Origin of the sequence: Kitasatospora sp. NPDC058063 (assembly GCF_042885395.1) — a bacterium.
GTDB classification, from domain to species: domain Bacteria; phylum Actinomycetota; class Actinomycetes; order Streptomycetales; family Streptomycetaceae; genus Kitasatospora; species Kitasatospora lactacystinica.
This window is the reverse complement of the sequence record NZ_JBHVSD010000029.1, coordinates 1-53,709: the sequence shown is the minus strand read 5'-3', so window position 1 is coordinate 53,709 and position 53,709 is coordinate 1. Positions and strand designations below refer to the sequence as shown.

44 protein-coding genes, 2 tRNA genes, 1 rRNA gene and 1 pseudogene are annotated in these 53,709 nt (G+C 73.2%); 13 read left to right on the top strand and 35 right to left on the bottom strand.

The window, feature by feature from the left end; genetic code table 11:
• Window positions 1-145: 145 nt before the first annotated feature.
• The 4 genes from ACFVUY_RS36220 to ACFVUY_RS36205 form a co-directional block, all read right to left on the bottom strand.
• On the bottom strand, window positions 146-808 hold the full coding sequence (locus tag ACFVUY_RS36220) for an ATP-dependent Clp protease proteolytic subunit (RefSeq protein WP_380546627.1): 663 nt from the start codon (window positions 806-808) through the stop codon (window positions 146-148).
• A 54-nt stretch (window positions 809-862) separates the two neighbouring features.
• Window positions 863-1,483 (bottom strand): ATP-dependent Clp protease proteolytic subunit, encoded by a 621-nt coding sequence (locus tag ACFVUY_RS36215; protein ID WP_380353544.1) that lies wholly within the window; start codon window positions 1,481-1,483, stop codon window positions 863-865.
• A gap of 268 nt (window positions 1,484-1,751) precedes the next feature.
• On the bottom strand, window positions 1,752-3,143 hold the full coding sequence (tig, locus tag ACFVUY_RS36210) for a trigger factor (RefSeq protein WP_359914834.1): 1,392 nt from the start codon (window positions 3,141-3,143) through the stop codon (window positions 1,752-1,754).
• Window positions 3,144-3,449: 306 nt separating this feature from the next.
• Window positions 3,450-3,523 (bottom strand) — tRNA-Pro (locus ACFVUY_RS36205).
• 194 nt (window positions 3,524-3,717) lie between these two features.
• Here ACFVUY_RS36205 and ACFVUY_RS36200 point away from each other — a divergent pair.
• Window positions 3,718-3,788 (top strand) — tRNA-Gly (locus tag ACFVUY_RS36200).
• Window positions 3,789-3,862: 74 nt separating this feature from the next.
• Here the strand turns inward: ACFVUY_RS36200 and ACFVUY_RS36195 are convergent.
• Window positions 3,863-4,420: a hypothetical protein gene (locus tag ACFVUY_RS36195; protein ID WP_387695337.1), complete on the bottom strand. Its 558-nt coding sequence runs from the start codon at window positions 4,418-4,420 to the stop codon at window positions 3,863-3,865.
• 190 nt (window positions 4,421-4,610) lie between these two features.
• Between ACFVUY_RS36195 and ACFVUY_RS36190 the strand changes: the two genes are divergently transcribed.
• Complete coding sequence (locus ACFVUY_RS36190; RefSeq protein ID WP_387695338.1) at window positions 4,611-5,402, top strand: DUF6348 family protein; 792 nt, start codon at window positions 4,611-4,613, stop codon at window positions 5,400-5,402.
• 33 nt (window positions 5,403-5,435) lie between these two features.
• On the opposite strand, the gene ACFVUY_RS36185 is transcribed toward ACFVUY_RS36190, so the two are convergent.
• From ACFVUY_RS36185 to ACFVUY_RS36170, 4 genes are all read right to left on the bottom strand, one after another.
• Window positions 5,436-5,633 (bottom strand): hypothetical protein, encoded by a 198-nt coding sequence (locus ACFVUY_RS36185; RefSeq protein WP_359914825.1) that lies wholly within the window; start codon window positions 5,631-5,633, stop codon window positions 5,436-5,438.
• Between the two features lie 478 nt (window positions 5,634-6,111).
• Entirely contained in the window at window positions 6,112-7,338 is a 1,227-nt protein-coding gene (locus tag ACFVUY_RS36180) for a PP2C family protein-serine/threonine phosphatase (protein ID WP_359914822.1), read from the bottom strand.
• Between the two features lie 342 nt (window positions 7,339-7,680).
• Complete coding sequence (locus ACFVUY_RS36175) at window positions 7,681-8,166, bottom strand: ribose-5-phosphate isomerase (protein ID WP_387695340.1); 486 nt, start codon at window positions 8,164-8,166, stop codon at window positions 7,681-7,683.
• A 117-nt stretch (window positions 8,167-8,283) separates the two neighbouring features.
• Entirely contained in the window at window positions 8,284-8,883 is a 600-nt protein-coding gene (locus ACFVUY_RS36170) for a biotin transporter BioY (protein ID WP_380353532.1), read from the bottom strand.
• 266 nt (window positions 8,884-9,149) lie between these two features.
• Here ACFVUY_RS36170 and ACFVUY_RS36165 point away from each other — a divergent pair, with 266 nt between their 5' ends.
• Window positions 9,150-10,577 carry an amino acid permease gene (locus ACFVUY_RS36165; protein WP_387736440.1) on the top strand — a complete coding sequence of 476 codons (1,428 nt, stop codon included), beginning with the start codon at window positions 9,150-9,152 and terminating at the stop codon, window positions 10,575-10,577.
• Between the two features lie 81 nt (window positions 10,578-10,658).
• Here the strand turns inward: ACFVUY_RS36165 and ACFVUY_RS36160 are convergent, their stop codons facing one another.
• Complete coding sequence (locus ACFVUY_RS36160; protein ID WP_387695343.1) at window positions 10,659-11,291, bottom strand: DsbA family protein; 633 nt, start codon at window positions 11,289-11,291, stop codon at window positions 10,659-10,661.
• 223 nt (window positions 11,292-11,514) lie between these two features.
• On the opposite strand from ACFVUY_RS36160, the gene pepN reads away from it, so the two are divergent.
• Window positions 11,515-14,109 carry an aminopeptidase N gene (gene pepN / locus ACFVUY_RS36155; RefSeq protein WP_387736439.1) on the top strand — a complete coding sequence of 865 codons (2,595 nt, stop codon included), beginning with the start codon at window positions 11,515-11,517 and terminating at the stop codon, window positions 14,107-14,109.
• Window positions 14,110-14,273: 164 nt separating this feature from the next.
• Here pepN and ACFVUY_RS36150 read toward each other — a convergent pair whose 3' ends face one another.
• The 4 genes from ACFVUY_RS36150 to ACFVUY_RS36135 form a co-directional block, all read right to left on the bottom strand.
• A complete protein-coding gene (locus ACFVUY_RS36150; RefSeq protein WP_387736438.1) occupies window positions 14,274-15,581 on the bottom strand; it encodes a glycoside hydrolase family 18 protein in 1,308 nt (435 codons plus the stop codon).
• A gap of 211 nt (window positions 15,582-15,792) precedes the next feature.
• Window positions 15,793-18,438: an aconitate hydratase AcnA gene (acnA, locus tag ACFVUY_RS36145; protein WP_387736437.1), complete on the bottom strand. Its 2,646-nt coding sequence runs from the start codon at window positions 18,436-18,438 to the stop codon at window positions 15,793-15,795.
• A 183-nt stretch (window positions 18,439-18,621) separates the two neighbouring features.
• On the bottom strand, window positions 18,622-18,777 hold the full coding sequence (locus tag ACFVUY_RS36140) for a hypothetical protein (protein ID WP_359909976.1): 156 nt from the start codon (window positions 18,775-18,777) through the stop codon (window positions 18,622-18,624).
• Window positions 18,774-19,856, bottom strand: coding sequence for a hypothetical protein (locus tag ACFVUY_RS36135; RefSeq protein WP_387736436.1), 1,083 nt, complete (start codon window positions 19,854-19,856; stop codon window positions 18,774-18,776). Before ACFVUY_RS36135 ends, ACFVUY_RS36140 begins: the two co-directional genes overlap by 4 nt.
• Before the next feature lie 30 nt (window positions 19,857-19,886).
• On the opposite strand from ACFVUY_RS36135, the gene ACFVUY_RS36130 reads away from it, so the two are divergent.
• From ACFVUY_RS36130 to ACFVUY_RS36120, 3 genes are all read left to right on the top strand, one after another.
• Window positions 19,887-20,234 (top strand): hypothetical protein, encoded by a 348-nt coding sequence (locus ACFVUY_RS36130; protein ID WP_380546605.1) that lies wholly within the window; start codon window positions 19,887-19,889, stop codon window positions 20,232-20,234.
• Between the two features lie 198 nt (window positions 20,235-20,432).
• Window positions 20,433-20,834, top strand: a complete 402-nt coding sequence (locus tag ACFVUY_RS36125; protein ID WP_387695348.1) for a type II toxin-antitoxin system VapC family toxin — start codon at window positions 20,433-20,435, stop codon at window positions 20,832-20,834.
• Window positions 20,835-20,916: 82 nt separating this feature from the next.
• A complete protein-coding gene (locus ACFVUY_RS36120) occupies window positions 20,917-21,450 on the top strand; it encodes a superoxide dismutase family protein (RefSeq protein ID WP_387695349.1) in 534 nt (177 codons plus the stop codon).
• An 83-nt stretch (window positions 21,451-21,533) separates the two neighbouring features.
• Here ACFVUY_RS36120 and argF read toward each other — a convergent pair whose 3' ends face one another.
• The 3 genes from argF to ACFVUY_RS36105 form a co-directional block, all read right to left on the bottom strand.
• Entirely contained in the window at window positions 21,534-22,535 is a 1,002-nt protein-coding gene (gene argF, locus ACFVUY_RS36115; protein WP_387695350.1) for an ornithine carbamoyltransferase, read from the bottom strand.
• 132 nt (window positions 22,536-22,667) lie between these two features.
• Window positions 22,668-25,349, bottom strand: coding sequence for a polynucleotide kinase-phosphatase (locus ACFVUY_RS36110; RefSeq protein ID WP_387736435.1), 2,682 nt, complete (start codon window positions 25,347-25,349; stop codon window positions 22,668-22,670).
• Entirely contained in the window at window positions 25,346-26,905 is a 1,560-nt protein-coding gene (locus ACFVUY_RS36105; protein WP_387736434.1) for a 3' terminal RNA ribose 2'-O-methyltransferase Hen1, read from the bottom strand. Before ACFVUY_RS36105 ends, ACFVUY_RS36110 begins: the two co-directional genes overlap by 4 nt.
• 141 nt (window positions 26,906-27,046) lie before the next feature.
• Here ACFVUY_RS36105 and dapD point away from each other — a divergent pair, with 141 nt between their 5' ends.
• Complete coding sequence (gene dapD, locus ACFVUY_RS36100; RefSeq protein WP_387695353.1) at window positions 27,047-28,051, top strand: 2,3,4,5-tetrahydropyridine-2,6-dicarboxylate N-succinyltransferase; 1,005 nt, start codon at window positions 27,047-27,049, stop codon at window positions 28,049-28,051.
• Between the two features lie 272 nt (window positions 28,052-28,323).
• Here the strand turns inward: dapD and helR are convergent, their stop codons facing one another.
• Window positions 28,324-30,480 carry an RNA polymerase recycling motor ATPase HelR gene (gene helR / locus ACFVUY_RS36095; RefSeq protein WP_387736433.1) on the bottom strand — a complete coding sequence of 719 codons (2,157 nt, stop codon included), beginning with the start codon at window positions 30,478-30,480 and terminating at the stop codon, window positions 28,324-28,326.
• 467 nt (window positions 30,481-30,947) lie between these two features.
• Between helR and ACFVUY_RS36090 the strand changes: the two genes are divergently transcribed.
• Entirely contained in the window at window positions 30,948-31,184 is a 237-nt protein-coding gene (locus ACFVUY_RS36090; RefSeq protein WP_387736432.1) for a hypothetical protein, read from the top strand.
• Here ACFVUY_RS36090 and ACFVUY_RS36085 read toward each other — a convergent pair.
• The 6 genes and pseudogenes from ACFVUY_RS36085 to ACFVUY_RS36060 all read right to left on the bottom strand — a co-directional run bounded on the left by ACFVUY_RS36085 (window position 31,130) and on the right by ACFVUY_RS36060 (window position 36,829).
• Window positions 31,130-31,855, bottom strand: coding sequence for a DUF6099 family protein (locus tag ACFVUY_RS36085; protein ID WP_387736431.1), 726 nt, complete (start codon window positions 31,853-31,855; stop codon window positions 31,130-31,132). The genes ACFVUY_RS36090 and ACFVUY_RS36085 overlap by 55 nt on opposite strands.
• Window positions 31,856-32,133: 278 nt before the next feature.
• Window positions 32,134-32,463, bottom strand: a pseudogene (locus tag ACFVUY_RS36080) (nucleotide pyrophosphohydrolase); the annotation flags it as partial.
• A gap of 8 nt (window positions 32,464-32,471) precedes the next feature.
• A complete protein-coding gene (locus ACFVUY_RS36075; RefSeq protein WP_387736430.1) occupies window positions 32,472-33,938 on the bottom strand; it encodes an AAA family ATPase in 1,467 nt (488 codons plus the stop codon).
• Between the two features lie 145 nt (window positions 33,939-34,083).
• Complete coding sequence (locus ACFVUY_RS36070; RefSeq protein ID WP_387736429.1) at window positions 34,084-34,923, bottom strand: putative RNA methyltransferase; 840 nt, start codon at window positions 34,921-34,923, stop codon at window positions 34,084-34,086.
• 134 nt (window positions 34,924-35,057) lie between these two features.
• A complete protein-coding gene (locus ACFVUY_RS36065) occupies window positions 35,058-35,927 on the bottom strand; it encodes a RimK family alpha-L-glutamate ligase (RefSeq protein WP_387736428.1) in 870 nt (289 codons plus the stop codon).
• Window positions 35,924-36,829 carry a RimK family alpha-L-glutamate ligase gene (locus ACFVUY_RS36060; RefSeq protein WP_387736427.1) on the bottom strand — a complete coding sequence of 302 codons (906 nt, stop codon included), beginning with the start codon at window positions 36,827-36,829 and terminating at the stop codon, window positions 35,924-35,926. Before ACFVUY_RS36060 ends, ACFVUY_RS36065 begins: the two co-directional genes overlap by 4 nt.
• Window positions 36,830-37,088: 259 nt before the next feature.
• Here ACFVUY_RS36060 and ACFVUY_RS36055 point away from each other — a divergent pair, with 259 nt between their 5' ends.
• A complete protein-coding gene (locus tag ACFVUY_RS36055; RefSeq protein WP_387736426.1) occupies window positions 37,089-37,955 on the top strand; it encodes a GNAT family N-acetyltransferase in 867 nt (288 codons plus the stop codon).
• A gap of 36 nt (window positions 37,956-37,991) precedes the next feature.
• On the opposite strand, the gene ACFVUY_RS36050 is transcribed toward ACFVUY_RS36055, so the two are convergent.
• The 4 genes from ACFVUY_RS36050 to ACFVUY_RS36035 form a co-directional block, all read right to left on the bottom strand.
• Complete coding sequence (locus ACFVUY_RS36050; protein ID WP_359909922.1) at window positions 37,992-38,420, bottom strand: fic family toxin-antitoxin system, toxin component; 429 nt, start codon at window positions 38,418-38,420, stop codon at window positions 37,992-37,994.
• Window positions 38,417-38,653, bottom strand: a complete 237-nt coding sequence (locus ACFVUY_RS36045; RefSeq protein WP_049659744.1) for a toxin-antitoxin system HicB family antitoxin — start codon at window positions 38,651-38,653, stop codon at window positions 38,417-38,419. Before ACFVUY_RS36045 ends, ACFVUY_RS36050 begins: the two co-directional genes overlap by 4 nt.
• 161 nt (window positions 38,654-38,814) lie before the next feature.
• Complete coding sequence (locus ACFVUY_RS36040) at window positions 38,815-41,469, bottom strand: collagenase (RefSeq protein WP_387736425.1); 2,655 nt, start codon at window positions 41,467-41,469, stop codon at window positions 38,815-38,817.
• Window positions 41,470-41,620: 151 nt separating this feature from the next.
• Window positions 41,621-42,571 (bottom strand): LysR family transcriptional regulator, encoded by a 951-nt coding sequence (locus ACFVUY_RS36035; protein WP_387695365.1) that lies wholly within the window; start codon window positions 42,569-42,571, stop codon window positions 41,621-41,623.
• Between the two features lie 375 nt (window positions 42,572-42,946).
• Between ACFVUY_RS36035 and ACFVUY_RS36030 the strand changes: the two genes are divergently transcribed.
• On the top strand, window positions 42,947-43,141 hold the full coding sequence (locus tag ACFVUY_RS36030; RefSeq protein ID WP_387736424.1) for a hypothetical protein: 195 nt from the start codon (window positions 42,947-42,949) through the stop codon (window positions 43,139-43,141).
• 108 nt (window positions 43,142-43,249) lie between these two features.
• Here ACFVUY_RS36030 and ACFVUY_RS36025 read toward each other — a convergent pair whose 3' ends face one another.
• Both ACFVUY_RS36025 and ACFVUY_RS36020 read right to left on the bottom strand, forming a co-directional pair.
• Entirely contained in the window at window positions 43,250-44,599 is a 1,350-nt protein-coding gene (locus ACFVUY_RS36025) for a class I SAM-dependent RNA methyltransferase (RefSeq protein ID WP_387695368.1), read from the bottom strand.
• Between the two features lie 401 nt (window positions 44,600-45,000).
• Complete coding sequence (locus tag ACFVUY_RS36020) at window positions 45,001-47,076, bottom strand: APC family permease (protein ID WP_387695369.1); 2,076 nt, start codon at window positions 47,074-47,076, stop codon at window positions 45,001-45,003.
• A gap of 248 nt (window positions 47,077-47,324) precedes the next feature.
• Between ACFVUY_RS36020 and ACFVUY_RS36015 the strand changes: the two genes are divergently transcribed.
• Together ACFVUY_RS36015 and ACFVUY_RS36010 are read left to right on the top strand one after the other, a co-directional pair.
• Complete coding sequence (locus tag ACFVUY_RS36015; protein WP_359909907.1) at window positions 47,325-47,993, top strand: TrkA family potassium uptake protein; 669 nt, start codon at window positions 47,325-47,327, stop codon at window positions 47,991-47,993.
• Window positions 47,993-48,664 carry a TrkA family potassium uptake protein gene (locus ACFVUY_RS36010; protein ID WP_359909904.1) on the top strand — a complete coding sequence of 224 codons (672 nt, stop codon included), beginning with the start codon at window positions 47,993-47,995 and terminating at the stop codon, window positions 48,662-48,664. The genes ACFVUY_RS36015 and ACFVUY_RS36010 overlap by 1 nt, the downstream gene beginning before the upstream one ends.
• A gap of 92 nt (window positions 48,665-48,756) precedes the next feature.
• Here the strand turns inward: ACFVUY_RS36010 and ACFVUY_RS36005 are convergent, their stop codons facing one another.
• The 5 genes from ACFVUY_RS36005 to rrf all read right to left on the bottom strand — a co-directional run.
• A complete protein-coding gene (locus ACFVUY_RS36005; RefSeq protein ID WP_387736423.1) occupies window positions 48,757-49,479 on the bottom strand; it encodes a DUF3159 domain-containing protein in 723 nt (240 codons plus the stop codon).
• 2 nt (window positions 49,480-49,481) lie between these two features.
• A complete protein-coding gene (locus tag ACFVUY_RS36000) occupies window positions 49,482-49,889 on the bottom strand; it encodes an OB-fold nucleic acid binding domain-containing protein (RefSeq protein ID WP_359909898.1) in 408 nt (135 codons plus the stop codon).
• A gap of 65 nt (window positions 49,890-49,954) precedes the next feature.
• Entirely contained in the window at window positions 49,955-50,635 is a 681-nt protein-coding gene (locus ACFVUY_RS35995; RefSeq protein WP_049657530.1) for a response regulator, read from the bottom strand.
• Between the two features lie 116 nt (window positions 50,636-50,751).
• Window positions 50,752-53,343 (bottom strand): ATP-binding protein, encoded by a 2,592-nt coding sequence (locus ACFVUY_RS35990; protein WP_387695366.1) that lies wholly within the window; start codon window positions 53,341-53,343, stop codon window positions 50,752-50,754.
• Window positions 53,344-53,626: 283 nt separating this feature from the next.
• Window positions 53,627-53,709: ribosomal RNA gene (rrf, locus tag ACFVUY_RS35985) — 5S ribosomal RNA — on the bottom strand; the annotation flags it as partial.

Below are 53,709 nucleotides of genomic sequence, written 5' to 3'. Positions count from 1 at the left end.
GGCGCCCCCCCCCGGGGGCGTATTGACCCCCCACCCCGCCCGGGCGGGGGCGCCCCCCGGGGGGGGGGGGGGGGGGCCCCCCCGGGGCCCCCCCCCCGCCCCGACGGCCCCTCCGACCCGGGGGCGGGCCGGGAGGGCGCCGACCTCAGGAGGTCAGCGAGGTCTTGCGGGTGGAGATGATCTGGTCGATCAGGCCGTACTCGGCGGCCTCCTCGGCGGTCAGGATCTTGTCGCGCTCGATGTCGTCGCGCACCTGCTCCGCCGTCCGGTTGGAGTGCTTGGAGAGCATCTCCTCCAGCTGCTCGCGCATCCGGAAGATCTCCTTGGCCTGGATCTCCAGGTCGGACACCTGGCCGCGGCCGGTCTCGGTGTACGGCTGGTGGATCAGGATGCGGGCGTTCGGCAGCGCCATCCGCTTGCCGGGGGTGCCGGCGGCGAGCAGCACGGCCGCGGCGGAGGCCGCCTGGCCCATGCAGACCGTGGTGATGTCCGGCTTCACGTACTGCATGGTGTCGTAGATGGCCGTCAGGGCCGTGAACGAGCCGCCGGGCGAGTTGATGTACATCTGGATCTCGCGGTCCGGGTCCATCGACTCCAGGCACAGCAGCTGCGCCATGATGTCGTTCGCCGAGACGTCGTCGACCTGCGAGCCGAGGAAGATGATGCGCTCCTCGAACAGCTTGGCGTACGGGTCGTACTCGCGGATGCCCTGCGTGGTGCGCTCGACGAAGCGCGGGACGATGTAGCGGCCCTCGGCGCGCATGTCCTCGACGCGGGCCTGGGCGGCCGACAGGCTGGGGATGTTCATGGGGTCCTTGTCCTCCGGGGCGTTGGGGCTGTGGTCTCGCGGGCGGGCCGAGGCTCAGGCAGCGCCCGTGCCGCCGCCGCCGGGGACGTCCGCGGCGCTGTGCATGATCGCGTCGATGAGGCCGTACTCCAGGGCCTCCTCCGGGGTGAACCAGCGGTCGCGGTCGGAGTCGGCGGTGATCTGCTCGAAGGACTGGCCGCTGTGGTGGGCGATCAGCTCGGACATCCGCTTCTTGGTGCGGAGCAGCTGCTCGGCCTGGATGCGGATGTCGGTGGCGGAACCGCCGAGGCCCGCGGAGGGCTGGTGCATCAGGATGGTCGAGTTCGGCAGCGAGAAGCGCTTGCCCGGGGCACCCGCGGTGAGCAGGAACTGGCCCATCGAGGCGGCCATGCCCATCGCGATGGTGACGACGTCGTTCTTGATGTACTGCATGGTGTCGTAGATCGCCATGCCGGCCGAGATCGAGCCGCCCGGGGAGTTGATGTAGAGGAAGATGTCCTTGTCCGGGTCCGCGGCCAGCAGCAGCAGCTGCGCGGTGATCTTGTTGGCGATGTCGTCGTCGACCGCCTGGCCGAGGAAGATGATCCGCTCGTTGAGCAGCCGGTTGTAGACCTGGTCGCCAAGGCCGCCGAGCACGTCACCAGCGGCGGCGTGCGGCGCCATCGGGCCAGGCATCTGCATCTGCGGGAACGTCACTTAGCCACCTGCTCAGTCGGTTTGGACGGTCGCTCCACGGCCGTCACGATGTCGCACAGCTTCCGGGTATCACGTCGTGATTGGTGCTGTCCAAGGACCCTAACGCGCAGGCCGGGCCGCAGAATCCCTCACGCAGAACTGTTCGCTGTGAGCGCAGGGTCGCGGTGGCCGCGGGCGGGGACGACAGCGGGCCCGGACACCGTACGGCGTCCGGGCCCGCTGCGGCCTTGAGGGGCTACCGGGGCGCTCAGGCCTCGGTCTTCTCCTCGGCGGAGGTCTCCTCGGCGGCGGCCTCGACGGTCTCGGCCGTCTCGTCCTCGTCGTCGAAGTTGATCTCGTTGCCCTCGGTGTCGACGACCTTGGCGGCCTCGACCACGGTGGCCAGCGCCTTGCCGCGGGCGACCTCGCCGACCAGCAGCGGAACCTGGCCGCCCTGGACGACCTGCTGGGCGAACTGGTCCGGGGTGAGGCCGGAGCCGGCGGCGCGGCGGATGAGGTGCTCGGTCAGCTCCTCCTGGTTAACACCCAGCTCCTCGTCGGCGACGATCTGGTCCAGGACGAACTGGGTCTTGATGCCCTTCTTCGCCTGCTCCTCGATCTCCGCGTCCCACTCCTCGGCGGTCTTGCCCTGGGTCTCCAGGTAGGCGTCGAGGGAGAGGCCCATCGGCTGGAGCTGGTGGTGCTCCACGTTGTGCTTGCGGGTCTCGACCTCGTCCTTGAGGAGCTTCTCGGGGTACTCGATCTCAACCAGGGCGAGCAGCGCGTCCAGGACCTTCTCCTGGGCCTGGGTGGCCTGGTCGTACTCCTTCATGCGCTCCAGGCGCTTGCGGGAGTCGGCGCGCAGGTCCTCCAGGGTGTCGAACTCGCTGGCCAGCTGGGCGAACTCGTCGTCCAGCTCGGGCAGCTCCTTCTCCTGGACGGCGGTGACGGTGACGGTGACCTCGGAGGTCTTGCCCGCCTGGGTGCCACCCTTGAGCTCGGTCTCGAAGGTCTTCTCCTCGCCGGCCGACAGGCCGACGACGGCCTCGTCGATGCCGTCGATGAGGCGGCCAGAGCCGATCTCGTAGCTGACGCCGTTGGCGGTGCCGTCGTCCGGCACCTCACCGTCGACCTTCGCGACCAGGTCCACGACCACGATGTCGCCCTCGGCGGCGGCGCGCTCGACGTCCTTGACCGAGGAGAAGCGCTCGCGCAGCTGCTCCAGCGACTTCTCGATGTCCTCGTCGGAGACGACGATCGGGTCGACGGTCACCTCGATGGAGGAGAACTCCGGCAGGGTGACCTCCGGACGGACGTCGACCTCGGCGGTGAACTTCAGGTCGCCGCCATCGGCGATCTTCTCGACACCCTCGATGTTGGTGATGTCGGGCTGTCCGAGGACCTCGATCTTGCCCTCGTCGACGGCCTGCGTGTAGAAGCGCGGCAGGGCGTCGTTGACGGCCTCTTCCAGCACGGCACCACGGCCGAAGCGCTGGTCGATGACCCGGTTCGGGATCTTGCCCTTGCGGAAGCCCGGGACCGAGACCTGCTGGTTGATCTTCTTGTACGCCGCGTCGAGGCTGGGCTTGAGCTCCTCGAAGGGCACCTCGACGGTGAGTCGAACCCGGGTCGGGTTCAGAGTCTCGACGGCGCTCTTCACGGTTAGGTCTCCTAGGGGCTTGCGGTCAGGTTGTCTCCGCCCGTCCCCATCGCCCGGCCGGAGCCGGAAGGGGGGTCGGACGAGACGGGCGATGGGCGGTTGGAGCTGCATCTCCCGTGGGGTGGACGGTGAGCTTGACTCCTCGCCCTCGTGCGGTTGACCTGGGTGGACGCCACAGGGACTACCGCCAGCGCCCCATCCTACCGGTACCACGAAAGGCGGACGCCAGGCGCCACCGTACCGCCGCCGGGGAGCTCCCACACAGAACAGGGCCCCGCCCCCGTCGGGCGAGACCCTGCCGCACTGTCGGGGTGACCGGATTCGAACCGACGGCCTTCCGCTCCCAAAGCGGACGCGCTACCAAACTGCGCCACACCCCGTGGTGCCGAGAGGAAGCGTACACGCCGGGCCTGCACGGCTCGCCGAGTTGTTCCGCGCGGGCGCGACCGCGACATATACCGCGCGGGCGCGAGGGGGTGCGCACAGGGCGCTGGGCGAGGGGGCGTGCGCTCGGGCGGCCGGACCAGGTACGCTGTCCCCCGGACTTCCGGCCGGTGACGGCTGGGAGCGTCGTGCGGGCGTAGCTCAATGGTAGAGCCCTAGTCTTCCAAACTAGTCACGCGAGTTCGATTCTCGTCGCCCGCTCTCCGATCCGGCCCCGGTGTGCCCAGCGCACCGGGGCCGTCGGCGTTCCCCGGGCCGCCGCGGCCCCTTCCGCCTCAGAGTCCGAGCCGTGCGGCCCGGGCGGCGGCCCGGTCCAGCAGCTGGTGGACGTCGCCCTCCCGGGTGGTCGGGCGGTCGTTGTACTCGTCCGGGGAGCGCGCCGGGCGGCCGGTGGCGTGCAGCACCTCCATCAGCTGGACCCGGGCGGTGCGCACGGTGTCCGGGGTCCCGTAGCCGTGCGCCAGGACGGCGGCCTGCGCGCCGAGCAGGCAGACCCGGCCGGCCGCGTCCCACATCGCGCCCTGGAGCCAGCCGTGCGCGCCGATGTAGCGGGAGGCGAGCCGGAGGTGGTCGGCCGCGCCGACCGGCACGGGGCGCGCGGGCCGGCCCAGCGCCCGGTCGAGCAGGGTGGCTCGGGGCTCGGGGTGGCCGGCCTGCCAGGGCCGCAGGACGCTGCCGTGGGGACAGACGTACGGCACCGGGGTGCGCGCGGGGGCGGGCAGCGAGGCGAGGTAGGCCTCGATCTCCGCGACCAGCCCGGGGCCGGCCGGGCCGAACGGCGGCGGCCCGGGGGCGAGGAGGACGGGCGGGGGCGGGGCGGCGGTGCGGGGCATGCGGGTCCTCCGGGCGGACGGCCTTCAGGTTCCGCTGCCCAAAGTGGGGCATCCGGGACATTTCCGCGACCGGAGGACCGCGGGGTCCGCATGGTTTCCCGGCGGGCTGTCGGGCCGATAGCCTCGGCGGCGTTCGAGCGCAGTTCGAGCGCGAGCTCAGCCGCCGCGCTCCCGAGGTGGAGGAGTCCCGGTGCATCCGCAGGAGCGACTGGCCGTCATTCAGCGCTGTGTGGTCCGGGAGATGGCGCGCCTGGGCCAGGTGTTCCGCCCGGACGGCGAGGTGGTCCGCGGCCCCGGCACCACCGCGGTGGCGGTGCGCGAGCACCCCGGGGACGACGGCGCCGGGCACGTGGACCTCGGCTTCGTGCTCCACCTGGGCCGGGCGGACGCCCCGGTGGTGTGGGACTGCGCGCCGGGCCTCGGCAAGACCGAGGAGGAGAAGCTCGCCAACGCGGTGAAGATGTGGGCGACCACCACCGCCCCGGTGCTGGTCGAGGTCGCGGGGGGCCGCGGGATCCGCGCCGACCGCCCGGCCCTGCCCGGACTCCCGGGCTGGCGCGCGGTGCAGGGGCCGGCCGCGGTGTTCGGCTTCGGCAACGAGCACCTGGCGGGCTGGCTCTCCGAGCACCGGGTGCTGCCGGCGCTGGCGCCCGCGCTGCGCGCCGGGTTGACCGGGCCCGGGCCGGTGGGCGTCAAGCTCTTCCTGGGCGGGAAGGCGGGGGACGACGTCGCCGAGGTCCGGGTGGGCGGCGAGGTGTCGGAGGCCGCGTCGGCGGCGCTGCGCGCGCTGGACTGGCCGCGGGGCGAACGGCTGTGCTGGGCACGGCTGTTCGTGCTGCTGACGGCCGAGCCGACGGCATCGGGACAGCACACGCCGGCGGGTGCGGTGGCACCCGCGCCGATGCGTGCCCCGGCCCCGGCGGCGGCGCGCCCCCGGGGACTGTTCGCTCGCTGGCGGGAGGCCAGACGGGCCGACCGGTGACCCCTGGGCGAGGGTGCGGACGGCCCGGCCGGGTCAGCCGCCGGTAATGCCGGAGATGCTGTGCGCGAGGTTGGCCAGCAGAGAGTTGATGGAGCCGGCGACCGTGGTCTCGTGGAGCATGAAGCCGAACAGGGCGGCGACGATCGCGTGCGGGATCTTCATCTGCTTGTTGCGGATGAAGATGATGCACAGGATCGCGAACAGGACCAGTGCGGAGACGGAGAGTGCCACCCGGACTCACTTCCTCGTTTTCATAGCGGGGTGCCGCCGCCCGGCGGCACCTGCGAAAGCCGGACCCCGGCCTGTCCGACGGTCCCGAGGCGGAATCGCGGACCGTCCGGCGCAGCGCCGGCGAGGGAGCCCACAGTCGACCGCTGTCTGTCGTGCCGCACGTGACGCCCCCAATCCCCCGAATCCTGAACAGTCCCGCCCGGACTCAGTGTGGTCGACCGTGCCGATTGCGTAAAGGTCTGAAAGTCAGCCCAACGCCGATATCCTGCGATGCGAGACGAGTTTCCGCCGACCGGGACGATAGCGGAGCCGTCCTGACGAATCGTCGGCGGGGCCGTGCTGAGCGGCCGGAAAACGGCCGGGGGCGGGGAACGGAAGCCGCTGGTCCGCTCCGCTGACGGGGCCTGCGAATTGGCCGAAGATCAGCTGCCGGGCTTGACAGCGGCGGCTGCCCTCGGCATGTGCCCCGGCGGCACCGTCAGTCGCGCCAGAGCAGCAGCACGGCGCGGTCGTCGTTGATGTCCCGGGCGACCGTCTCGATCAGCGCGGCCGCGGTGCCCGTGCCCGTCCCGGGTCCGCCGCCGGGCACCAGCCGGTCCGCCTCCCCCATCAGCCGGTCCATGCCCTCCCCGAGGTCCCGACCCGGGGCCTCGACCATGCCGTCGGTGCACAGCATCAGCACGTCGCCCCGGTTCAGCCGGCCGCGCACGCCCTCGAACTTGGCGCCGTCGTAGATCCCGAGCAGCGGGCCCTCGGCCTGCTTGACCTCCCAGCGCCCCTCCCCGGCCAGCCGCTGCATGCCCGGCAGGTGCCCGGCCGAGAGCAGCTCGTACTCCCCGGTGTCCAGGTCCAGCACCAGGTGGACGGCGGTGGCGAAGCCCTCCTCCCAGGACTGGCGCAGCAGGTAGCCGTTGGCGGCGGGCAGGAAGTCGTGCGCGGGCAGCGAGCCGACCAGGCCGCCGAAGGCGCCGGAGAGCAGCAGCGCGCGGGAGCCGGCGTCCATGCCCTTGCCGGAGACGTCCGCGAGGACCACCTCCAGCAGCCGCTGGCCGGGGCCGGTGCGGGCGGCGACCACGAAGTCCCCGGAGAAGGACTGGCCGCCGGCCGGGCGCAGCGCCATGTCCGCGTGCCAGCCCTCCGGCAGCTCGGGCACCCGGCTCTGCACCCGCAGCCGCTCGCGCAGGTCGAACAGCATGGTGGAGCCGCCCCACCAGGGCACGCCGACCCGGGCCCGGAACTGGGCGAGCAGCAGGCCGCCCACCCCGGCGGCGCCGACCACCAGGGCCGCGCCCGGGGTCACGCCGTAGATGTACGCCTCGGGGTTGTCGCTGGCGACCCGCTGGCCGGTGTGGATCACGGACTCGGAGGAGAGGCCGAGCGCGGCCAGCGCGTAGAGCACCACCAGGCTGCCGGGGCGCAGCAGCAGGGCGCCGGCCAGGATCGGCAGGACCAGGGAGGTGGGCGGGGCCCAGTCGGGCATCCAGATGTTGAGCAGGATCAGCAGCGGGACGAGCAGGGCGAGCGCGCAGAGCACCGGCCAGTCGGCGGCGCCGCCGCGGAAGTAGTCCACACCGGCTGTGCGCAGCCTTCGGCGGACCCGGCGGACCCTCTTGCGCAACCGGGCCGTCACGGACTCGGACGCCGTGGCGGCGCCGGGCCTCGTCGCAGTCGTCTGGGGCGGTGTGCCCGGCGCTCTGCCAGCCATGGGGTCCGACCCTATCCACGGGCACGGCCCGGCGTCGACGGGTCGGGGGCGGGCGCGGGCGCCGGAGCGCGGGGCGCCCGGCGGGTTTCGGCCGATCGGCGGGGTTGCGGGCGTGCCGTCAGGAGGCGTACGCCGGTTGGGCGTACGGAACCGTGCGGGCGGCGTGCGCGCCCCGCGTACGGGGGTGTCCGAGCGCCGGGGCCTGTGGCCGATCCCACAGGCGGAGCGGGCCGCCGCGGGCCCGTCGGGCGAGGTCCGGGGCCGTCCGGGGGCGTCCGGACACGGCGGCGGCCGGTCGCACGGGAGCGTGCGGCCGGCCGTCGGGGAGGGTGGGTGGTGGGATCAGCCCTGCGGGTGGTGGGCCGGGATCGGCGGGAGTTCGCCGGTGGTCTCGTACTCGCTCAGCATCTCGATCCGGCGGGTGTGCCGGGGCTCGCCGCTGTACGGGGTCTTGAGGAAGACCTCGACGAACTCGGTGGCCTCGTCCTGGGTGTGCATGCGGCCGCCGATGGAGATCACGTTGGCGTTGTTGTGCTGACGGCCGAGCTCGGCGGTCTGCACGCTCCAGGCCAGCGCGGCCCGGACGCCCTTGACCTTGTTGGCGGCGATCGCCTCGCCGTTGCCCGAGCCGCCGATCACGATGCCCAGGGCGTCCTCGTCGGCGGCGGTGCGCTCGGCGGCACGCAGGCAGAACGGCGGGTAGTCGTCCTCGGCGTCGTAGATGTGCGGCCCGCAGTCGACCGGCTCATGGCCGGCCCCCTTGAGCCACTCCACGAGGTGGTTCTTCAGTTCGTATCCGGCATGGTCTGAGCCCAGGTACACGCGCATGCCATGAGTGTGGCATGCGCGTGCGCCCGGGCCCGACAACGGGGGCGCCGACCGGGTGGGGCGGCGGGGTGGGACGGCGGCGCGGGGCGACCGGGCGACGCGGGCCGGCCGGGCGGATCAGCGCCGGCCGAGCAGCTTCCAGGCCAGCGGCAGGGCGCCGGCGGCGAAGGCGGCCTTGACGGCGTCGCCGACCAGGTACGGGTAGAGGCCGAGCTCGGCGGCGCGGGCGAGCGGCACGTGCAGCGACAGGGCGAGGTACGGGACGCCGACCGCGTAGATGGCGAGGCTGCCGAGGACCATGGTGACGGCGGTGTTGACCGGGGTGCGGTCGGCGCCGCGGCGGGCCAGCGCGCCGGTCACGGCGGCGGCGAGGACGAAGCCGATCACGTAGCCGAAGGAGGCCGTCGCCCAGCCCGAGGTGCCCTCGGCGAACCAAGGCAGGCCCGCCATGCCGGCCAGCAGGTAGAGCACCATCGAGGCGACGCCGCGGCGGGCGCCGAGCGCGGTGCCGACCAGCAGGGCGGCGAAGGTCTGGCCGGTGACGGGCACCGGCGAGCCGGGGACGTTCACCGACAGCTGGGCGGCCAGGCCGGTCAGCGCGGCGCCGCCGGCCACCAGGGCCAGGTCGCGGGCCTGGGCGCCGAGGCGGGTGGAGGCGGCGGGCAGCAGGTCGGCGAGGACGGTGCGGCGCGGTATCGGGGTGGTGGCAGTGGCCATCGGGGCTCCTCCGTGAGAGTCCAGGTGAGTGAACACCTGTGAACCTACGCGGTGATCCACTGGGCGAACGGCACGGTTTCGGACAAACCCCCGCCCTCGGGCATTGTCGGAACCGGACCGGAACAACTCCTGGTCACAGCATGATCACAGTAGGTTTCGGCAGGGTCCGCATGGTGGGCCCGAATCGAACATTCTTGGCATGGACAGGGGTGCCGCCGGATATTGGACAGCTCATGTCGCATACCGCACAGTCTGGAACCACCCCTATGGCCCCCACTTCCGCCCCGACGGCGACCGGGACCCCCACCGGCACCCAGCCGGCCGCAGGCCCGGCGTCGGGTGGTCAGCAGCTCTCGCACGGCCTGAAGCAGCGCCACCTGTCCATGATCGCCCTCGGCGGCGTGATCGGCGCCGGCCTCTTCGTCGGCTCCGGCGCCGGCATCGCGGCCGCCGGCCCGGCGATCATCCTGGCGTTCGTGCTCTCCGGCCTCCTGGTCATGCTGATCATGAGAATGCTCGGCGAGATGTCCGCCGCCCGCCCCGCCTCCGGCTCGTTCTCGGTGCACGCCGAGAAGGAGATCGGCCCCTGGGCCGGGATCACGGCCGGCTGGATGTACTGGGTGATGCTCTGCTGCGGCGTCGCCGCCGAGGCCACCGCCGCCGGGAAGATCGTCAACGGCTGGATCCCCGGCGTCTCCGCCTGGGTCTGGGTCGGCCTGTTCATGGCCTTCTTCTGCGCCAGCAACCTCACCGCGGTGAAGAACTTCGGCGAGTTCGAGTTCTGGTTCGCCGCGATCAAGGTCGCCGCGATCATCGCCTTCCTGGTCCTCGGCGGGCTCGGCATCGCCGGGGTGATCGGCCCCGGCGCCCCCGGCGCGGCGAACCTCACCGGCCAGGGCGGCTTCCTGCCCAACGGCGTCGACGGACTGATCATCGGCCTGCTCGCCTCGGTCTTCGCGTACGGCGGCCTGGAAACCGTCACCATCGCCGCCGCCGAGTCCGACGACCCCAAGAAGAACGTCGCCAACGCCGTGCGCACCGCGGTGTGGCGGATCGCGATCTTCTACATCGGCTCGATGGCCCTGGTGGTCACCCTGGTGTCCTGGAAGGACCCGAAGGTCGTCGCCGACGGCCCGTACGTCACCGTGCTGAGCCACCTCGGGGTGCCCGCCGCCGGAACGATCATGCAGGTGGTGGTGCTGGTCGCGCTGCTGTCCGCGATGAACGCCAACATCTACGGCGCCTCCCGGATGGCGTACTCGCTGGTCGGCCGCGGCCAGGGCCCCAAGGCGCTGGCCAAGGTCAGCGGCGGCGTGCCGCGCAGAGCCGTGCTGATCTCCTGCCTGTTCGGCTTCGGCGCCGTGCTGGCGGCCAAGTTCTGGCCGGACACCGTGTTCACCTGGCTGATGAACACCACCGGCGTGGCGATCCTGGTGGTCTGGCTGTTCATCTGCGTCGTCCAGCTGCGGATGCGCCGCCGGCTGGAGCGCGAGGCGCCCGAGCTGCTCACCGTGAAGATGTGGGGCTACCCGTACCTCACCTGGATCGCGATGGCCGCCGTGGCCGCCATCCTCGCCCTGATGACCACCACCGAGGGCAACCGCGACCAGCTGTACGCGGCCGGCGTGCTGGTCGCGCTGCTCACCGTCGCCGGGCTGCTCAAGCAGCGCCGGGACGCCGCCGCCCTGCGCTGACCTTCCCGTCCCCATGCATGGCGAGGGCCCGGTACCGATCGGTACCGGGCCCTGCCGCGTTTCCGGGGAACTACCTGCGGCTCACTCGAAGGACGGGCCGGCCGTGCGGGTGCGCTTGATCTCGTAGAAGCCCGGGGTGGAGGCCACCAGCAGGGTGCCGTCCCACAGCCGGGCCGCGGCCTCGCCCTTCGGAGCGGGGGTGACCACCGGGCCGAAGAAGGCCACCCGCTCGCCGTCCGCGCCCTCGACCGCGATCACCGGGGTGCCGACGTCCTCGCCGACCAGGGTGATGCCCTCCTTGTGCGAGGCGCGCAGGGCGTCGTCGTAGGCGTCCGTGCCGCCCGCGTCGGCCAGCTCCGCCGGCAGGCCCGCGGCCACCAGGGCGGCCTCGATGGTCTCCCGGTTCTGCGGCAGGCCCTGGTTGTGGAAACGCACGCCCAGCTCGGTGTAGAGCCGGCCGAGCACCTGCGGCCCGTGCTGCTCGGCGGCGGCGATGCAGACCCGCACCGCGCCCCAGGCGTTGTCCAGCAGCTCCCGGTAGCTCTCCGGGAGGTCCCGGTGCTCGTTGAGCACCGACAGGCTCATCACGTGCCAGCGCACGTCGACCGGACGCAGCCGCTCGACCTCGACCATCCAGCGGGAGGTCATCCACGCCCACGGGCAGGCCGGGTCGAACCAGAAGTCGGCGGTCTTGCGCTCAGTGGCAGTCGTCACTGGTGGTGTCCTTCGTGAGGCGATCCTGGGCAGGGAGGAGTTCCACCCCCGGAACGCCAACACCCGCCCGGGGCCGCTGATTCCGGCGCGGACGCGGCGGCCTGTGCAATGGTACTGACGGCGAGCGGCGTGAAAGGATGACCCCGCGCGCGGGGCACACCCCGCGCGAGACCGCACCACCCACAGGCGCACCACCGTGCGAGCCGGACAAAGGAGTACCGCCGTGCCGGGCAAGAACCTCAGCCGCGACGAGGCGCAGCAGCGGGCCAGCATCCTGACCGTGGACGGCTACCGGGTCCGGCTGGACGTGACCTCGGCCCCTGACCGGGCGGCCGGCACCTTCCGCTCCACCACCACCGTCACCTTCCGCTGCTCCCAGCCCGGTGCCGGCACCTTCCTCGACCTGCTCGCCCCCGCCGTCCGCTCGGTCACCCTGAACGGCCGATCCCTCGACCCGGCCACCGCCTACGACGGCACCCGGGTGCACGTCGACGGCCTGGCCGCCGAGAACGTGCTGACCGTCGAGGCGGACTGCGCCTACAGCCGCACCGGCGAGGGCCTGCACCGCTTCGTCGACCCGGTGGACGGCGAGACCTACCTCTACACCCACTACGAGCCGGCCGACGCCCGCCGGGTGTTCGCGAACTTCGAGCAGCCCGACCTGAAGGCCCCGTTCACCTTCACCGTGACCGCCCCGGCCGCCTGGAACGTGTGGTCCAACGCCCCGCACGAGGAGGTCACCGAGCAGGACGGCACCGGGCAGGACGGCGCCGAGCAGGACGGCGGCCGCACCTGGGAGTTCGCGCCGACCAAGCCGATCTCCACCTACCTCACCGCCGTCGTCGCCGGCCCGTACCACGTCGCCCGCGACCACTACCGCCGCGAGCTGGCCGACGGCACCGCGCTGGAGATCCCGCTCTCCGCGATGTGCCGCCGGTCGCTGGCCCCGTACTTCGACGCGGACGAGATCCTCGGCGTCACCAAGCTCGGACTCGACTTCTTCCACGAGGAGTTCGACTACCCGTACCCGTTCGGCAAGTACGACCAGGCCTTCGTTCCCGAGTACAACATCGGCGCGATGGAGAACCCCGGCTGCGTCACCTTCCGCGAGGAGTTCGTCTTCCGCTCGAAGGTCACCGACGCCGCGTACGAGGGCCGGGCCAACGTCATCCTGCACGAGATGGCGCACATGTGGTTCGGCGACCTGGTCACCATGCGCTGGTGGGACGACCTGTGGCTGAAGGAGTCCTTCGCCGACTTCATGGGCTCCTACGGCCTGATCGGCGCCCGCACCCGCTACTCCTCCGCCTGGGTCACCTTCGCCAACCAGCGCAAGGCCTGGGCCTACCGGCAGGACCAGTTCCCCACCACCCACCCGATCACCGCGGACATCCGGGACCTGGAGGACGCCAAGCTCAACTTCGACGGCATCACCTACGCCAAGGGCGCCTCCGTCCTCAAGCAGCTGGTGGCGTACGTCGGGTCCGAGGCCTTCTTCGAGGGCGCCCGCCGCTACTTCAAGCGCCACGCCTTCGGCAACACCGAGCTGGGCGACCTGCTGGAGGTGCTGGAGGAGACCAGCGGCCGCGACCTCAAGGCCTGGGCCGCCGCCTGGCTCCAGACCTCCGGGGTCGACTCGCTCACCCCGCAGGTCACCACCGACGCCGAGGGCCGGATCACCGAGCTGGCGGTGCTCCAGGACGGCGAGGTGCTGCGCCCCCACCGGATCGCGGTCGGCCTGTACGACCGGGACGCCGACGGCGCCCTGGTCCGCACCGGCCGGATCGAACTGGACGTCACCGGCGCCCGGACCGTCGTCGCCGAGGCCGCCGGCCTGCCCCGCCCGGCGCTGGTGCTGCTCAACGACGACGACCTGACCTACTGCAAGATCCGCTTCGACGAGGAGTCGCTGGAGAACCTGCGCGCCGGCCTCGGCGACATCCGCGACGAGCTGGCCCGGGCGCTGACCTGGTCCGCGGTCTGGAACCTCACCCGGGACGGCCTGATGCCGGCCCGCGACTACGTCGCCCTGGTGCTGCGGTTCGCCGGCCAGGAGGGCAACATCGGCGTGCTCCAGTCGCTGCACGCCCAGGCCAAGACCGCCGTCGACCTGTACGCGGACCCGGCCTGGCGCGGCGAGGGCGGCCGGCTGCTCGCCGACGGCGCCCTGCGCGAGCTGCGCGAAGCCGTCCCCGGCAGCGACCACCAGCTGGCCTGGGCCCGCTTCCTCGCCCAGACCGCCGGCGGCGCCGAGCACCTCGGCCTGGTCCGCGGCCTGCTGTCCGGCAGTGCCCGGATCGACGGACTGGAGGTCGACCAGGACCTGCGCTGGTCGCTGTGGCTGGCGCTGGCCGCGTCCGGCCAGGCCGCCGACGAGGAGCTGGCCGCCGAACTGGCCGCCGACAACACCGCGAGCGGCAAGCGGCACCACACCCAGTGCCTGGCCGCCCGGCCCACCGCGGAGGCCAAGGCCGCCGCCTGGTCGGCCGTGATCGACTCGGACGAGCTGCCGAGCGCCCTGGTCGAGGCCAACACCGCGGGCTTCTCGATCCCCTCCCAGCGCGACCTGAGCGCCCTCTACGCGGCGCCGTACTTCAAGCTGCTGGAGCGGATCTGGGCCGACCGGACCATCGAGATCGCGATGCGGATCGTCGGCGGGTTCTTCCCGATCGCCCAGACCGACGAGCAGACCCTGGCCGAGGCCGACGCCTGGCTCGCCGGGCACCCGCAGGCCGCGCCCGCGCTGCGCCGTCTGGTGCTGGAGCGCCGGGACGACCTGGCCCGCGCGCTGCGGGCGCAGGCCTGCGACCGGGCCTGACGGGCCGCCCCCGGGCCTGACCGGCCGTACGCCGCAACGGCCGTACGCCACAAGGGCCTTCACCGCCACGGCCGGCTCGCCGGGACGGTTCACGTCCGCGCGCGCAGCCGGCGCAGCGGGGCCCGCCGCGGGTACGTCCGCGGCGGGCCCCGGATGCGGGGCGGTCAGTCTCGGCGCAGACCGCGGTCCAGCGCGGCGATCGCGCTGCCCTGGGCGTCGTCGCCGTCCAGCGACCAGACCATCACCCCGGCCAGGTCGTTCCAGCGCGTGTACCGCGCCTTCTGGGTGAGCACCTCGGCCGTGTCGTAGCTGTAGAAGGTGGTGCCGTCGTACTTCCAGGACGCGCCGTGGTCACGGTCCAGGTAGACCTTGCCCGGCAGCGCGTTGATCTCCTGGTACGAGTGGTCGGGCGCGGCCGCGGTGGCGCTCTGGAAGAGGCCGCCGCGCTTGCCGGGGGCGACGCCGGTCCAGCCGTGGCCGTACAGCGGGGCGCCGAGGACGAGCTGCTCGGAGGGCATCCCGCGCTCCTGGTAGTGCGTCACGGCGGTGTCGGCGCTGCGCCGGCGCGGGTCCGGGTCGGTCGGGTCGGAGTACAGGTTGGCCTGGTAGTTGGCCGGGCCCTTGCCCTCCCACGGACCGTGCAGGTCGTAGGTCATCACGTTCAGCCAGTCCATCGACTCGCTGAGCCGGGGCAGTTCGAGCCGGTCGGCGACGGTCTCGTTGGCGGCCACGGCGGCGGTCAGCAGGTAGTGCTTGCCCTTCCTGCCGCTCAGGGCGTCCAGCTGGTCGCGGAACTCCTGCATCAGCAGGGTGAAGTTGCGGCCGTCCTCGGGCCGGACCACGTTGCCCGCGTCCCCGCCGCCGCCCGGGTACTCCCAGTCGACGTCGATGCCGTCGAAGACGCCCGCGGCCGCGCCCTTGCCGCCCTCCGGGGAGCCGGCCAGGACCGGCACGTCGCCCTTGAGGTAGAGGTCGATGCAGGAGGAGACGAACTTCTCGCGGGCCTCGGGGGTGGCGGCCGCGTCGGAGAAGTACTTGGACCAGCTCCAGCCGCCCAGTGAGATCACCGTGCGCAGCTGGGGGTTCTTCGCCTTGAGCTTGCGCAGCTGGTTGAAGTGGCCCTTCAGCTTCTGGCCCGGGGCGTCGGCCACGCCGTCCACCGACTCGGCCGCGGAGAAGGAGCGCTGGTAGTCGTTGTGGGCGTCACCCTGGCCGGCCTCGTTGCTCTCGAAGCAGGTGCCCTCGGCGGAGACGTTGCCGAAGGCATAGTTGATGACGGTGAGCCTGGCCGCCTGGCCGGACTCCTGGACCCGCTTGGCGGAGCTGTCGGCGCCCCACTGGGTGAAGTAGCCGACCCGCTGGCCCTTCAGCTTCGGGCCGTGCCGTCCGTCGGCGGCGTTGGCGGTGGCGGGGGCGGCGAGCAGCGCGGCGACGGTGGCGGCGGCGAGCAGGGCTGAGGCGCGAGTGGGCATACCGGACCTGTTCTCTGAAGCGACGTCAAATGGTCTGGACCAGATGAGAGAGAGGTTTAGTCCATCTGCCGTTCACCGCACAAGGGGGCGGGCCCGGTCGGTGCAGCATGCAAAAGAGGGGCCGGACCGCGATGTGCGGTCCGGCCCCTCCTCGGGCCCGTGCGGGACTCGGCGTCCGTGCCCGGTCAGCCGATGAGCCTGATCAGCCTGATCAGCCGATGAGCGAGCGCAGCACGTACTGCAGGATGCCGCCGTTGCGGTAGTAGTCCGCCTCACCGGGGGTGTCGATGCGCACGACCGCGTCGAACTCGACGTCACCGGCCTTGACCTTGACGGTCTTCGGGGTGCGGCCCTCGTTGAGCTCGGTCACGCCGGTGAAGGAGAAGGTCTCCTCGCCGGTCAGGCCGAGGGACTCGGCGTTCTCGCCCTCCGGGAACTGCAGCGGCAGGACGCCCATGCCGATCAGGTTCGAGCGGTGGATGCGCTCGTACGACTCGGCGATGACGGCCTTGACGCCCAGCAGCGCGGTGCCCTTGGCGGCCCAGTCGCGGGACGAGCCGGAGCCGTACTCCTTGCCGGCCAGGACGACCAGCGGGATGCCGGCGGCCTGGTAGTTCTGCGAGGCGTCGTAGATGAACGACACCGGCGCGTCGGCCTGGGTGAAGTCGCGGGTGTAGCCGCCCTCGGTGCCCGGCGCGATCTGGTTGCGCAGGCGGATGTTGGCGAAGGTGCCGCGGATCATCACCTCGTGGTTGCCACGACGGGAACCGTAGGAGTTGAAGTCGCGCTTCTCGACACCGTTGGCGGTCAGGTACTGCGCCGCCGGGGTGCCCGGCTTGATGTTGCCGGCCGGGGAGATGTGGTCGGTGGTGACCGAGTCGCCCAGCTTGGCCAGGACGCGGGCGCCGGCGATGTCGGTCACCGGGCTCGGGGTCTTGGCCATGCCCTCGAAGTACGGGGGCTTGCGGACGTAGGTGGACTCGGCGTCCCACTCGAAGGTGTTGCCGGTCGGGACCGGGAGCGACTGCCAGCGGTGGTCACCGGCGAAGACGTCCTGGTAGCCCTTGTCGAACATGGCCTCGTCGATGGAGCCGGCGACGGTGTCGGCGACCTCCTGCTCGGACGGCCAGATGTCGGCGAGGAACACGTCGTTGCCGTCGGCGTCCTGACCCAGGGCGTCCTTGGTGATGTCGATGTTCATGTTGCCGGCGAGGGCGTAGGCGACCACCAGCGGCGGGGAGGCCAGGTAGTTCATCTTGACGTCCGGGTTGATCCGGCCCTCGAAGTTGCGGTTGCCGGAGAGCACCGAGACGACCGCGAGGTCGGCCTCGTTGACGGCGGCCGAGACCTCCTCGGGCAGCGGGCCCGAGTTGCCGATGCAGGTGACGCAGCCGTAGCCGACCAGGTTGAAGCCCAGCTTCTCCATGTACGGGAGCAGGCCGGCCTTCTCGTAGTAGTCCATGACGACCTTGGAGCCGGGCGCCAGGGTGGTCTTGACCCAGGGCTTGACGTGCAGGCCCTTCTCCACGGCCTTCTTCGCCAGCAGGGCGGCACCCAGCATGACGGAGGGGTTGGAGGTGTTGGTGCAGGAGGTGATCGAGGCGATCACGACCGCGCCGTTGTCGATCTCGTAGGACGAGCCGTCGGGGGCGGTGACGGCGGTCGGCTTCGAGGCCTCGGCGGAGTAGGTCGGCAGCGCCTCGGCGAACCGCTCGGCGGCCTCGGCCAGGATCACGCGGTCCTGCGGGCGCTTCGGGCCGGAGATCGACGGGACGACGGTCGAGACGTCCAGCTCCAGGTACTCGGAGTAGACCGGCTCGTGCGACGGGTTGTGCCAGAGACCCTGCTCCTTGGCGTACGCCTCGACCAGGGCGAGCTGCTGCTCGTCGCGGCCGGTGAGCTTCAGGTAGTTGATGGTCTCGGCGTCGATCGGGAAGATCGCGCAGGTCGAGCCGAACTCCGGCGACATGTTGCCGATGGTGGCGCGGTTGGCCAGCGGGATGGAGCCGATGCCGTCGCCGTAGAACTCGACGAACTTGCCGACCACACCGTGCTTGCGCAGCATCTCGGTGATGGTGAGCACCAGGTCGGTGGCGGTGGTGCCGGCCGGCAGCTCGCCGGTCAGCTTGAAGCCGACGACGCGCGGGATCAGCATGGAGACCGGCTGGCCGAGCATGGCGGCCTCGGCCTCGATGCCGCCGACGCCCCAGCCCAGCACGCCCAGGCCGTTGACCATGGTGGTGTGCGAGTCGGTGCCGACGCAGGTGTCCGGGTAGGCCTGGCCGCCGCGGACCATGACGGTGCGGGCCAGGTGCTCGATGTTCACCTGGTGGACGATGCCGGTGCCCGGCGGGACGACCTTGAACTCGTCGAAGGCGGTCTGGCCCCAGCGCAGGAACTGGTAGCGCTCCTTGTTGCGGCCGTACTCGATCTCGACGTTCTGGGTGAACGCGTCCTTGGTGCCGAACTTGTCGGCGATGACCGAGTGGTCGATGACCAGCTCGGCCGGGGCCAGCGGGTTGATCTTGGCCGGGTCGCCGCCCAGCTCCTTGACGGCCTCGCGCATGGTGGCGAGGTCGACCACGCACGGCACGCCGGTGAAGTCCTGCATGATCACGCGGGCCGGCGTGAACTGGATCTCCTGGCTCGGCTGGGCGTTCTCGTCCCAGGCGCCGAGGGCGCGGATGTGGTCGGCGGTGATGTTCGCGCCGTCCTCCGTGCGGAGCAGGTTCTCCAGCAGCACCTTGAGGCTGTACGGCAGCCGCTCGGAACCCTCGACGGCGGAGAGCTTGAAGATCTCGTACGACTCGTCGCCCACCTGCAGCGAGCTGCGGGCGTCGAAGCTGTTCGCGGACACGACTGACTCCTTCTGGGTGCTTCGTGCGATATCCGGCCGTCACGCGGTGGTAAGGTCACCCTTACTTAGGCTGACCTTGCCCGCATCGCCGGCGAGCGCCTCTCGGCAAGTATCTTGATGTCGAGATATATCGTAAGGGGCAGTTATCTCGATGTCGAGATAAACCATAGTGCATGCCGTGGCTCACCGGTCGTCCGGGCCGCGCCGCTTGCGCTCCAGCCTGATCAGCCACACCGCACCCGCCACGACAGCCGCCGCCACCAGCAGCACCACCACAAGCTCACCACCGGAACCGCCGGTCGGCGAGGGGGCGATGTCGGCCAGCCGGATCGTCGTCACTCTTCCTCCTCCGTTCGCGCCCGGTTCGCTCCCGGGCCCAGAACCAGCATCAGCAGCACCGGGAACTCCAGATAGGCGTGGTAACTCGCCAACGCGGCGTACACCGACCGACCGCGGGCGTAATCCACGGCGAACAACAGGGCCAGCAGCAGCCCCAGGACCGCGCCCAGTCCCCAGGCCCGCACCCCGCGCAGCCCCGGCACCCGGGCGCCGAAGCGCTCCGCCGCCTCCGGCGCGTACCGCGGCAGGAACCACACCCAGACCACGTAGTGCATCGACTGGAGGAAGGCGAACACCGCCAGGAAGCGCAGCCCCGCCTGCGGCGTCAGCAGGGCCGGCGGGGTGTACGCCGCCGCCAGCCGGTCCGTCCAGCCACCGGGGCGCTGGGACAGCAGCCCGTCCAGCAGACCGCTCAACAACAGGGCCGGCACCAGCAGCACCCAGGCCGACTGCAACGCCAGGAACGCCGCACGGCCCCGCGCCAGCCGGCGCGACCACTCGGCCAGGAACAGCAGCGGCACCACGTTGTGCAGATGGGCCAGCACCACGAAGTGGTACGCGGGAAACGCCAGCGAGGCCGCGCCGGCCACCCCCAGCAGCACCACGCCCGCGAGCAGCAGCCGGGGACGGTCGCGCAGCCCGTACCGGCAGGCCGCCGCCAGCAGGCCGTACGCGAGCAGGATCTCCGCCGACTGGGCGGCCCGCGAAGGCGGCAGCAGGCGGCACAGCACGATGCCGGTCACCAGCACCAGCAGCAGCCGCAGCAGCGGGCCGGTCAGCACGGCGGCGAAGCGGCCGGCCACGTAACGCAGCTCCAGCACGTTGTGCAGCAGACCGAAGACGGCCAGGCCCAGCACCGCCAGGCCGGTCGGCGCCCGCAGCGCCAGCGCCAGGGCGAGGACGGCCGACAGGGCGAAGCCCGCGAACGGCGCGACGCCGGGCCGGGCGGCCGGGCCGGGCGCGGGCCAGGCGGCTCCCTCGGTTCCTGCGGTTCCTGCGGTTCCTGCGGTTCCTGCGGTTCCGGGGGCGCCGGGGGCGCCGGTGGCACTGGTGGTCGCGCCCGCGCTCGTGGTCGCCATGCTCCCCCTCCCCGTGGCACGATCCCCGCCGTGCGCTACCCGGTGGCCCTCGCCCTCACCCTGCTGACCGAGACGCCCGTCTACACGGCCGCCCTCGTCCGCGTGGGGCGGGTCCGGCCCGGGCGGGCGGCCGCGGCCGCCGTCCTGGTCAACCTGGTGACGCACCCGCTGCTCTGGTGGACCCTCCGGCACTGGACCGACGGGCCGGCGGCAGCGTACTGGACGGGCTTCACCCTCGGCGAGGCCGCGGTCTGCGCCGTCGAGGCACTGCTGCTGGGCCCGCTCGCCGGGCTCCGCCCGCGCGACCCGCTGCCCTGGCTCGCCGCCGGCACCGCCAACGCCGCCTCACTGCTGGCCGGACTGCTGATCCTGTCCTGACCGCCGCCCCGCCCCCGCCCCGCCCGTGACGCGGCTTCCGGGCCCCGGCGGCCGGCCGTGCGCGGCGGGCGGGGCAGGCGCGGCGCCCACCTCGCCACGGGGCGGGAGGGGACGGCAGGGATCCGCGGGACGCGCCCGCGGGCCGCCCCGGTACCGTGACCGGTGACTCGACGTGCGGAAACGGGCAGGGGCCGACAGATGATCGTGGTGGACGCATCCGCGCTGGTACTGGCGCTCGCCGACCAGGGGCCGCGCGGGATCCGGGCCCGCGCGGAACTCGCCTCCGGCGGCGAATGGGTGGCGCCCGAGCACATCGTCATCGAGGTGATGCAGTCGCTGCGCGGGCTCTACCTGGCCAAGGAACTGACCGCCGAGCGGGTCGCCGAACTCACCCGGGAACTCGCGGCGGTGACGATCCGCAAGGTCGAGGTGGCGCCGCTGCTCGGCCGGATCTGGGAGCTCAAGGACAACCTCACCCCGGACGACGCCGCGTACGTCGCGGTCGCCGAGCGGTTCGGGGTGCCGCTGGTCACCGCCGACCTGCGGCTGATGCGGGCCAGCGGGCCGCGCTGCGAGATCCGGGGGATCCGGCGCGACTGAGCCGCCACGGGCCGGGTGTCCTCGGAGCCCCGGCCGCGTTAGCAGGGCGACCCCCGCCCCGCCCGTGGAAGGCCCCGTCCCGATGACCGCTCCGCTCGCCGCCGCCCTGCTGCCACTGGCCCTGCTCGTCCCCGCCACCTCGCCGGTCTCCGTCGTCGAGGCCGACTTCGACCCGGCCACCGCCTTCGTCCCGCCGGCCGCCATCAGCTACGCGAGCGACCTGGTGCCGTACGGCTCGCACGTTCGGATCGTCACCGACCGCTCGGTGCCCGGGCGGACGGTGCTCACCCTGACGGCTTCCGGGCTCGCCCCCGACCACGAGTTCCCGGTGCACCTGCACACCGGCGGCTGCGGGGCCGACCCGGCCTCCTCCGGGCCGCACTACCAGGACGAGGTCGACCCGGTGCAGCCGTCCAGCGACCCGGTGTACGCCAACGAGCGCAACGAGCTGCGGCTGGTGCTGTTCACCGACGGGCGGGGCGGGGGCAGTGCCACCACCGCGGTGGCCTGGCAGCCGCGGCCGGGCGAGGCCCGCTCGCTGGTGCTGCACGCGGGCACCCCGGCCGGCCCGCACGCGGCGGGCGACCGGGTGGCCTGCGTCAAGCTGAACGACTGACGCCGGGCGCCGAGCCGGCCCCGGCCCGGCGGCCTCCGCGGCCTCTGGGGCCTCCGGACCGGTCGGGGCCGGGTCGGGGCCGGTCAGGAGCCGAGGGTGGCGACCAGCACCGCCTTGATGGTGTGCAGCCGGTTCTCGGCCTGGTCGAACACGATGGAGTGCGCCGACTCGAACAGCTCGTCGGTGCACTCCAGCTCGGTCATGCCGGTCGCCTCGTGCATCTGCCGCCCGACCACCGTGCCGAGGTCGTGGAAGGCGGGCAGGCAGTGCAGGAACTTCACGTCCGGGTTGCCGGTGGCCCGGACGGTGTCCATGGAGACCTGGTACGGCTTGAGCAGCTCGATCCGCTCGGTCCAGACCTCCTTGGGCTCACCCATCGAGACCCAGACGTCGGTGTAGAGGAAGTCGGCGCCGACCACGCCCTCGGCCACGTCCTCGGTCAGGGTGATCCGGGCGCCGGTCGTCCCGGCCAGGGCCTGGGCCGACTTCTGCACCTCCTCGGTGGGCCAGAGCGCGCGCGGGGCCACGATCCGGATGTCCATGCCGAGCAGGGCGCCGGTGACCAGCAGCGAGTTACCCATGTTGGAGCGGGCGTCGCCGAGGTAGGCGAGGGCGACCTCGGACAGCGGCTTGGCGGTGTGCTCGGTGACGGTGAGCACGTCGGCCAGCATCTGGGTGGGGTGCCACTCGTCGGTCAGGCCGTTCCAGACCGGGACGCCGGCGTACTCGGCCAGCTCCTCGACGACCTCCTGGCCGTGGCCGCGGTACTCGATGCCGTCGAACATCCGGCCGAGCACCCGGGCGGTGTCCTTGATGGACTCCTTGTGGCCGATCTGCGAGCCCGCGGGGTCCAGGAAGGTGGTGGTGGCGCCCTGGTCGTGGGCGGCGACCTCGAAGGCGCAGCGGGTGCGGGTGGAGGTCTTCTCGAAGATCAGCGCGATGTTCTTGCCGCGCAGCCGGGGCTGCTCGGTGCCCGCGTACTTCGCCGCCTTGAGCGTGGCGGCGAGGTCCACCAGGAAGCGGAACTCCTGGGGCGTGAAGTCGAGCTCCTTGAGGAAGTGCCTGTTCCGGAGGTTGAAGGCCATGCCGGGCTCCTGGGGTGACGGGACTACGGGAAAGCGGCAAGTCTATACGATGCTCGGAATTTCTATACAGAGGCAGGCCAGAGAAGGGGAGCCTCCCGGGCCCCCGGGGGCTCCCCTCCTCCGGCACCGCCCTCACAGCCGCGGGTCGACCGGCTCCGACTCCAGCGCGAGCACCGCGAAGACCGGCTCGTGCACCCGCCACAGCGGCTCCGCCGCCGCCAGCCGGTCCAGCGCCTCCAGGCCCAGCGCGTACTCGCGCAGCGCCAGCGAGCGCTTGTGGCCCAGCGCGCGCAGGCGCAGCCGGTCGAGGTGCTCGGTGTAGTCCGGACCGTAGATGATCCGCAGGTACTCCCGGCCGCGCACCTTCACGCCGGGCTGCACCAGGCCGCCCGGCCGGCCCTCGCCGCGTGCGGTGCGCACCAGCGAGGCCAGCGGCTTGACCACCATGCCCTCACCGCCCGCCGCGGTCAGCTCCTCCCACCAGACGGTGGCGGCGGCCGTCGAGGCCTCGTCCTCGGTATCCACCAGGATCCGGCGGGTGCGGTGCAGCACCGGCTCCTTCCGGGGCTCCGGGCGCCCCTGGTGCTCCGGGCGCTCCGTGCCGTCGGCGGAGTCCGACGCGTCGGCGGCCACCAGGCGGTCGATCCAGGCCAGGTGCTCGTCGTGCGGGCGCACCGCGAGGTTCGCCCCCTCGGCCGCGAGCAGCTGGAACGGCGCGAGCCGGATGCCCGACAGGCCCTCGGTCGGCCAGCAGTAGCGCCGGTACGCCTCGGTGAACGCCCGCGCGTCGGCCGCGCGCTGCCGCTGGCGGGCGGTCAGACCGGCCAGGTCCAGGCCGCGCCCGGCCGCCCGCTCCAGCGCGGACAGCACCTCCGGCAGGGCCGCGCCCGCCGCCGCGCCGACCGCCGCGTACTGGCGGCGCAGCAGCTCCACCGCCTTCAGCGACCAGGGCATCAGCTCGGCGTCCAGCAGCAGCCAGTCGGTGGCCAGCTCCTCGAACAGCCCGGAACGCTCGGCGGCCGCCCGGACCCGGTCGAGCACGGCACCGGTCAACTCCTCGTCGGCGAGGAAGGCACGGCCGGTCCGGGTCCAGATCGCGCCGGGGCCGGCCACGCCGAAGCGGCGCTCCAGCGCGGCCCCGTCCCGGGCGACCAGCAGCACCGCGCGCGAGCCCATGTGCTTCTCCTCGCAGACCAGGTGCCGCACGCCGTCCGCCCGGTAGCCGAGGAAGGCCTCCTCCGGGTGCTCCAGGTAGCCCTCCCGGCGGGAGGTGGCGCTCGGCGCCATCGTCGGCGGCAGGTAGGCGAGCAGCCGCGGGTCCAGCGCGAAGCGGCTCATCACCTCCAGCGCGGCGGCCGCGTTCTCCTCCCGCACGGCCACCCGCCCGTGCAGCCCGGTCTCGACGGTCCGGCGCCCGGCCACGTCGGCGAGGTCCAGCGGACGGCCCTCGCGGGCGCCCGGAGCGTCGGTGATCAGCGGGCGGACCGGGGCGTACCACTCGCGCTCGGCCTCGACGCCCACCAGCTCGCGTTCCGGGTAGCGCAGCGCGGTCAGACTGCCGCCGAACACGCAGCCGGTGTCCAGGCAGACGGTGTTGTTGACGAAGCTCGCCGACGGCACCGGGGTGTGGCCGTAGACCACCAGCGCCCGGCCCCGGTACTCCTCCGCCCACGGGTAGCGCACCGGCAGGCCGTACTCGTCGGTCTCGCCGGTGGTCTCCCCGTACAGCGCGTGCGAGCGGACCCGGCCGGAATTGCGGCCGTGGTACCTCTCCGGCAGGCCGGCGTGGCAGACCACCAGGGCGCCGCCGTCCAGCAGGTAGTGGCTGACCAGGCCGCGCATGAACGCGCGGGCCTCGGCCCGGAACTCCTCGCTCTCCCCGGCCAGCTGGTCCAGCGACTCCTGGAGGCCGTAGGCGACGTTGACCTTCTTGCCGTCCAGCGCCCGGCCGAGCTTGTTCTCGTGGTTGCCCGGCACGCAGAGCGCGTGGCCGGCCGCCACCATGCCCATCACCAGGCGCAGCACGCCCGGGGTGTCCGGGCCGCGGTCGACCAGGTCGCCGACGAAGACGGCGGTGCGGCCCGCGGGGTGCGCGGCGTCCACCGGGCGGCCCTCGGCGTCCCGGGTGAGGGTGTAGCCGAGCCTGGTCAGCAGGGTCTCCAGCTCGGAGCGGCAGCCGTGGATGTCGCCGACGATGTCGAACGGGCCGGTGAGGTGGCGCAGGTCGTTGTAGCGCTTCTCCAGCTCGACCCCGGCGGCCGCCACCTCGGCCTCGCCCCGCAGGACGTGCACCTTTCGGAAGCCCTCGCGTTCCAGGCCCCGGAGGGAACGGCGCAGCTCGCGGTGCTGGCGGGGGATCACGTGGGCCGGCAGCCGGCGGTCCGGGCGGGAGCGGTTGCGCTCGGCGCACACCCCCGGCGGGACGTCCAGGACGATCGCGATCGGCAGCACGTCGTGCTCGCGGGCGATCGCGACCAGCTGACGGCGGGCCTCGGGCTGGACGTTGGTGGCGTCCACGACGGTCAGCCGGCCGGCCGCCAGGCGCTTGCCGACGATGTAGTGCAGGACGTCGAAGGCCTCGGCGGAGGCGGACTGGTCGTTCTCGTCGTCGGCGACCAGGCCCCGGCAGAAGTCGGAGGAGATCACCTGGGTGGGCAGGAAGTGGCGACGGGCGAAGGTGGACTTGCCCGCGCCGCTGGTGCCGATCAGGACGACGAGGGAGACGTCGGTGACGGGGAGGCGGCGGGGGGTGGTGCTCTCCGCGTGGTCCTGGGCCTGGTCGTCGCCAGGGGTGTCGGTCGTGTCATCGGTCATCGGGGCTCGCCTCCTTCGGGCGTCGTGGTCGTGGTGAACAGGGCCAGCTGGGTCGGGGCGCCGACCTCCTCGTCCTCCGGGCCGACCGGGCGCAGCTCCACGGTGTAGCCGTACGCGGCGGCGACCTTCCCGGCCCAGGCGCGGAACTCGGCCCGGGACCACTCGAAGCGGTGGTCGGCGTGCCGGACGGCGCCCGCCGGCAGGCTCTCCCAGCGGACGTTGTACTCGGCGTTCGGCGTGGTGACCACGACCGTCCTCGGCCGGGCGGCGCCGAACACCGCGTACTCCAGCGCGGGCAGCCGCGGCAGGTCCAGGTGCTCGATCACCTCGCACAGCACCGCCGCGTCGAAGCCCTTGAGCCGGGCGTCGGTGTAGGTGAGCGCTCCCTGTGCCAGCACCACCCGGGCCGCCTGACGCTCCGACAACCGCTCCAGGCCCAGCTTACGACTCGCCGCCCGCAGCGCCCGGGCGGAGACGTCCACGCCGAGGATCCCGGTGAACCGGGGGTCCTTGAGCAGCTCGCCGATCAACTCGCCCTGGCCGCAACCGAGGTCGGCGACACGGGCGGCACCGCTCTCACGCAGCGCGGTGAGGATCGCGGCGCGGCGCCGCTCGGCGAGGGAGGGCTGCCGGGGCTCCGGCTGCTCGCCGGCCTCCTCCTCGGGCCGGACCTCCTCCTCGGGCCCGACCTCCTCCTCGGGCCCGACCTCCTCCTCGGGCCGGTCATCGACCGCGTTGTCGATCTCCTCGACCTCGCGGTCGTCGGCCTCCGCCAGCCGGGCCAGCTCCAGGCGCTCCATCGCGGCCCGGGTCAGCGACCAGCGCCGGGCCAGGTAGCGGCGGGTGATCAGGGCGCGCTCCGGGTGGGCCGCCAGCCAGCCCTGGCCGGCGGCGAGCAGCTTGTCCACCTCGTCCGGGGCGACCCAGTAGTGCTTGGCACCGTCCAGCACCGGCAGCAGCACGTACAGCTGCTGGAGCGCGTCGGCGAGCCGTACCGTTCCGGAGGAGAGCGCGATCCGCACGTAGCGGGACTCGCCCCACTCGGGGAACGACTCGTCCAGCGGGATCGCCGTCGCCTCGACCTGCCAGCCCAGCGGTTCGAACAGCCGGACCACCAGGGCCGGACCGCCGCCGTCACCCGCACCGTTGGCGGGCACGGCGGGCAGGTCGATGCGCAGCGGACGGGCCCGCCCGGGCAGTTCGGGCCGGGCCGGGCAGGCGCCCTTCATCGCGGACCGGAACACCGTCCGCAGCGCCACCGCGAGCAGCGAGGACGCCGCGTACGGACGGTCGTTGACGTACTGGGAGAGCGCGAAGTCGGGCGAGCCGCCGCGCCCCCTGCCGTCGCCCCGGCCCTTGCGGACCAGTGCGATCGGGTCGATGTCCAGCAGCAGCGCCGCGGTGCAGACCTCGTCCCCGGCCTCGGGGTAGAAGACGTGGGCCTCGCCGTGCGACGTGGTGAACCGCTGGACCTTGTCGGGGTGCTTGTGCAGCAGGAACCCGAGGTCCGCGGCCGGGTCCTCGGCGCTGCCGGTGGTGGAGATCGACATGAACACCCGCTGAAGTATTGCCCAGCGCCGGGACGGCGAGCACCGGGTTTTCCCGCCCCGCGGACCGCCGACCAGCAGGTCCGACGGGTGTGTCCGCCCGGCGGGCGTGTTCGGCACCGGGGCCCCGCATTGGTTAACGTGCACGGTGTGACTGCTGAATCCACCTCGCTCGAATCCACCTCCCCGGCGAACGGCGCCGTGGCCGCCGGTCTGGCCACCATCGCCGCCGACGGCACCGTCCTCGACACCTGGTTCCCCGCCCCCGTGCTGGCCGCCGAGCCCGGCCCGGCCGGCACCGTCCGCCTGACCGCCGAGCAGGCCGAGGCCGAGCTCGGCGCCGGCGCGGCCGAGGCGCTGCGCGCCGACGCGCGCCGTGGCGTCGAGGTGGTCGCCGTGCGCACCACCATCGCCTCGCTGGACGAGAAGCCGCTCGACACCCACGACGTGTACCTGCGGCTGCACCTGCTCAGCCACCGCCTGGTCAAGCCGCACGGCCAGAACCTGGACGGCGTCTTCGGCCTGCTGGCCAACGTCGCGTGGACCAGCATCGGCCCCGTCCCGGTGGACAAGGTCGAGCAGGCCCGCCTGTCCGTGCGCGCCCAGGGCGGCCAGCTGGCCGTGTACGGGATCGACAAGTTCCCGCGGATGACCGACTACGTCGCCCCGACCGGTGTGCGCATCGCCCACGCCGACCGTGTCCGGCTCGGCGCTCACCTGGCCGTCGGCACCACCGTGATGCACGAGGGCTTCGTCAACTTCAACGCCGGCACCCTGGGCACCTCCATGGTCGAGGGCCGGATCAGCGCGGGCGTCGTCGTCGGCGACCACAGCGACATCGGCGGCGGCGCCTCGATCATGGGCACCCTGTCCGGCGGCGGCAAGCAGGTCGTCTCGGTCGGCGAGCGCTGCCTGCTCGGCGCCAACGCGGGCATCGGCATCTCGCTCGGCAGCGACTGCGTGGTCGAGGCCGGCCTGTACGTGACCGCCGGCACCCGGGTCACCACCCCGGACGGCACGGTGGCCAAGGCCGTCGAGCTGTCCGGCCAGGACAACCTGCTGTTCCGCCGCAACTCGCAGAGCGGCGCGGTCGAGGTCATCGCCCGCTCCGGCTCCTGGGGCGGCCTGAACGCCGACCTGCACGCCCACAACTGACCTGCGGGCAGCGACTGTCGGGGTCCGGCGCCGGGCGGCGCCGGACCCCGTTCGCGTCCCGGGGCCGCTTGCGATCCGGTCCCGCTCGCGCCGCGGGTTCCGGCCGCAGCCGTTGCTCCCGCCCGGCCGCCCACGACGCCAGCCCCTCGTCCATCGCCCCAGTCCGGCCTCCCTCAGCCGTCGCCCGACACTCGCGTCACCCGACCGGGCGATGCGCGTTCCGGCCCATCCGCTCCCTCCTTCCGCAACCCGCTCCCTTCGCCACCGCCGGCTCACGCACTCCTGAGGACCACCAGCCGCTGGGTCGCCCTGGTCATCGCGACATAGCGGTCGACCGCGCCCTCGACCCCACCGCCGAACGCCTCCGGATCCACCAGGACGACCAGGTCGAACTCGAGTCCCTTGGACAGCTCCGGGGTCAGCGACCGGACCCGCGGCCGCGCCTCGAACCCGGGGGCGCCGATCACACAGGCGATCCCCTCGGCATGGTCGGTGAGCCAGCCGTCCAGGACGGCGTCCAGCTCCGCCACCGACCCGTGCACGACGGGGATGCCGCTGCTGCGGACGGAGGTCGGCACGTTGGCGTCCGGCAGCGCGGCCCGGATCGCGGGCTCGGCCTCGGCCATGACCTCCTCCGGAGTCCGGTAGTTGATGCTCAGCGAGGCCACCGTGGTCCGGTCGAGCCCGATCCGCTCCAACCGCTCCTGCCAGGACTCCGTGAAACCGTGCCTGGCCTGCGCCCGGTCCCCGACGATGGTGAAGCTCCGGGACGGGCAGCGCAGCAGCAGCATCTGCCACTCGGCGTCGGTCAGCTCCTGGGCCTCGTCCACCACGATGTGCGCGAACGGCCCGGCGAGCGGTTCCGGGTCGGCGACGGGCAGGGCCGTCTCGTCGACCAGGGTGTCCTGGAGGTCGCGGCCGCGCAGCATCGTCACCGCGCCCTCGCCGTCGTCGTCGGCCTGCAGCAGGTCGCCGATGACGTCGGCCATCCGTGCACGCTCGGCGGCGGCCGCGGCCTCCCGCCGGTGCCGGCGCCGGTCCGCCTCCGGATCGCCCAGCCGCTGCCGGGCCGCGTCCAGGAGCGGCAGGTCGGACACCGTCCAGGCCTGGGGCGCGTCCTTGCGCTGGAGCCTGCGGACGTCCTCGGGTGCGAGCCAGGGCGCGCACATCCGCAGGTAGGCGGGCACCGACCAGAGGTCGCCGACCAGCTCGGCCGCGTCGAGCAGCGGCCAGGCCCGGTTGAGCGTCTCGACCAGCTCCCGGTCCTGCCGCAGCGACCGGCGGAACAGCTCGGGCGAGACCCCCTCGTCCTCGTCCAGCTTGTGCATCAGGATCGTGGCCAGCTCCTCCCAGATCTGCTCGTGGGCCTCGTTGTGCGGGGTGCCCTGGTCCGGCGCGTCGAACGCGTCGGACCAGTCCTCGGCGCTCAGCCAGAGGTCGGCCCAGTGAGTGGTGACCTCCAGCCCCTCGGTGGGCGGCTCCTCGTAGAACCGGACGGCCTTCTCGATCGCCCTCACCATGTCGGCCGAGGACTTCAGCCGGGCCGCCTCCGGGTCGGCCTCGGCCCCGGCCTTCGCCCCTTCGGCGACCAGGTCCCGCACGGTGCAGGTGCGCACCCCCTCCTCGCCGAGGCTCGGCAGGACGTCGGCGACGTAGGCCAGGTAGGGCTGGTGCGGGCCGACGAACAGCACGCCGCCCCGCCGGTGGCCGAGCCGGGGGTCGGAGTAGAGCAGGTACGCGGAGCGGTGCAGGGCGACGACCGTCTTGCCGGTGCCCGGGCCGCCGTCCACCACCAGGGCACCCCGGGAGCCGGCCCGGATGATGGCGTCCTGGTCGGTCTGGATGGTGGCCAGCACGTCCCGCATCCGGGCCGACCGGCCGCCGCCCAGGCCGGCGATGAACGCGGACTGGTCGTCCAGCGCCGCGTGCCCCTCCAGGGCCTCGGCGGTGAACACCTCGTCCCAGTAGTCGGCGATCCGGTCACCGGTCCAGCGGTACCGGCGCCGGCTCACCAGGCTCATCGGATCGGCGTGGGTGGCCGCGAAGAACGGCTCGGCCGCGGGCGAGCGCCAGTCGACCAGCAGCCGTCGGCCCGCGCTGTCGGTGAGGCCGAGCCGCCCGATGTACACCGGCTCCGGGTCGTCGGCGAGGACGACCCGGCCGAGGCACAGGTCCAGGCCGAAGCGGCGCAGGGCGCGCAGCCGACCGGTCAGCCTGTGCACCTCGATGTCCCGGTCCATCGCCTCCCGGCCGAGGCCGCCCGGCGCGCGGCGCAGCGCGTCGAGGCGGTCGGACAGGCCAGTGATCGCCGCTTCCAGGCTCTCCGCGACGGCCGCGAAGTGCCGCTCGTCCTCGCCGATCAGTGCCGGGTCGGCCTTGGCGGCGAGGCGGGCGGGAAGGTCGAACGCACTGGTGGTCCGGCTGTTCATGGCATCAGCTCCGATCTGAGGCCTGCGATTGTGCGCCAGCACGGGGGCCTTGCCGCAAGACCCCCCGTGCGCTATACGTTGAGAGTGGCAAGGGGTGGGTTCTCCCCCCTGGTCGTCCCGGTTCGTCCCCGGCTCCTTTCCGGGCATGTCGACCACGCCGCGCTCCGCATCATCGATCGCATCCCCGCTCCGCGACGCCCGGGGCCCGCTCCGCAACGCACCCGGGGGCCGTTCCGCGCCTAGCCGAGGCGGCACCGCGACGGCAACCCCGGCTCACCCGGGAGGCTTACCCCGCAGCGGAGTTGGACCGCATCGGGTGGTGTCCGGGTGACGGCGTCCGGAGCGGTTCGTTGGGTGCTACGGCGGGGGTGGGTGCCCCGGTGGCGGGCGACTGCCACCTCCCGCCGTGCGGCCCGAGCCACCGTCGGCCGCTCCACACCGCACCACCGATGCGAAGAGGTACCGTCATGTCCGAACCATCTGCCACGCCGCAGTTCCCGAGCAGCCCGACGGGCTCGGCCGACGGCACCTCGGCCGGACCCGCCAGCCCCAAGAGCCTGCTGGAGCAGATGCAGGAACTGCTCGCCTCCGTCTCCGCGGACCTCGCCGAACTCCAGGGCTCCGTCCCCGGGAGCGCCGACTCCACCGCCTATCCGACCGGCACGGACACCTCCGGGACCTCGGACACGCAGGGCACCCGGTAGCCATCCACCGGTTCCTCCTCGGTCGGCCCGCCCTCACCGGGCGGGCCGCCGCCGGAGGGCGAGCCGCCGCGGCTCGCGGCACCTCCACCGCCACCGCCGCCTCCACCGCCCGACGGACCGGTGTCGCCCGGCGGGCCGAGCCTGACCACCAGTAACGGCGCCCCGCCGCCGACCTGCTCCCGCTCCCGCTCGGCCCCACCGAGCGCCGCGGGCTGCGCCTCCCCGGCCCGGACCGCCGCCTCACGCAGCCGTACGGTGAGGTCCTTGCACTCCGACACCGCGTCCACACCGTCGATGCACGTCCAGTAGAGGCTCTCGGTGTCCGCCCCGCAGGCGAGCACCACCAGCGTCTCGCCGACGTCCCGGAGCAATCCGTCCAGCGCCCCCAGGGCCGGCGCCAAGTCCCCCAGGTCCGTGAGCCGCGCGGCCCGGCCCCCGCCCACCAGGGCGGCCCGGACGACGGAGCGGTCCAGGCAGACCGCCGCGTGCGCCCCGGCCTCGGACAGTTGCTGCCCCAGCCCGGTCAGCTCCTCGTCCTCCGACTCCGCCAGCCTGGCGCCCACCGCCTCGGTGAGCAGCGCGGCCTGCCGCGCCTCGGCCAGCACGTCCGGTACGTGCCTGGCCTCGGCCAGGGCGTGCCGGGCCGTCTTGATCAGTCGCAGCGCCTCCATGGCCACCGCTCCCCTCGCTCGCTGTCGCCGTCGGCCCGGGCCGCCGGGAGGGGCGGTCCGAGGGGCGACGGCTGGTCACGGCGAAAGCGTGCGAGGAAGAGCGCGGACGCGCATCCACGATGTCAGAAGCTGTGGAAAAGTCGGGGGCTGTGGATGAATTCCTTCCCTCACAAGGGTTGATCGCCTACGTCCGAGTTGACGCCGAGCACATTTTCACCGGCGCCGACCGCGTTTTCACCACCGGCGATCGCGTGTTCACCACCGGCGACCGCACCCTCCGGTACCGGGAAGCGGAGTTCGTTCCGCTCGATCTTGGCTGCCAGGGCCTCCAGCGGATCCACCCCGACCGCGGTGCAGAACTGCAGCAGGTACGCCAGCACGTCCGCGACCTCGTCGTGCACCCGGTGCGCGCGGTCCGGGTCGGACATCACCGCACCGGCCTGCTCGGGCGTCAGCCACTGGAAGATCTCCAGCAGCTCCCCCGCCTCCACGCTCAGCGCCGCCGCCAGGTTCTTCGGGGTGTGGAAGGGCTCCCACCGCCGGGCCGCCGCGAAGTCCACCAGCCGCTGCCGCAAGGCCTCAACGGTGGGCTCCGCCGGCCCCGTCACTCGTTCGCTCACCCCTCCAGGTCTACCGCATCAAGACCCGCCGCCCCACCGTCCACCGGAAACGCCCCACTGCCGGCCGGTGCTCCCGCGAGCCCGGCCGGCCCCTCCTGCCCCGCCGACGGCCCCGCCGACGCCCCTGCCGGCGCCCCTGCCGATGACCTCGCCGCCGACCGGCCCGCGCCCGCCGCGGCCCCCTCGTCGGCCCCACCCCGGGCCTCCCCGATCGCCTCCCCGGCCGCCTCCCCGCGCCCGCCCTGGACCGGCACCCGCGCCGTCTCCGTCCGCAGCACCGTGAACCCCGAGTCGGGATCCCGCCGGCACTCCACCAGCACCATCCCGCCCCCGGGCGTGCCGCCCAGCACCTCCCGCGCCGCCGCCGGCTCCTGCAGGGCCGCGACCACCCGCAGCTGGCGGCGCTCCGCCATGTCCCGGGCCAGCCGCAGCAGCGTGGCGGCCTGCTCCGCGGAGAGCCCCGCGCCCAGGTCCTCGGCCAGCACGATGAGCTGCCGGTGCGCCCAGGGCACCTCGGCGGCCACGTCGAGGTCGAGCACCCCGGCCCCGGTCAGCAGCACCGCGGCGAAGGCGAGGTAGCGCAGCATGCCGTCGGAGGCCTGGTCGGCCCCGGTGCGCCCGAGGACGCCCTCGTCGAAGACGGCGAGGACCTTCCGCACGCCCGCACTCTCCCGCTCGGCCAGGGTGAGCCCGAGCAGCGGGTGCGGCGCGGCGGACTGCACCGCGCGCAGCAGCTGCCCGTACCGGCGCGGGCACTCGTTGCTCAGCCGGGCCACGACGGCGGAGACGTTGGCGGCGTTGCCGCGCAGCCGGGCCTGCGGGTCGGCCCGGGCCCAGCCGCGCATCAGTGCGGGGACGGGGTGCAGCGGGAAGACCTCGCGCAGCGCCGTGAGCAGGTCCTCGGTGGCGGCGAGGACGAGGCACTCGCCGGCCGACGAGCCCGCGACCCGCAGCGGCAGCTGCGCGGTGATCATCGTGCCGCTGGGGAACGGCGCCCGGATGTCGCCCTGGCGGGTGTCGTTGTGCCAGCAGACGTTGACCCGCCGGTTGCGGACGTCCTGCTCCCCGGTGTCCATCAGGGTCCGGCCGTCGAGGGTGAGCGACTCCCGGGCGATCCGGACCGGGCCGTCGGTGCGGATCACCACGTCGAGCCGGATCAGGCCGTGCGGCGAGCGGACGGTGCAGCCGAGGATGATCGCGTCCCGCCCGTGCGGCACGCACCCGTCCAGGCCTCCGCGGACGGGCTCGGCGAGCGGACCGGTGCGGTCGGGCAGCCCGTCCAGCGAGTCGGCGATCTCCTCGCCGAGGGCGAGCCGGGAGAGCACGGCCAGCGCGTCGAGGGCGTTGGACTTGCCGACCCCGGCGGGCCCGTGCAGCACGGTGAGGGGCGCGAGCGGCAGCACCGCGCGCCGGTAGGACTTGAACGAGGTGAGCCGGAGCTCCTCGACTGTGGGGCGCGGCACGGGCGGCCGGTCGGGCCGTGGGGCGCCCGTTCGGAGGTGGGACGGCCCTGCGGGCCTGGTGGCGTCGCGGTTCACCTGTCGGACGTTAGCCGCAGGCCGACCGGAAGAAACGTGCCTGCGCGGCAGATTCATCCCAACGTGGCGCTCAGCGCCGGTACGCGGCCACCGTCACCGAGGCCGTCACCTCGACCGGCTCCGGCAGCTCCGCGAGCGCGGCACCGAGCCGATCCGGATCGGTGTGCCAGGCGCTCGGACCCATGCCGACGACGGTGCGCACGTCCTGCGGGCCGAGCCGCAGGGTGAACTCGACCTCCCGCCGCCCGGCGGGCTCCAGGTACGGTCCGAGCTTCTCGTCGATCCGCCGCTGCTTCTCCTCGTCCACCGACAACAGGCCCAGTGCGTCGACGAGTTCGCGCAGGTGGCGGGCGGTCGGCGAGACCAGCAGCAAGGTGCCGCCGGGGCGCAGCACCCGGCGGATCTCGGGCCCGTTGCGCGGGGCGAACACGTTGAGCATCAGCTCGGCCGAGGCGTCCCGCAGCGGCAGCGGGCGCCAGGCGTCGCACACCACGGCGCCGATCCGGGGGTGCGCCCTGGCGGCGCGGCGCAGCGCGAACTTGGAGATGTCCAGGGCCGCGCCGACCGTGCCGGGCAGGGCGTCCAGGACGTGCGCCAGGTAGTGGCCGGTGCCGGCGCCGAGATCGGCGACCAGGCCGCCGGGCTCACCGGCGACGACGGCGGAGGCCGCCCGCGCCAGCGCCTCGGCGATCGGCCGGTAGTGCCCGGCGGCGAGGAAGTCCGCGCGGGCCGCGACCATCTCGGCGGTGTCCCCGGTGCCGGTGTGGGCGTCGCCGGCGAGGAGGCTGACGTAGCCCTGCTTGGCGAGGTCGAAGCTGTGCCCGGCCGGGCAGCGCAGGCTGCGGTCGTGCCGGGTGAGGGCCTGCGCGCAGTGCGGGCAGGCCAGGTAGCGCTCGATGTCCTGGAGCAAGGTTCCGTCTTCTCTCGCCGTACGCCCCGGCCGGTCGGGGCGCCAGCCAGCCTAACGACCCCGACGGACCCGCGCCCCGGGCCGCCGCCCCGGCCCAGCGCCGACGGGCCCACGCCCCGGCCACGCCCGCCGGCCTACCCCACGCCCCTCCCGAGTCCTGCGAGCGCCCGCCCGGCGGGGCCCCGCCGCGCGCGGTCCTGCCCCGCGCGGTCCTGCCCCGCGAGCACCGGCCCCCGCCGCGCCCCGACCCGCAGCGCCAGCGCCACCAGCGCCTCCGGCGCGCCGGGGCGGCCGCGCACCCCGGGAAAGGCGTTGACATCCACGATGACCGGCTCGGCGGGCCCGTCGAGCAGGTCGACCCCGTACACGTCGAGCCCGAACACCTCGCCGACGCGCAGCGCGAGCGCGGCCCGCCCGGCGGACGGCTGCCAGCCCTCCGCCCGCCCCGACTTCCCCGTGCCGGTGGCGAGCTCGGACTGCCGCCGGGCCGCGAACACCTGTCCGTCGACCACCCACAGCTTCTGGTCCCAACCCGTCCCCGGGACGAACGGCTGCGTGACGACCGGCTCCTCGGGCCAGCGCTCGGCGAGTTCGCGCAACCGGGCCGGGCCGTCCACCCGGGCGACCAGGTCGTGCCGCCTGCTGTGCCGGCTCTTGACCACGAACGGGTAGGCCGGATCGGCGAGTTCGCCCAGGCGTCCGGCCGCGTCCGTGGCGGCGAAGGGCAGCCCGGCGGCGCGGGCGAGGTCGGCCATCCGCACCCGGTCCTGGCACAGCTCGGTGGCCGCCGCCGAGTTGACCACCGGCACGCCCCGCCGCTCCAACTCCCCGGCCAGCGCCAGCGCCTGAGGCGTGCGGGCCTTGAGCAGGCAGACGTCGGGGAGCCCGGTCACGGGCCCGGCGGGCGGGACGACCGCCACCTCGTGCCCCCGGCGCACCAGCAGTTCGGCCGCCGATGCCAGCACCGGATGCCCCGGGTCGCCGGTGATCAGTCCGACCTTCACAGCAACTCCCCCTCGCCGAAGCCGCGTTGACCGTAGGGGTTGCCGCCCGCGGGCACCAGCTCGACCGGCCCGCCGGGCACCGACACGGCCGTCCCGCTGCGCGCGAGCCGCAGCACCGCCCGAGAGACCCGGGCCACCGCGTCCGGCACCTGCCGGAAACTCGGGAAGTCGTTGACGTCCACCACCACCGGCCCGTCCGGCCCCAGCAGCACGTCGACCCCGTACAGGTCCAGCCCGAACACCTCGCCGACCTGCGCCACGATCCGCGCGACGCTCCCCGGCAGCGGCACCTGCCGTTCGCGCACGCCCTGCCCCGGGTGCAGCGGGGAGGAACGTTCCGTCGCGAAGAGCTCGCCGTCGACGCAGTACACCTTGAGGTCGGTGCCGGAGTTGGGCACGTACGGCTGGGCGATCAGCAGCCCCTCCCCCGCCAGCTCCGGCCCGACCTCCAGCAGCTGGTCGGGGCTGCGCACCAGCCGGACGGCACGCCCGGAGCTGCCGTCGGCGGGCTTGACCACGAGCGGGTACTCGGTGGCCGGGATCTCCGCCAGCCGTTCCCAGCGCGCGGCCGCGTACGTCACCGGGACGGGCAGCCCGCGGGTGCGGCCGATGACCGCGGCGAGCGCCTTGTCCCGGACCCCGCGGATCGAGCGCACGTCGTTCACCGTGGTGAGGCCGACGGCGGCGGCCGACTCCAGCAGGGTCAGCCCGGGCCCGCCGGACACGGTCTTGAGCACCCAGGCGTCGTGGCTGCCGGCCCGGACCTCCTCGGAGATCGCCAGCAGCGAGTCCCCGGGGCGCAGCACGTCCACCCGGTGTCCCCACGCCGTGAGTTGGCGTGCCACGTCGAGCGGCATGCCGTCGTGCCGGTAGTGTTCCTCCACCAGAAAGCAGAGCCTCATGGGCCTGTCTTCCCCCTTGCTTCGCCTAGTGCAGACGTCCGCCGTCCCCCTCGGCAGAGCTGTAAAGGCTTCAGCATGCACGCTCTGTTCGCACAAGATCGCTGCGAGCGGGTAAGCGTTCGGCAACAATCGGGCCCCGGGGAGGCGGCGAGGGCCCTCGGGGAGCCGTCGAGGGGCGCCGGGGAGGCGGCGAGGGACCCTGGGACGCGCCCCGGAAATCCGGTGGCACCGCGCCGCGGCCCCTGCTTGGATGCACGCCGTGACCCCTGATGATCATGTTCCCGACCGCCCCCTGCTCGACGAGATCGAGCGCTACTACGACGCCGTGCCGCGAAGCGCCGCCCGCACCGAGGACTTCGGACCGCTGACCCTGTTCGTCCGCGACGGGGGCGGCTGGCCGTACTACGCCCGCCCGGCCCTCGGCCACGGCGGCCCGGCCGCCACCGCCGAGGACGTCCGCCGGGTGCTGGAGCGGCAGCGGGAGCTGGGCGTCCCGGAGGCCTTCGAGTGGGTGGCCGAGCAGACCCCGGAGCTGCGCGCGGCGGTCGAGGCGGCGGGCCTGACGGTCCACGAGCACCCGCTGCTGGTGCTGGGCCCGCAGGACGAAGCGGCCCCGGCGCCCGAGCTGCCGGAGCAGGTGGAGGTCCGGGTGCTGGCGCCGGACGCGCCGGAACTGGCGGTCGCGCTCGCCGTCCCGCACCTGGCCTTCGGCGATCCGGGCACCGCCGTCGGCCCGACCGGCGCGGCCGAGCTCGCCACGGCCGCGGCGGAGCTGACGGCCGCCGGCACGGCGGAGCAGGTCGCCCGGCGGATCGCCGCCGGCACCACCGTGCTGGCCACGGCCCTGGAGGACGGCACGGCCCTGTGCGCGGGCCAGCACAACCCGGTGGGCCCGGTCACCGAGGTGGCCGGGGTGGGCACGCTCCCGTCCGCGCGCCGCCGCGGGCTGGGCCTGGCGGTCACCGCGGCACTGGTCGCGCACGCCCGGGCGAACGGGGTTCGGACGGTGTTCCTGTCCGCCGCCGACGAGGACGTCGCCCGGATCTACCGCCGGGCCGGATTCCGCACCTTCGCGACGGCCCTGATCGCGGAACCCGCCGCCCAGCAGGAACCCGCCGCCCAGTAGCAGCCCGCCCGGCGCCCCGGCCGAGGACGGCGCCGATCAGTCGTCGTCCTCGTCCTCCTCGTCCGCCCCGGTGACCTCCTCCCCTTCCGCCTCGTCCACCATCCAGGCCGCCAGCCGCTCGGCGACGCCCGACACCCCGAGCCGCCCCTCGCGGATGGCCCGGGAGAGGCTGCGCACCTCGCGGGCGGTGGTGGCGATGGTGCAGCCGCTGGCGACCAGGTAGGCGTAGGCGACGGCGGTCGCGAAGAGTTCGTTGGTCTTCTCCAGGGCGGGTACCCGGATCAGCTGGTGCATCAGCGCGGCGGCGCGGTCCTGTGGTTCGGGGTAGACCGCGATGTCGAATATCTCGGCCTGGTGGCGGGTGACGGCCGCGAGCAGCGAGCCGTAGTCGGTGACCTGCGGGTCACCGGGGGTGTACTGCTCGGCGGTCATGAGCAGCCACGAGAGGTCGACCTCCAGCTTCAACGGCGCACGTCCTGGAGGTCGCCGGGCTCCCCGAACTCGGCGAGGAAGGCCGACTCGTACTCCTTCATGAACTGCGCGGCCGCGTCCACGAAGGCCCGCCCTGACTCGCCCATGTCCTGTTGGACCAGGCGCTCGATGTACTGGTTCATGGAGATCCCCTGCTGCTCCGCCCGTTCCCGGGCCATCTCGGCGGTCGTGGCGTCGACCCGCACGTTCAGCTGCTTCTTACCCATGCCGCTCAAGCTAGCGCTCAAGTGCTAGCACAACAAGGGCGCGCGCACACCGCCCGCACACCTGCCGCACGCCCCCGCGCAACCTCGCCGTCACCGGGACGCCGAACGGCCGGGCCCGCGGCGGCTGCCACGGACCCGGCCCGCGCCGGAAGGGAGGCGGATCAGAACTGGGTGCTGACGGTCACCCCGCTGAAGTCGGTGTTCGCGTAGAGGCTCACGTAGCGGTAGCCCGCCGTCGGGTTGGTCACCGTGATGCTCTGGGTGGTGCCCGGGTTGGTGGACGAGGCGGCGTAGGCGCTCGGCGAGGCCCAGGTGCTCTCGTTGTAGTACAGGGAGGCGGTGCCGGTGCCCCCGGAGGTGGTGATCCTCAGGGTGCTGGTGCCGGCCGGCAGGTAGACGTACAGGTAGTCCAGATTGCCGGCGGTCGCCGCCAGGCCGGCCCGCGAGCAGTTCTTGCCGAGCGCGTCGGTGCGCGGGTCGGTGCAGGCCGGCGGGGTGGTGGGGCCGCCGCCTCCGCCGGTGGTCACGGTGACGGAGGTCGGGGTGCTGGCGGTCCTGCCGGTGTCGTCGGTGACGGTCAGCGCGACCGTGTAGGTGCCGGCGGCCGCGTAGGTGTGGCTCGGGTTCTGCTGGTCGGACGAGCCGCCGTCGCCGAAGGTCCAGTGCCAGGCGGTGATCCGGCCGGGGCCGGTCTGGACGGACTTGTCGGTCAGGGTGACGGTCGGGCCGTTCACGGTCTGGCCGAACAGCGCGGTCGGGCCGGCCGCGTAGCAGGCGCCGCCGGCGCAGGCGTCGAGCCAGGCGTCGAAGTCGGCGTCGTAGCCGGTGCCGATCCCGTTGTAGACCGCGTAGCCGCCCTGGTAGTCACCGGTGCGGAAGTGCGCGAGCACGGAGTCGATGTCGGCCGGGTGCTTCTCGAACATGTACCGGACCGCCAGGTAGCCCCACGGGTAGGTGCGCACGGTGTCCGAATTGCCGTACGTGTTCTGGAAGATCGTGCTCAGCTTGTACGTGTGTTTGGCGGCCTCGGCCATCGCCTGGGTGTCGGTGGTGCCGCGGTAGGCGTAGGACTCGTACTCGGCGACGCCCTCGATCCACCAGATGTCCGGGACGGAGATCTCGGTGGAGAAGTTGCCCTTGAGGTCGTAGATGTTGTCCAGGTAGTGGGTGTACTCGTGGTTGAGGTTCCACACGTTGGCGGTGAAGCCGTCGTTCCAGGACTTCTGGTACATCACGCACACGGCCCGGTTGTTCGGGTCGGTCGGGTCCATGACGGTCTGTCCGCCGTTGTCGGTGGAGTTGTTGAAGATCGCCCAGGAGTACGTCAGGTAGTCGGCCTGGTTGGCGAAGACCGCGAGGGTCAGCTCCTTGTCGTACTGGCCGGGGATCGGCCCGTTGTCCTTCACCAGCTTGTGGAAGAAGGTGTCCTCGCCGCGCAGGCTGGCGCAGACCGCGGACAGGTCGGCGGGCGGGAGCGCCTCGGTCAGGATGGTGCGGTTGTCGCAGACCAGCTGGTTCGGCAGCACCGCGGCGGTCAGCTTGGCCGGCAGGTCGCAGGTGCCGTAGTACGAGCACTGGCCGGGGTCGAAGCTGTTGGCCTGGTACGCGGTGTGGACGTACAGCGGGCCGGTGGCGCCGGTGATCCGGGCGCCGTCGAGGACGGCCTTGACCTTGCCCTTGACCGCGGCCTCGACCGCCGGGCCGTCGCCGGCCATCCGGCCGAGGTCGTTGCCCGCGTTGACGTCCAGGTAGGCGTTGGCGGTGCCGAGCAGGTCCTCGTGGTTCAGGGCGAAGTCGCCCAGGGCGGCGCCGATGCTCGGGTCCGCGCCGACCGCGCTGACGAAGTCGGGGTTCCAGTTGCCCCGCCACAGCGGAGCGGAGAGCACCGCGTTGACCGCCTTGAGCATCTTCGGGAAGGCGTTGTACGAGTTGTCGTACGACGTCAGCACCTGCTTGTAGACGCCCAGGTAGCTGCCCTGGAGGTTGGCGCTGTCGGTGAGCACCAGGACCTCGTTGAGCACGGTGCCGTTTCCGTCGCTCACGTCGGTGCGGTGCGGCGCGGCGAAGAACGCGTCCAGGGCGGCCTTGGAGGCGCCGGTCAGGGCCGCGTCGTACGGACCGACCGCCCCCGCGTTGTTCGACTGCACGTACCAGCCGGCCCGCTGGAAGAGCACGAGTTGCAGGATGCCGGTCGAGTTGTCGCCGGTGTAGCCGCCCGCCGCGTTCTGGAAGGCGTTGGCGACGGTGAGCATCTTCGCTTCCTTGAAGACGGCGCCCGCGTCCGTGCCGGTGACGTTGAACAGCGTGTTGACGCAGTCCGGGGTCGAGGCCTCCAGGAAGGAGACCAGGTCGGCCCCGCTGCGGCTGCCGAAGTCGGCCGGGGTGCAGCTCTGCGCGGTGGCGGCCGCGGCGGCGGCACCGCGGGCGGCGAGGGGCTGTTTGACCGGGGACGTCTTCGGCCCGGCCGGGCGCTGCGCGGTCTGCACGGCGGTGCCGGCCGGCTGGCCCATCACGAGCTGCCCGAGCAGCGCCGGGGGCAGCGGCTTGGCGACGGGGGCGGGTTCCTCGGCCGCACGGGACTGCTCGGCCGGGTCGACCGTGAGGAAGGCGCCGAGCGGCTTCGGCAGGGCGGAGCCCGGGTCGGCCGCCGGGGCGCCGGCCGCGGGCCGGGCGCTCGACCCGGAGGCGGCCGGGTCGGAGGCGGCGGAAGCGGCCGAGGCGGCGAAGGCGGCCGCGGCGGGCAGCAGCGTGGCGGCGGCGCAGCAGCCGGCGACGAGGCCGGCCAGCAGGGTGGGGAGTGGTATCCGTGGGCGCACTGGTGGGTCCTTCTCCTGTGGGGGGAGGCGCTGGGAGGACTGCCGAGGCGTTGGGGGAACGCGTCATGATCCTGCCAGCGGCGGAGGGCCGGAACAATGTCACAGGTCATATGACATAGCCCTGTCCAGCCATAACACCGCCCGACATGCCCTAAGGCCGGTACGTCCGCGCGGCCCACGCCTGGAAGCCCGGCGCCGCCGCGATCAGGTCCCGGTACGCCGCGGCGGCCGCCCCGAGCAGCGTCTCCAGCACCTCCCCGCCCACCCCGGCCGGCCGCCAGACCAGCAGTTGCCGGACCCAGATCGGCGTCCCCGCGAGCGGCTTGACCACCACCTCGGCGAGCGGCCGGGTGGTGGCCTGGACGACGGAGACGCCGAGCCCGGCGGCGATCATCTCCTGGAGCTCCAGCCGGCCGCCGAGGAACTCGTGGACGGTCGCCGGGGCGAACCCCGCCGCGGCGCAGGCCCCGTGGAACACGCCGTGCCAGCCGGCCCCGTCGTCGGGGGTCAGGAACCACTCCTCCTCCGCGAGGTCCGCCAGCGCCACCTCGGTGCGGTGCCGCAGCCGGTGGCCGGCCGGCAGCGCGACGAAGACGGGCTCGGTGACGATGCCGCGGTGCGCGACGGACGGCGCGTGGCGCAGTTCCCGGCCCGGGTAGTCCACGGCCACCGCGGCGTCGGCCTCGTCCCGCTCCAGCAGCTCGACGATGTCGGAGGAGCGGTGGACCGATGTCAGGGCGAAGCGCTGTCCGGGCCGTTGGTGCCGCGCCCTGGTGACCAGTCCGGGCAGCAGCGGCGAGTTGGTCGCCGCCAGCCGCAGCTCGCGCGGGACGGGCCCGGCCGGGGCCTCCGGGCGGCGGCCCAGACCGTCGGCGCGGGTGAGCAGCTCCCGGGCCGCGGCCACCACCTCCGCCCCGAAGCCGGTCGGCGCGACGCCGACGGTGGTGCGTTCGAACAGCGGGGCGCCCAGGTGGCGCTCGATCCGGCGCAACTGGGTGCTGGTCGCCGGCTGCGAGGCGCCGAGCAGGACGGCGGCCCGGCCGACGCTCCCGGTGTCGGCGATCGCGCACAGCACGCGAAGGTGCCGCAGCTCCAGCTCCATGACGCTCCCCCTCGCGCACCCGGCCGGCCCCGGCCGACGGCGTGGGGCGGCTGCCGTCACGGGCGGTGCGACGGCGCACCGGCACGCCGGTACAACGGCACACATCACATGTCAGCGGCTCACCTTCGCCCCGGGGAATGACCTCGTCAAGCCCTCTCCCGGGGCCCGACGGCCTTGCGCGCACCATCTTTTACCAGCGCATTGCCGGCACCTGACCTTCCGCCCGGTCCGGGCCGCCCGCGCCCGCTCCGCCCCACCCCGCCCCGCCCCGCAACGCCGGGAGGGGCGGGACTTGAAGACCGACCCGCCGTCCGGGAGGCTGAAGACCCCCCTGCGTTCCCCCGAGCGGGCGCCGACCGGTGCGGAGGCCTACCGATGACAGCCATGTTCGACCAGGAGCTGCGCGAGCAGCTCGCCCAGGCCCGCCGGGACCTCGCGGCGGCCCGGGCCGAGGAGGACGCCGACGGCGTCCAGGCGTACGAGGGCCGGGTCGCCGCGCTCCTGCGGCTCGCCGCCCAGCACGGCATCGACCTGCCGCACAGCATCGACGAGGAGGAGCACAACGAGTAGCCGGCCCCGGACGCGGCAGGAGGCGGCCACCCCGAACGGGTGACCGCCTCCTGCCGTGACTCCCGACGCCCGGGGCCGGCCCGGGGTGAGCCCGGAATCAGCCCGGAATCACTGCCCGACCGGCTCCAGGATCGCCACGCACTCGAAGTGGTGGGTCATCGGGAACAGGTCGAAGGCCCGCAGCGACACCGGCCGGTAGCCGCCCTCGCGGAAGAACTTCAGGTCCCGCGCGAGCGCCGCCGGGTCGCAGGCCACGTACGCGATCCGGCGCGCCTCCAGGCCGACCAGGTGGGCGACCGTCTCGCGGCCGGCGCCCGAGCGCGGCGGGTCCAGCACGACCAGGTCGGTGGCGGTGATGCCGGTGCGCGGCAGCAGCGTCTCGACCCGGTCGCACTCGATCTGCACGTTGTCCAGCGCGGCCAGGTTGTGCCGGGCGTCGACCACGGCCTGCTTGGCGGACTCGATGCCGAGCACCGCACCGTCCTCGCCGACCCGGTCGGCCAGCGCGCCCGCGAACAGGCCGACGCCGCAGTACAGGTCGAGCGCGTTCTCGCCCCACTGCGGGTCCAGCCCGTCCAGCACGGCGTCGACCAGGGTGTCCGGCGCCTCCGGGTGGATCTGCCAGAAGCCGCCGTTGCTGATCCGCCAGGTCCGCCCGGCGGCCCGCTCGCGCACGAAGCCGCGCCCGTGCACCTTGTGCACGTCGCCCTGCTCGTCCACGCGGGCGATCGACACCGGCTTGTCCAGCTCGACCAGCGGCAGCTGGGCGCCCGGCCGCGGGGTGAGCACCACCTGGCGGTCCGAGGAGCCGGTCGCGGCGATCACCTCGACGCTCGCCACCCCCGGCCAGTCGCGGGCCTCGATGCCCAGCTCGGTGACGCCCTCGGCGGCGATCAGGCAGCGGTCCACCGGCTGCACCTCGTGCGAGCGGTGCTTGCGCAGGCCGACCTTCCCGGTCCCGGCGTCGACCGCGTACTGCACCCGGGTGCGCCAGGCCGGCACCTGCCCGGCCGGAAGCTTGCCGCCGACCGGCTCGACGCTGCCGTCCCAGCCCGCCTCGGCCGGGGTGAGCCCGGCGAGCTTGGCCAGCTGCTCGGTCAGCACCGCCGCCTTGAGCTTGCGCTGCCCGCCCGGGGTGACGTGCTGCCAGTCGCAGCCGCCGCACTTGCCCGGACCGGCGAACGGGCAGGGCGCCTCGATCCGGTCCTTGGACGGCTCCAGCACCTCCACCGCGTCGGCCCGCAGGAACCGCGAGGTGGTGGTCCCGTCGGTCACCAGCGCGACGACCTTCTCACCGGGCAGCGCGTGCCGCACGAACAGCACCCGGCCCTCGTGCCGGGCCACGCAGTGCCCGCCGCCGTGCGCGACCGGGCCGACCTCGACCTCGTAGCGCTGTCCGGCCAGCGGCTCCCCGGACGGCGTCTCGGGCCGCGACGGCCGCGCGGCGCCGGCGCGCAGCGCCTTGGGCGGCCGCACCGCCTGCTTGCGCGGCGCCTTCCGGCCGCCCCCGGCAGCACCCTTCGGCGCGTCCTGGGCGGCACCCTTGCCGGCAGCCTTCGGCGCGCCCTTGCCGGCGCCCTTGCCGGCGGACGCCTTGCCCGCCGACGTCTTGCCCGCGGACGTCTTGCCCGCGGACGTCTTGCCCGCGGCGCCCTTGCCGGCGGCCGGCGCGGCGGGCTCCCGGTCCTCCCGCTCGCCCGGGACGATCGGCGCGGTGCGCGCGGTGAGGCCGTCGCGGTCGGTGGCCTCCGGACGGGCCGGCCGGCCCCAGCGCGGCCGGGAGACCTGCCCGGGCTGGGAGCCGCCCCGGCGGGCGCCCTTGCCGGAGGAGCCCGAGGAACGGGGCGGAGTGTTGCGGGTCACTGGGAGGAGTCCTTGCTGCGGTCGGAGGTGTCCCCGGCGTTCGAACCGGTGGAGACGGAATCCTTCGACTTTACGGCCTTCGGCGCGCGTGGCTCGCCACGCCGGACGGCACCCGGCGCCGACCAGGCCTTCTGCGGCTTGCGCCGCTCCGAGGACTCCAGCTGCCACGGTACCGAAGTGACCATCACACCGGGCTTGAACAGCAGCCGCCCCTTGAGCCGCAGCGCGCTCTGGTTGTGCAGCAGGTGCTCGTACCAGTGGCCGACCACGTACTCCGGGATGTAGACCGAGACCACGTCCCGCGGGCTGCTGCGCCGCAGGTTCTTCACGTAGTCCAGGACCGGCCCGGTGATCTCGCGGTACGGCGAGTCCAGCACCTTGAGCGGCACCTCGATGCCGCGCTCGTCCCACTCCCGCCGCAGCGCCGCGGTGTCCGCCGGGTCGACGTTGACCGTGACGGCCTCCAGCGTGTGGGCCCGGGCCAGCCTGGCGTACGCCAGGGCGCGCAGCGCCGGCTTGTGCAGCTTGGAGACCAGCACGATGGCGTGCACCCGGGTGGGCAGCACCACGTCGTCCGGCTCCTCGGCGGCGATGAGCTCGTCGGAGACCCGGTCGTAGTGCCGCCGGATGCCCTTCATCATCACGAACAGCACGGCCATCGCGGCGATCGCGATCCAGGCGTGGCTGATCTTGGTGACCAGGACGACGATCAGCACGGCCATGGTCATCACCAGGCCGAAGGCGTTGATCGCCCGGCTGCGCTGCATGCGGCGGCGCTCGGCCGGGTCGTTCTCGGTGCGCAGCAGCCGGGTCCAGTGCCGGATCATGCCGGACTGGCTCATGTTGAAGGCGACGAAGACGCCGACGATGTAGAGCTGGATCAGCCGGGTCGGGTCGGCGTTGAAGGCGAGGATCAGCAGGATCGCGGCGATCGCCAGCAGGATGATGCCGTTGGAGAAGGCCAGCCGGTCGCCGCGGGTGTGCAGCTGGCGCGGCAGGTAGCGGTCCTGGGCCAGGATCGAACCGAGCACCGGGAAGCCGTTGAAGGCGGTGTTGGCGGCGAGCACCAGGATCAGCCCGGTGACGGCCGCGACGAAGTAGAAGCCGGGCGTGAAGTTGTTGAACACGGCCTCGCTGATCTGCGCCAGCGCGGTCTTCTGGTGGTAGTCCGGCGAGGCGCCGACGAGCTGTTCGGCCGGGTTCTCGGCCATCTGGACACCGGTCAGCCGGGCCAGCCAGATGATGCCCATGAACATCACGACGGCGATGCTCGCCATCATCAGCAGCGTGGTGGCCGCGTTCTTGCTCTTGGGCTTGCGGAAGGCCGGCACGCCGTTGGAGATCGCCTCGACGCCGGTGAGCGCGGCACAGCCCGAGGAGAACGCCTTCAGCAGCAGGAACACCAGCGCGAAGCCGGCCAGCGAGTCGTTGCCGGGAGTGGCGGCGAGGTGGAACCCGGCGCTCTCGGCGGGCATGTCCTGGCCGAGCGCGAAGTGCCGGAACACCCCGTAGCCGACCATCCCGATCACGCCGACCATGAAGGCGTAGGTGGGAACGGCGAAGGCGCTTCCGGACTCGCGCACGCCGCGCAGGTTCATACCCATCAGCAGCACGACCACGATCACCGACAGGACCGGTTCGTGGCCGCGCAGCGCGGGCACCGCGGAGACGACGTTGGCGACGCCCGAGGTGGTCGACACGGCCACGGTGAGCACGTAGTCGACCATCAGGGCGCTGGCGACCACCAGACCGGCGGCCGGCCCGTGGTTGACGGTCGCGACCTCGTAGTCACCGCCACCGCTGGGGTAGGCGTGCACGTTCTGCCGGTACGAGGCGACCACGGCGAGCATCACGATCGCCACGACGACGCCGATCTGCCAGGAGAAATGGATCGCCGAGGCGCCCGCGAGGGAGAGGGTGAGCAGGATCTCCTCGGGGGCGTACGCGACCGAGGAGAGCGCGTCCGAGGCGAACACGGGCAGCGCGAGCCGCTTGGGCAGAAGCGTCTCGCCCAGCTTGTCGCTGCGTAGGGCGCGCCCGATCAGGATGCGTTTCGGAAGGTCAGTCGGCATAGGCACGTTAAGGAATCGTAGGGGCTCCCCGGTCAAGGCTCCGCCGTTTGTCCCCCCCTTCGTCGCGACTGCGTTCGGTGGACCGGCTAGCGTGTCGGATACGAGTCGGCGGGCAACACTCTGGTTGTCGAGCGTTGCCGGGTCGGCGCCCCCACGAGGAACCTCGTCCCGGACGACCGGGCGGGAAACGGAGCTGAACGGTGTTTGCGCAGGTCAAGGCCCCTTCGGGACGGGTGAGGTAAGCGCCGGTGCACATCGTGATCATGGGCTGCGGCCGCGTGGGCTCCGCCCTCGCCAGAGCCCTGGAGAAACAGGGCCACTCGGTGGCCGTGGTCGACCAGGACCCGACCGCGTTCCGCCGGCTGGGCGCCGGGTTCAACGGCCGCCGGGTCACCGGCGTCGGCTTCGACCAGGACACCCTGCGCGAGGCGGGCATCGAGGAGGCCGGCGCCTTCGCCGCGGTCTCCAGCGGTGACAACTCCAACATCATCGCCGCGCGGGTGGCCCGGGAGAACTTCGGCGTCGAGAACGTCGCCGCCCGGATCTACGACCCCCGCCGCGCCGAGGTGTACCAGCGCCTGGGCATCCCCACCGTCGCGACGGTCCGCTGGACCGCCGACCAGATGCTGCGCCGACTGCTGCCGAGCGGCGCCGAGCCGCTGTGGCAGGACCCGAGCGGTGGCGTGCAGCTCGCCGAGGTCGCGTACGACCCGCGCTGGATCGGCCACCGGATCAGCAGGCTGGAGGAGGCCTCCGGCACCCGGGTGGCGTTCGTCACCCGGCTCGGCGAGGGAATGCTCCCCTCGCCGCAGATGGTGGTGCAGGAGGGCGACCTGGTGCATGTGATGCTGCGCCGGGCCGACCTGACGGCCGTCGAGGCCGCGTTCGCGCAGGGACCGAAGGAGGAGGGTCACTGATGCGGGTCGCCATTGCCGGGGCCGGTGCCGTGGGCCGCTCGATCGCGGGCGAGCTGCTGGAGAACGGCCACGAGGTCCTGCTGATAGACAAGAACCCCAACTCCATCTCGGTGGAGCGGGTTCCGATGGCGGAGTGGCTGCTGGCCGACGCCTGCGAGATCACCTCGCTGGACGAGGCCGCGCTCCAGCGCTGCCACGTGGTGATCGCCGCGACCGGTGACGACAAGGTCAACCTGGTCGTCTCGCTGCTCGCCAAGACCGAGTACGCGGTGCCGCGGGTGGTCGCCCGCGTGAACAACCCCAAGAACGAGTGGCTCTTCAACGAGTCCTGGGGCGTGGACGTCGCCGTCTCCACCCCGCGGCTGATGTCCGCGCTGGTCGAGGAGGCGGTCAGCGTCGGCGACCTGGTCCGCCTGATGCGCTTCAGCCAGGGCAACGCCAACCTGGTCGAGCTGACCCTGGCCTCCGACACCGAGCTCGTCGGCATCCGGGTCGGCGACGTGGCCTGGCCGCAGGACACCGCGCTGGTGACCATCATCCGCGAGGGCCGGGTGCTGGTGCCGGGCAAGGACGACACCCTGGAGGGCGGCGACGAGCTGCTCTTCGTCGCCGCGCAGGAGCGCGAGGAGGAGCTGGAGCAGCTCCTCTCGGCGACCTCGGGCGCCCAGTAGCCGCGCGAGCACAGCGGAAGGGCCCGCACCCCTCGTCGGGGTGCGGGCCCTTCGCCGTCGTTCGGACCGGCCTCCCGGCCGGCCGGAGGCGGCTACTTCGCCGGCTCCTCCTCGTCCAACTGCGCCTTGATCGGCGGCGGCGCCTTCAGCAGGATCTGCCAGGTCACGTACATCGCCAGCAGCATCGGCGGGATGCCGAGGGCGACCTTCAGCCAGCCCAGCAGGTTGACGTTGTGGGTGAAGTACAGCGGGAAGAGGATCACCGGCTTCAGGCCCATGATCAGCACCCAGGCCCAGGTCGCCTTGGTGTAGGCGGCCAGGCGGCCCGGGTTCTCCTTGCGCCAGGTGAACATCTCGCCGGTGATCGGGCCGAGCATCACCCCGATCATCGGCCAGCGCGCCAGCGCGGAGGCCGCCAGGGCGATGCAGTAGCCGACGTTCCAGAGCAGGCCGGGCAGGTAGAAGTCCTCGGCCTTGCCGCTCTTCATCGAGATCCAGGCGCCGAGGGCGACACCGAACACCCCGCTGAAGGCGTGCTGGATGGTCTGCCGCTTCGCCAGCCGGGCCACCACGAACAGGGCGCTCAGGCCCAGCGCGGCCCAGGCCGAGGTGCTGACCTGGTGGGTCAGGTTGTAGGTGACGATGAAGACCAGGCCTGGCAGCGTCATGTCGATCATGCCGCGCACGCCGCCGAAGGCCTGGAGCACGGTGTCGGCGGCCTCCTTGGAGGCGGCCCTGCGGGCGGCCTCCGCGTCCGCGGGTTCGACGGCCAGGTCGAGCTGGGCGGCGGCCTCGCCGCCGGGCTGGTTGCTCACGCTCATTCGCTCCCGTGTCCGACCGGACGCAGCTCATAGCGGGGGTTGAACAGCACGCGGCGCCCGCGTGCGTGACCGATGCGGCCGCTGGCGACCAGCCGGCGGCCGGGCTCTATCCCGGCGATCGAACGGCGGCCGAGCCAGACCACGTCCAGCGCCTCGGTACCGTCGAAGAGTTCGGCCTCCAGGGCGGGCACACCCGCCCGGGGGCGCAGCGTCACCGTGCGCAGCGTGCCCGCGACGGTGACCAGATCGCGGTCCCCGCAGCCGGCGATCGGCGTGCAGCCGGACTCCGCGGCGATCTCCTGACGCAGCTCCTCGGCGTCCAGCTCCTCGGCCGAGGAGGTCAGCCGGCTGAGCATGCGGCGGAACCGCCCCTGCGGCTGGCCGCTGCTGTTGTCACCACTCATGTCGGAAGGGTACCGGGTTCCGGCCCCCCGGCGGCAGGTCGCTCGACCGCCGGGGGCGGCCGGGGTCAGCTCTCGAACCGGTATCCCATGCCCGGCTCGGTGATGAAGTGGCGCGGGTGCGAGGGGTCGCGCTCCAGCTTGCGGCGCAGCTGGGCGAGGTAGACCCGCAGGTAGTTGGTCTCGGTGCGGTACGCCGGGCCCCATACCTCCTGCAGCAGCTGGGTCTGGCTGACCAGCCGCCCCGCGTTGCGGACCAGTACCTCCAGCAGGTGCCACTCGGTCGGAGTGAGGCGGACGTCGGCGCCGTCCCGGTTGACCTTCTTCGCCGCGAGGTCGACGGTGAAGGACTCGGTGACGACCAGCGAGTCCGCCTCCCCGGCCACCGGCTCGGCCCGCCGCACGGCGGCCCGCATCCGGGCGAGCAGCTCGTCCATGCCGAACGGCTTGGTGACGTAGTCGTCGGCACCGGCGTCCAGGGCCTCGACCTTCTCGTCCGAGGCGTGCCGGGCCGACAGCACGATGATCGGCACCCGGGTCCAGCCGCGCAGGCCGCGGATCACCTCGACCCCGTCCATGTCGGGCAGGCCCAGGTCGAGGACGACCACGTCCGGATGGCGGGCCGCGGCCAGCTCCAGGGCGCTCGCGCCGTCATGGGCCGCGTCCACCTCGTACTTGCGGGCCTTGAGGTTGATCACCAGCGCGCGGACGATCTGCGGTTCGTCGTCCACGACGAGGACCCGGGTCATGTGCGGGCTCCGCCTTTCGGGGCTGTCTGACATACGGACTGGGGACTGGCTCTACGACTTTCGCTGCGGCGCGGCCCCGGGAGGGGCGCCCGGCCCGGCCGGTGCGCCGCCGGTTCTCAGGTGATCAGCTCCGGGAGCGGACCGCCACCCTCGCCGCCCGGCTCCCCCGTTTCGGGCGGCCGGTCGACCACGGGCAGGCTGACGACCATGGTGAGGCCGCCGCCCGGGGTGTCCTCGGCGGTGACGGTACCGTCCATCGCCTCGACGAAACCGCGCGCCACCGCGAGTCCGAGGCCCACCCCGGCACCGCGCGGCGCGTCCCCGTACCGCTGGAACGGCGCGAAGATCTTCTCCTTCGCCTCTTCCGGCACCCCCGGGCCGCGGTCCACGATCCGCAGCTCGACCCGGGCCGGCCGCCCCGGCTGCCGCAGCTCGTCGGCCTTGACCAGCACCTTGACTCCGTCCGGGCTGTACTTGACGGCGTTCTCCACCAGGTTGGCCAGCGAGCGCTCCAGCAACCCGCCGTCGGCCCGGACCATCGGCAGCGTCTCCGGCACCTCCAGCCGGACGGACTCCAGCGGCACCCCGCCGAGCGCGAACGGCACCACCTCGTCCAGGTCGGTCTCCTGGATCAGCGGAGTGACGGTACCGGTCTGCAGGCGGCTCATGTCGAGCAGGTTGTTGATCAGGTGGTCCAGCCGGTCCGCCCCGGCCTCGATGCCGGCCAGCAGCTCGGCCTCGTCCTCCGGGTCCCAGTCGACGTCGGCCGAACGCAGCGAGCTCACCGAGGCCTTGATGCCCGCCAGCGGGGTGCGCAGGTCGTGCGAGACCGCCGCCAGCAGAGCCGTCCGGATCCGGTTGCCCTCGGCCTCCCGGCGGGCCTCGGCGGCCTCCCGGGCCAGCCGACGGCGCTCCAGCACCACGGCGGCCTGCGCGGCGAACGCCCCGAGCAGGCGCCGGTCCGCCCCAGGCAGCACCCGGCCGCGCAGCACCAGTGCCAGGCTGTCGCCGACCGGGACGTCCACGTCGGCCTCCTCCGGCCGCTCCGGCGGGCGCGGGCCGGCGGTGGCCACCGGCACCCAGGGCGCGAGCGGATCGGGCCGCTCCAGCAGCGCGGCGCTCTCCTGCCCGAAGGTCTCCCGCACCTGCTCCATCAGCGCGGTGAGCACCCCGTCGCCGTTGGGCGCGCCGCGCAGCACCGTGCCGGCCAGCGCGCTGAGCGTCTGCGCCTCGGTCTGGCTGCGGGCCGCCTGCTGGGTGCGCCGGGCCGCGAGGTCCACCACCGACGCCACCGAGATGCCGACGATGGTGAATATCGCCACCGCCATGATGTTCTGCGGCTCGTTGATGGTGAAGGTGTGCAGCGGCGGGGTGAAGTAGTAGTTCAGCACCGAGGAGGCGACCAGCGCCGAGCCGATGGCCGGCAGCAGCCCGCCCACCAGCGCCGCGCACACCGTCAGCGACAGGAACAGCAGCATGTCGGTGGAGAGCCCCAGCCCGCCGATCGCGGTCAGCACGATCGCCAGCACCGGGGGGCCGACCAGCCCGATCAGCCAGCCGCCGACCGTCCGGGTGCGGCCCAGGTCGGTGATCCGGCGGACCGGTATCTTGCCTCGCCGCCCGTGCCCGGCGTGCTCGTGGGTGACCATGTGGACATCGATGTCCCCGGCCTCCCGGGTCACCGTGGTGCCGACGCCCGGCCCGTACAGGTACTGCCAGGCGGGCCGCCGGCTGGTGCCCAGCACGATCTGGGTGGCGTTCACGCCCCGGGCAAAGTCCAGCAGCCCGCCGGCCGGGTCGTCGCCGAGGACCGCGTGGAAGGAACCGCCGAGGCTCTCCACCAGCACGCGCTGCTCGATCAGCGTCTGCGGCGAGCCGGAGCCCACCAGCCCGTCCGAGCGGGAGATGTGCACGGCGAGCAGCTCACCGCCGGAGACCCGGGCGGCGATCCGGGCCGCCCGGCGGATCAGCGTCGCCCCCTCGGGCCCGCCGGTCAGGCCGACCACGATCCGCTCCCGGGCCTGCCAGGTGCCTTCGATGCCCTGCTCGGCCCGGTACTTCTGGAGGTACTCGTCCACCCGGTCCGCGGTCCACAGCAGCGCCAGCTCGCGCAGCGCGGTCAGGTTGCCCGGGCGGAAGTAGTTCGCGAGCGCGGCGTCGATCTTCTCCGGCGCGTACACGTTGCCGTGCGCCAGCCGCCGCCGCAGCGCCTGCGGGGACATGTCCACCAGCTCGATCTGATCCGCCCGCCGGACCACCTCGTCCGGCACGGCCTCGCGCTGGCGCACCCCGGTGATGCCCTCGACCGCGTCGCCGAGCGACTCCAGGTGCTGGACGTTGACGGTGGAGATCACGTCGATCCCGGCCGCCAGCAGCTCCTCGACGTCCTGCCAGCGCTTCTCGTTGCGGCAGCCGGGGACGTTGGTGTGGGCCAGCTCGTCCACCAGGGCCACCTGCGGGCGGCGGGCGAGGACGGCGTCCAGGTCCATCTCGGAGAAACGGGCACCGCGGTGCATCACCTGCTGGCGCAGCACCACCTCCAGCCCGGCGACCATGTCCGCGGTCCGCCGGCGGCCGTGGTCCTCCACGAACGCGACCACGACGTCCGTGCCACGCTCCTGGCGCCGGTGCGCCTCGGCGAGCATGGCGTACGTCTTGCCGACCCCGGGGGCTGCCCCGAGGTAGATGCGCAGCCTGCCTCGTCCCATGAGCACCATTCTTGATCCGACCCGGCCCGGAGGACACCCCCGGACACCTGTTCCCCTTGCCTTCGAGACTACGGTGTGCGACGCGATTTTCCGCTGATCAGTGCGCTGATCAGGCGGTTTTAGCGGCATATTGACGGTGGACCAGCCACTCGGCGGGGGTCATCCGGGAGGGTTCGGAGGCACCGGAGCCGGCCCGTCGGGCCCGTCCGGCCATCCAGCCCATCCGGACCGGAAATGCGAAAAGCCCCTGATCCGAGTGGATCAGGGGCTTTTCTGAAGAATTGTTCGGCGGCGTCCTACTCTCCCACAGGGTCCCCCCTGCAGTACCATCGGCGCTGTAAGGCTTAGCTTCCGGGTTCGGAATGT

Bases quoted from the DNA above. Each gene is read 5' to 3' on its own strand.
- ACFVUY_RS36220 (WP_380546627.1), bottom strand. From the start codon at position 808: ATGAACATCCCCAGCCTGTCGGCCGCCCAGGCCCGCGTCGAGGACATG.
- ACFVUY_RS36215 (WP_380353544.1), bottom strand. From the start codon at position 1,483: ATGCCTGGCCCGATGGCGCCGCACGCCGCCGCTGGTGACGTGCTCGGC.
- ACFVUY_RS36195 (WP_387695337.1), bottom strand. From the start codon at position 4,420: ATGCCCCGCACCGCCGCCCCGCCCCCGCCCGTCCTCCTCGCCCCCGGG.
- ACFVUY_RS36180 (WP_359914822.1), bottom strand. From the start codon at position 7,338: ATGGCTGGCAGAGCGCCGGGCACACCGCCCCAGACGACTGCGACGAGG.
- ACFVUY_RS36175 (WP_387695340.1), bottom strand. From the start codon at position 8,166: ATGCGCGTGTACCTGGGCTCAGACCATGCCGGATACGAACTGAAGAAC.
- ACFVUY_RS36170 (WP_380353532.1), bottom strand. From the start codon at position 8,883: ATGGCCACTGCCACCACCCCGATACCGCGCCGCACCGTCCTCGCCGAC.
- ACFVUY_RS36165 (WP_387736440.1), top strand. From the start codon at position 9,150: ATGGCCCCCACTTCCGCCCCGACGGCGACCGGGACCCCCACCGGCACC.
- ACFVUY_RS36150 (WP_387736438.1), bottom strand. From the start codon at position 15,581: ATGCCCACTCGCGCCTCAGCCCTGCTCGCCGCCGCCACCGTCGCCGCG.
- ACFVUY_RS36135 (WP_387736436.1), bottom strand. From the start codon at position 19,856: ATGGCGACCACGAGCGCGGGCGCGACCACCAGTGCCACCGGCGCCCCC.
- ACFVUY_RS36125 (WP_387695348.1), top strand. From the start codon at position 20,433: ATGATCGTGGTGGACGCATCCGCGCTGGTACTGGCGCTCGCCGACCAG.
- ACFVUY_RS36120 (WP_387695349.1), top strand. From the start codon at position 20,917: ATGACCGCTCCGCTCGCCGCCGCCCTGCTGCCACTGGCCCTGCTCGTC.
- argF (WP_387695350.1), bottom strand. From the start codon at position 22,535: ATGGCCTTCAACCTCCGGAACAGGCACTTCCTCAAGGAGCTCGACTTC.
- ACFVUY_RS36110 (WP_387736435.1), bottom strand. From the start codon at position 25,349: ATGACCGATGACACGACCGACACCCCTGGCGACGACCAGGCCCAGGAC.
- helR (WP_387736433.1), bottom strand. From the start codon at position 30,480: ATGAACAGCCGGACCACCAGTGCGTTCGACCTTCCCGCCCGCCTCGCC.
- ACFVUY_RS36090 (WP_387736432.1), top strand. From the start codon at position 30,948: ATGTCCGAACCATCTGCCACGCCGCAGTTCCCGAGCAGCCCGACGGGC.
- ACFVUY_RS36085 (WP_387736431.1), bottom strand. From the start codon at position 31,855: ATGGAGGCGCTGCGACTGATCAAGACGGCCCGGCACGCCCTGGCCGAG.
- ACFVUY_RS36060 (WP_387736427.1), bottom strand. From the start codon at position 36,829: ATGAGGCTCTGCTTTCTGGTGGAGGAACACTACCGGCACGACGGCATG.
- ACFVUY_RS36045 (WP_049659744.1), bottom strand. From the start codon at position 38,653: ATGGGTAAGAAGCAGCTGAACGTGCGGGTCGACGCCACGACCGCCGAG.
- ACFVUY_RS36035 (WP_387695365.1), bottom strand. From the start codon at position 42,571: ATGGAGCTGGAGCTGCGGCACCTTCGCGTGCTGTGCGCGATCGCCGAC.
- ACFVUY_RS36030 (WP_387736424.1), top strand. From the start codon at position 42,947: ATGACAGCCATGTTCGACCAGGAGCTGCGCGAGCAGCTCGCCCAGGCC.
- ACFVUY_RS36020 (WP_387695369.1), bottom strand. From the start codon at position 47,076: ATGCCGACTGACCTTCCGAAACGCATCCTGATCGGGCGCGCCCTACGC.
- ACFVUY_RS36010 (WP_359909904.1), top strand. From the start codon at position 47,993: ATGCGGGTCGCCATTGCCGGGGCCGGTGCCGTGGGCCGCTCGATCGCG.
- ACFVUY_RS36000 (WP_359909898.1), bottom strand. From the start codon at position 49,889: ATGAGTGGTGACAACAGCAGCGGCCAGCCGCAGGGGCGGTTCCGCCGC.
- ACFVUY_RS35995 (WP_049657530.1), bottom strand. From the start codon at position 50,635: ATGACCCGGGTCCTCGTCGTGGACGACGAACCGCAGATCGTCCGCGCG.
- ACFVUY_RS35990 (WP_387695366.1), bottom strand. From the start codon at position 53,343: ATGGGACGAGGCAGGCTGCGCATCTACCTCGGGGCAGCCCCCGGGGTC.